Raw genomic sequence first — 56298 nt, forward strand, 5'->3', positions numbered from 1 at the left:
CGGACACGGATAAGCGAGGAACTTATGTTCCCACTCGATTCGGTGATGCGAATATCGGCTACTCGCACTACGCCTCACGTCACAACCTAATCACTAGCGCGCCTTTCCGTGTAATCCGTAACACGTCAAAGCCTATTGTCGATCAGGGCGCTCACATCGAGTACCAAGCATTGTTGACGGACTTGTCTAATGGATCGATAAAGATTAAGGTCCGCATGGTCACGCAGGCGGCCAACAGGACGGACGACGGTAGGTACGTGTCGCCGGATGGCCGAAACATCGGAACGATTACCGCCTACTGTGAGGGCGTCACCAAGTGTCCCGCCTGGGTCAACCAGATTACCTGAGACGCACCCGGTAATCTCGGTAGGATAGGCGACCTCGACAAACGCGGAGGGGCAATGAACCTGGCGGACTTCACCTTCGGGCGGTTACTTCGGCATGCCGCTCCCCTGGTGATGGCTCCGCCAGGCTCATTGCCACCAGGAGGGCCGCAGCTACGCGGATTGGTCCGCTCAGGGGATGAACAGGCTCGGATGTTCTATTGCCACGATGCGGCAATGACTAGCGGGACCGGCTTCGAATTCGAGCTCTTGAGCAATGGCGGTGAGCTCAATGTCGATGCCGCTGTGGAGTGGATAAGAGTGGTTGCGTCGTCTATCGATTCACTGCAATCGACGGATGGCATGCCGATGCTCCGCGACAGTCACAATAATGTAATTATAGCGGCCACGGATGCTGGATTCGAACCAAAGCGGCTCGAATGGTATGACCAGAATCTGTTCGGGATGCTTAGCATTCTCATCCACGGAGGCGGGTTCCCGTGGTTCGAAGATGTCTATTCTTTTGCGGGCTTCATGCTGAGCGGCAATGGCCGGTGCCGCATCTACATCAAGGTGGCAGCCACTGGCGAAGCCTACGGTCTTGACGTTTCACTCGTGGACAAGTCAGGCGGCGTAAGCGCAGGAAGCGGCGGGACCCTTCCACAAGAGTTGGCGTCAATCATTCGCACGGGCACCCTCCTGGTCCAGCCGAAGGTTCACGCGAATGACGACTACGCTCCGGTTGTCTTCGACATGACGAAGTGGGTCGGCTGACCAGAACACTTTTGACTCACACCGGGCTCCAATTCGCCGTAAGGCAACGCAGCGGCCCGGCACGGTGACTGACGACGGGGCGACGGCTGACCGCTGCTCGGGCACCGTTACGGTCGTCGCGCCGTCACCATCTCCCGAGCGGGCGGGGCAAGTGCCGCCTCCTGCTCAGCTCGCTCCGCTCGGCCAACTGGTGGGAGCGGCGGGCGGATAAGAAGCCTCTGTGAGTGAGTGCCCGCCGTTCCGTCGTCCGTGACTGTATCGAAGCCCCTCGTCGTGCGGCTGGTTGTTGCGGCTGCTCAAACGGTTGGGTGAGTGAGGATCTTGCTTGTCCGGTGTCCGCTACTGTCGCTAGCGCTACTGGTGGTATGCCAAGCTGTGGTTTATGTACCGCAATTCGCGCGTCCGTCGCCGGAGCTTGCTGGCGCGGTTGGCGGTGCATCAGCGGATGCGTTCGACTCGAGGGCTGTTGCCGAAGCCACGGACGCGGGCGGAGTGGGCGTCGTGGGCGGATGACCAGTACGACGCGGTGGCCGATGAGGTCTATGAGCAGGTGTGGCAGGCGCAGGCGGCCGGGGAGGACACGGCGATGGTGATGCTGCCGGTGGATGATCCGAGGTTCCCGGCGGCGGTGCCGGTGGTGGAGCCGGAGGGTTTGTCGGAGGCGGCGTGGGCGCGGCGGGCGTTGGCGGATCGGTTGTTTGACGGCCTGGTCGATCCGGAGCCGGGTGTGTGGTACGGCAACGAGAACGTGGTGTTGTCGGCGGCGTGGCCGTCGAGCGTGGATGAGGCGCCGGGGGCGCGGGAGGCGTTCACCGAGGCGGCCGGGGTGGTGGAGCGAGACGGCCGGGCGGCGGTGCGGGTGGGGTCCGGCCGCGGTGGTGTAGTGCTGCGGGTGCACGGGCCGGCCTGGTCGCTGGTGTTCCGGGTGTCTCCGGTGGTGCGGCCGATCCTGGTGTGCGTGGATGGGCTGCCGGATCACTGCTTCTGGATTCAGGAGACAGCGCAGGAACGTGACCTGGTGCGCGGGTCGGTGAGCCGGGTGGTGGAGGAAGCGTCGCGCTACGGGTGGGGCGGGGACAAGGACGCGGAGCCGGCGGCGTCGGTGTAGTGCGTCCGGCCGCCCGTGGCTGGGTGCACACTCGCGGGCGGCGCCGGACTCTGCCGGGATCAGGTGTCGCGGCGGGGCTGCTGGGTGAGCGTGAGGCGGGTGCGTCCGCGTAGGAGTCGGGTGATCTGCCGGACGGCGGTGTTGCGCCGCTGGGAGGCGTTGTGTGCGGACAGTCCGAGTTCGGCGGCGACGTCCTTGAGCCGTTCCCGGCGGATGTAGGTGCGGCGAACGAGTTCGGCGTTGGTGGTGTCGATACGCGCGCTGGCGGGTCCGGCGGCGGAGCGTTGGACGAGTGCAGCCAACACCGCCTCGGCGGCTTGGGCGTCGTCGCCGTGGGGTTGGCCTGGTTGCGGTCCGGCGCTGCCGTGCTGGTCGGCGGCCACGGTGGAGATCGTCGCGTCGTCGGCGATGAGGACGAGTTGGGCTAGGCGTTTGTCGTCTTCCTCGTCCAGTCGGGCGAGGCGGGCGTGGTACTCGGTGAGGGTTTCGTCGTCGCGGCGGCGGCGTTGACGTCTGCGCCGTTCGGTGCGTCCGCTCACGCGGTCGTAGGCGGTGCCGGTAAGCCGGTGGTAGATGTTGGGCCGGTTGGTGTCGAAGCGCCAGGACAGGGTGCCGTCGCGCGTGTGCGTCTCCCGCATCCGGGTCAGAAATTCGATCATGAGGTCGATCTGCACGCCGTCGCGCCGCCACTTGCGGCTGCCCTTTGGGGTGAGGCGGCGGGCGCGGTCGTAGAGGCCGCCGAAGCCGACGCCGAGGGCGTAGAGGCTCCACTGTTTGCGCATCGGACCGGCGTGGTCCCGGTAGGAGGCCACGATGTGCCGCCACACCCGGTCCTTGGTCTGCACGGGAACGGTGGTGAGGGCGATGCGGTGCAGCACGTAGCGAGGGGTGGCCGGTCGGGGGTCGTCGGTGCCATCGACCCATCCACGTGGCACGCCAACAGTGCACTTGGCGGCGGTATAGCTGACCAGGCCGAGGGGCATCTTGGCTAGCGGGATCAGGTCCAGTTCGTGCGGGGTATCGCGGGCGGGACGCGGGTCCTCCGGTAACCACCGGTCGGGGTCGTCGAAGACCAGCGGGCCAGCGAGGATCCCGCGCGTGTGCCTGGTGGGCACCTGTTCATCGGGCACGGGTTCGTGTCCTCCCCACGTCGCTCGGGCTGGGTGGGACACGCCGGGCCGCCTGTCGGCGGTGATGAGCCGGGATCGACGGTGACCCCTTGTGTAGCCCCCGGCGTGCTGCGGACACCGCCGGAAGTCGCACAAGCGTACGAGAGAACGCGTTCGGGTGCCACGGCGTAGTGCGGCCCCCCGCTGCGAGCGCTCGTCGTCGCCCAACTCCACAACCGACAGCCGGACCGGATGCCCCCGCTGCCGGCCTGGCCTTGATCCCCAGCGTAACCGCGTGGCGAAAAAATCTTCGCACTCAGAATGTGGATCTTGTGAGGTTCCGACGAAGCCGTTCCCTTCTCTGTAGGTAGAGCCACTAAAACGCGGCGGCATCGCCACGGCCCGACCATCACGGGAAAAGGAAACGGCTCGGGCTGGTATGGGCCGCTACGCATCCGGCTCCCGCCTGTTCATTCCTGGGAGTGTTCGCGCTGATCAGCCCCGTTATTCGAGGGCAAGCCGGCTTGCCGGCGCGGCAGTACCTCAAAGCCCGGCCATGGATCGACCGGAGGGACGTCGTCGGCGCTTTCGGTGCTGTGGCCTGCGGTTTCGGCCGATGTTGGCCGCATCGGTGAGGATCGGTCGCGGTTCGGGCGTGTCGGCTGGCGTCCTGGTGGCGATCGTGGTCCGGGCCTGCGGCCAGTTCGCCGCCGGGGTGCGGTCGCGGCCTGCTCGTGCCGTGCACTGCGGTCGGTGTCGGGGTGGCGCGTGCCCGTGGTCGGGGTCCGGCGTGAGGGTTTGACGCCTGGTTTCGGGCTGCTGGTCGTCTCCGGTGTCGTGTGCGCTCCGTTTCTCTCTGGGGCGGGGCGGGGGACCGGCCGAAGGCCGCAGCCCCCGACCCCGCCTACCGCTCATCTCCCCTCCTTCCGTCTCTCGCGGGATCGGCCATGCCGATCCCACTTCTTGACCAAGTAGGGAAACTCGTACGCACCTCGACTCTCCGGGGTGTTGACCATGCTCGCCTGCGTCCTGGTCGTCCTGGCCCTGATCGCCTGGAACCTCGGTACGCGGCGTCTGCGCCGGTCCCCGCTTGCCCATCCCGCCCCTGGCCGCCGGCTGCGGGCTGTCCGGCGTCCGCTTGTCCGGTCATGTCGGGCTAGGCGTCGTCCATGCCTATGGAGGCGTCACCGCTTCGTCTGTCCTTAATGGAGGTTTGCCGTGTCCCGTCGCACTCGTGGCTCTGACGTCGTGTCGATCCGGCTGTGCCTCGTGCTACCGGCGTTGCGGAGTCGCGGCCCGCCCCGGTTGGCCCGGCTCCGCTGTCCCTGTCCCGACTACCGCACAACCTGTACGGCCTGCACGACCCAACCAACCTTTCTGTCTTTGGAGCTTGTTGTGAACAGCATTCCTGTTGATCTTTCCCGTTTGTCCGGCCTGCTGTGTGTGGCTGCGCCGGAACGCAAGACTGACCTTGATGGCGTGATCCGTAAGGATCGTGAAGGTAATGCCCTGTGGGTAACCGGGGTTGCGGTGCGCCGGTCCGGCACCCGTAAGGCGTCGGTGATCGATGTTCAGACATCTGCCGAGCCGGAAGGCGTGACGGAGGGAAGCGCGGTCGGCGTGACCGAGTTGGACGTGTCGCTGTGGGAGATCGAGGGCCGGCACGGCCTGTCCTACAAGGCCGCGTCTGTCTACCCGGTTCGTCCTCGCACTGAGGGCGGTGCTGGTCCGACTCCGGTGCCGACTGCGCATCAGCGTGAGCGTGGCGGTAAGGCGACGACCTCATGAGCGCCGCCGACCTGATTCACGGCTGCGGTGACGACCGGCCCGGCGCGAGCGAGCTGGACGTGATCCGGCTCATGGCCTCCGGCGTCGCTGATCTGGCCGACGCGATCGAGTCCGCGACCCCGGCCGAGCGGCCCCGCCTCGTCGCGGAGTTGGCCGGCTACCTCGGAGAGACGGCGGCGCGCTGCCGGTGGTTGGCGTCCGTCCTGGCGCACTGCCTGGATTTGGCCGGTACGTACGCCGATGAGTCCGACTATGCGACCGAGCATCCGACGATCCGAAGGGGGGCGGACTGATGCCGCCGGCATCGGCACCACCGCCGACGCCTACGCCGTCTCCCTCGGTGACCCCGTGGATTCCCGACTTCGCGCCGAGAATCCCCGGGGTCATGATGGAGCGGCTCCAGGCGTGGCTACCGACGATCATCACCGTTGCCGTGGTCCTGGTGGCCGTCGTCGTCGCGCTGGTCGTGGCCTCGCGGCTGCTGCGCCGGGTGGCACCCCGGACGCATTGGTACCTGGTCGGGTTTCCGGTGCTGCGGCTGCGGATGCGCCACTCGTGGCGGCATCTGTGTCTCAACGCGGACTTGACCGGCACCGACCGGCCGACCACCGGGCAGCTCGGGCCGCTGTTGGTGAAGGGTCGGCCGATCATGCCGGTGCTGCCGCTGCTGACCCGTATCCGTCCTCGTTCGTTCGGGGCTACGGCGGTGATCCTGCTGCACCCTGGGCAGGTCCCGGAGCCGTTCGTGAACGCGGCTGAGGCGATGGCGCATGCCTGGCAGGTCCACGCGGTGCGGGTCGACGCGCGGCTACGCGGCCGGGTCCGGCTGACCATCCTCACCGCCGACCCGCTCACCACTCCTGGCAGGGAAGGGGCGGCCCGGACTCCCGCACCGGCAGCGAAGCCGGCCGCGGTGCCCGTGCATCCCTCGGACCCGATCACCGAGCCGGTCACTGCGGCGGTGCCGGCGGACCTGGCGGCCGAGGTGGGCCACCGTGAAGACGGTCAGCGGTGGGAGATCGACCTTGCCACGTTCCCGCACTGGCTGATCACTGGGGCGACGCAGTCGGGTAAGTCGACGCTCATCAACGCTGCGGTAGCCCGGTGGGCGTCGCGTCCGGTCGCGTTGGTCGGCATCGACTGCAAGGGCGGTATGGAGTTGGCCCCACATGCGCCCCGGCTGTCGGCACTGGCCACTGACCGGGCGGAGGCGGCGGACATCCTGGCCGAACTCGTCGCGGAGACGCAACGGCGGATGCGGCTGTGCCGCCAGCACGGGGCACGCAACATCTGGCAACTCCCCGAGCCTGTGCGGCCGGTGCCGGTGATCGTGGTCGTCGACGAGTTGGCCGAGCTGTACCTAGTCGCCTCACGCGCGGACAAGGACGAAGCGCTTCGCGCGACGACGCACCTTCTCCGGCTGGCGCAGCTCGGCGCGGCGCTGGGGGTGCATGTGATCGTGGCCGGGCAACGGGTCGGCTCGGACTTCGGCCCTGGCGTGACCGCGCTACGCGCCCAGCTCGCCGGGCGGATCTGTCTGCGGGTCAACGACGAGGAAACCGTGAAGATGACTCTCGGTGACCTCTACCCGGATGCGGTGGACGCCGCCCAGCAGATCGACCCGGCGGTAAAGGGCATCGCGGTCACCACTGCCGACGAAGCCGGGTGGATCCGCGCCCGCTCGGTGTACCTGTCGCCGGAAGAGTTGGCGGCCGTCATCGCGGCCACGGCACACCTGGCGCCGGTCCTGCCCGGCCTCACTCGACCGGGCTCGCGCGAGTAGAGGTGAATAGCCAGAACGGCTGGATCGGCATTGCTTAGAGATCAATGTCGTCGTCGTTGTCTGGTGCCGGCGTCCAGTATGGTTCCTGTTCGGACGGAATAACGCGCTCCGCTGCCGGACGGGACCTGGCCCACCGTAGAACGTCGTCACGGCTGCCTTCGATGCTTTCCACGCCGGCCATTTGGCCGTCTGGCAGCTCGTCCACCCATTTCGCCGACCAGACGATCTGTCGTTGCATGTCGCGGCTCTTGTAAATGTAGATGGTGCCGTGTCCGGGGCGGGGAGTGGGCGTTTCCTGCTCTGGCGTGATCTCATGGTCGCGGACTTCGGCAGGTAGGTAGAAGGCTTGGGTGCGGCGGCGAAACTGCTCCATGAGCGGATGCTACCGGACTGCTTGACGCTCCAACCCAAAAGCGGATCGAGCGTCGCGCGATCATTTCTCGATCACGCGACGCTCGACCGTTAGGGGCAGTCAATCAGGTAGTGTCCGCCTGCGGGTGCGTCAGGATGGGCTCCACCCGGAGCCGTACCAGGCGCTACCCAACTGCGGCGGGTTGTCCAGGTTGTAGGCACCTGCGGAGTTGCGGTGAAACTTCGGGCTCTTGATGAAGGTGTACCAGCGGCCCGGGTAGGAGCTGGACGGATCTGTCCAGTCGAACTGGTGAGCGACGCCAGCATGGGGAACGGTGCCCTCATAGGCGGTGTAGCCACCCGACCCGAAACCGTTGACCAGCGCTCCCGCCCCGTAGGGGCCTCCGCTCCACGTCTTGTACGTCGCCCCGCCGCTGACCGGGTAGCCCTCGGGGTGGGCGCTGCTGAAGTACAGCCGCTCACCTGAGGCCCGGACCTGCTTGGTGCCGCGCGTTGACTCGAACTGGAACGGCTTTGACGTGGAAGAACCACCGCTGAACTGCACTTCGATGAAAAACTCGGTATAGCCCAACGTGGTGCCGTTGTAGCCGTAGATGCCATCGCCGCTGAACTCGGCCCAGTAGTTTGCGACGTAGTACCAGCACCCGAGCGCCGAGCAAGTTCCGGCGTTGGACCGCGCCTTCGACGTGTCCGGGCAGATCCACGCACCCTTACGCGCGTTCACCGGGCTAGAGCACTGATCCGCCCCGGTTGTGGTCACCGCTCCGGTGTACGCCTTCTCGGCGGCAACTGGGATCGAGCCCGCAACTGCGGGGGCGGCGCTCACGGTGAGTCCGCCGACGATCACCAGCATTGCCGCGAGTAGCAGCCTTGCTAGCCGTATGGACATGACCTTCTCTTTCTGGAGGGCGTCGGGCATCAAACCGGTTGACCCTTCGCCGTCCGCCTCGATATCGGGGGATGGGGCAAGGCGGGAGTCCGGGATCCCGAATCGAAAGACTCCGTCTTGCCTAGCCGAGGCTATGACTGCCGTGGCCGGAGATGTAAGGCCATCGATTGTCGGAGTTCAACTCCGACAAATTCGAGCGACTGTCAGGTTTGAGATTTGATGAAAGAGGGATTCCCGTGTTCAGAAGTTTGCCCAACTCGGATTTTCAAGACTTGACGTTTACCGACCGGGAGATACTGGCCACCGCCACACACCCGGACTTCCGGGCGTGGCTAACGCGCATCCGTCATATCGGGGGTTGCCAACACCCCGTTCATCTCGTCGGTCACACCCTGACCGTGGACGCTGGCACCGGGCGTCTCGTGCGTGCCTTCACCTCGGCGGAGCAGCCTCACGGGCGGCTCACCATCGCCTGCGGGAACCGTCGTCAATCCCGCTGCGAACCCTGCGCCCGGCTGCACCAGGGCGACACCTACCAACTCGTCGTCGCGGGGCTCGCCGGCGGCAAGGGCGTCCCCGACACCGTCCGCGATCACCCGCGCGTGTTCGTCACGTTCACCGCGCCCAGCTTCGGCCCCGTGCACCGTCACACCACCGACGACCCCTGCCGACCGTCACGCCGCCGCCGTGGTCTCGTCTGCGCTCATGGTCGGCCCCTGTGGTGCCTCGACCGGCATCCATCGGACGACCCGCTCACCGGGTCCCCGATCTGCGGCGACTGCTACGACTACCCGGCCGCCGTGCTGTGGAACGCCCACACCCGCGACCTGTGGCAACGCCTACACCGCAACCTCTACGAAGCCCTCGCCACCACACGCGGCATGTCCCGCACGGCCGCCCGCAACACCGTTCGCGTCGGCTACGCCAAAGTTGCCGAATATCAGCGGCGAGGGGCCGTGCACTTCCACGCGGTCATGCGCTTCGACGGCCCCACCGTCGACACCCCGCCGCCGGCCTGGGCAACCCTGGCGCTGCTGGTGCAGACCATCCGGACCGCCACCCGCCGTGTCCACCTGGCCGTGCCCGGCCTGGACACCATCCTGCGTTTCGGCGCGCAGCTCGACATCCGGCCCATCCTCCCCGGCAACGGCAGCGACGACGATCTCAACGAACGCGCGGTGGCCTCCTACATCGCGAAGTACGTCACCAAGCCTGATGTCGCCGGCATCACCGTGGACCGACCCATCCGCGACGCGATCACCATCTCCGTGCTCCCCGTGACCGACCACGCTCGCACCCTGATCCGCACCTGCTGGACCCTCGGCGGTCGACCAGAACACAAGGCGCTGAACCTGCGGCGGTGGGCACACCAACTCGGCTACCGGGGCCACATCGCCAGCAAAAGCCGCGCCTACTCCACCACCTACACAGCGCTACGGGCCGCACGGGAAGAACACCGCCGCGACCAAGCCGACGAGCTGCTACCCGACGCCCCGGACGCCATCACCGACAAGCAATGGACCTACACCGGCAACGGCCACACGGCCGGGCAGGCTATGTTCGCCGACGCGATTGCAGACGACCTCCAAGCCGCCCGCGATGCTGCTCATGACGCAAGGGCGGGCGGTGAGGCGACGGGCACTGACACCGCCCGGCTTGCGATGCCTACCAACCGCAGGTCACGCCCCCTTGGGACCAAAGGCGGCCAAGGCTAGAGCTGCCACCACGAGCACGACGCCGAAGAGGAAGCCCCACAGAAAGCGCCCTGGTTTTGGCTGCGGAGCGACTTGATTAGCAGCCATGGCCAGGTTCTCGGATGCTCCAAGAATGGCTGAAACATTGCTGTCGAAATTCCCGTGCGCAAGAACGATTCTCGACAGTTCTTCGACCTGGCGGGCTACCGCGCGCATTTCGGCGGTAATCTGTTCGAGTCTTCGCGGTATGTCATCGAGGTCGTCGGCGGCTTGGGAGATCTTCGACGCTACCTGCGGGTTGATGCTGTGAGCCGAGGTCGAAAGCATCTCGGCTACTTCATAGTTGATGTTTCGACTAGCCGCCCAGAGCGCTTCCGCTACATCCTCATTTATGTTGCGCGCGGCCATGCTAAGCGACATTGCGGTGTCGGGAGAAATTACACCGTCTCGAAGCGCCTGCTTGAGCAGCGAACCCAGTTTAGGAGCGTCGGAAGAAATTTTTTCTAAGACAGCCTTCGTCTTGGTGTCCATAGTCTCGATACGACCGTAGTTGTGGCCGTTGACGATGGAGCCCGGTCCCGAATTCGTCTGGATCGAAGGAAGCTCCCATGGAGGGTCGGATTCAACCATCAGGGTGTCACGCCCGTGGTCGGATTGATGCTCCCGAAGTTGTCCCCATTGATGATATTGCCTGACCCGGTATTACTTTGCCTCTGGATCTTGTACTGACGAAAATCGTCGCGCTTGGGCAGAATGCCTGCGATGGCCTGAGCTAAATCGGGGTCCGCCGCTATTGCTTTGCGGATCTGCAATCGGAGAGCGATGTCGCTGTCTTCCTCTCCTGCGCAAACGTCGACTATGGCCCCTTCGATCGCCTCTTGGGGCTGTCCTCTACCTAGGAGCCGATTCAGAACCTGATGGCCAATTCTGACCGTGGCGTCGGAAGCCCCATCGATCGCGGCGCTGCGAACCCTATCTAAGGTGTTCACGCCGTAAGCCGCTACTGCGGCCGTCACGTAGGGCATTGCAGAAGCGGCAATTTGTGCAGCATCGACGTCCATCTTGCATGGATACACCAGCTCATGTCCTACGGAAAACATCCGTGCGGCTGAGACTGGCTGATTGTCGGATTCCCGACGACGCAAGAGGTATGTCGTGGGGTGGCTTGCCTCGCGAGCTGGATCCACAGCCGAGCGCCCGTACGGCGACTCCACTGAAGTCATTGCCCAGGCGCTAGCCCTACGTGGAGTCTCCGGGCCGGTGATGTTCACGGTCGCCGTCGCTGGCGATCCACAAGCCCCGCGATGCCTTCACGACGCTCATTCGAGCGTTGACACCCTTCAAGGAGATGTGCAATGAGCACCGCCACTGACAACCCCTGGACCATTGATGCAGTTCGCGCTCTAGGCGTGACAACGGACGTGGAGACCGCCGGAGCGATTCTCGGCATCGGCCGGAGTAAGGCGTACGCCCTCGCCAAGCGTGGGCAATTTCCTGTGCGGGTGGTCCGCGTTGGGCGAAGCTACGTCGTACCCGTCCCGGAGATCCTGGAACTACTCGGTGTCCGAGCGGTCACTTGACCTGATTGTCCAATCAGGAACAGTCCGGCCCGATAGCACGTCATCGACAAGGAGTGCAACGATGCCGGCGGCGGTGAGGTCCGGTCGGAGACCCACGAGCTTTTCTACTTCGCTGGCAGTGAGCCGAATCTTGATCTGCTGATCGCGCTTCTCGTCGCCAGGTAGTGCCGGCAATCCCTGAGCGACCTCGACCACCCTGCGTCGTCGCATAAGTCACCTTCCATCAATCGATCGATGAAGTGGTACCATGATAGGTACCACTTCATCTCTCCCAAGGGGGAATCTTGAGAGGATCAGTGTTCCGTCGCTGCGCCTGCCGCGACCCGAAGACTGGCAAGCAGTACGGGCAATCCTGCCCGAAGCTCAATCAACGCCGTCACGGCACCTGGGGCATTCGTCAGGAGCTTCCGCCGGACGCCGGTGGCCAGCGCCGGACCTTCCGCCGGTCCGGCTACACGTCGGCCACAGAGGCTCAAGCTGACCTGGATGCCGTCCGCGCGTTGCTGGCCTTGCCCGAGATTGATGACGACGAGGGCCGGCAGCGTATGGGCGACCTGCTGGAGCGCGTGGCGGCCAAACGAGAGGCGCTGCCCAACCTGGAGGAGACGCGCCGAAAGTTCCGTAGCGGCCAGTCTTTGACCCTGCGCATCACGGTCGGCGAATTCCTCGACACCTGGCTCTCCGGTCGCAAGATCCGCGCCAGCACGATCAACCGCTATGGGCGGGACATCCGGCTTCACCTCAAGCCGCGTATCGGGGAGATCCGTCTCGACCGGCTGCGCGTGTCACACCTGTCGGAGATGTTCAACGCGATCGTTGAGCGGAACATCGAGATTCAAGAAGCCAACGCGCTCCGACGTGCCGCCGTCGAAGAGCTGAAGACACTTAAGGGTCGTGAGCGTCGCCGTGCCGCGCGTGTTGCCATCGCTGAGATGCCGCCCTTCCGTCGCCCCGTCGGCCCAGCGACGCGCCGGCATATCAGGGCGACGCTCCGCGCTGCTCTGAACGACGCGATCACGCAAGAGCTGATCACTTTCAATCCGGCGGCTCATGTCGAGCTTGACCCGGTAAATCGGCCCAAAGGGCTTGTGTGGACTGACGAACGAGTCGCGCAGTGGCGAGCCACGGGGGAGCGGCCGTCGCCGGTCATGGTGTGGACGACTGAACAGACGGGCGCGTTCCTCAATGGCATCGCCGACGATGAGCTGTACGCGCTTTTCCACCTCGTTGCCCTTCGCGGCCTGAGGCGGGGTGAGGCGTGCGGGCTGCGGCCGGAAGACGTGGACCTCAAGGGCCACGCGTTGACCGTTGCCACGCAGCTCGTAGACATCAACGGCGAGATCGAGGAAAACGCGCCCAAGAGCGAGGCGGGTAACCGGATGGTGGCACTCGACGGGGGCACCGTGAAGGTGATCAAGCGCCACAACAAGCGGCAGCGCCAGGCGCGCGAGGAAGCAGGATCGGCGTGGATGGAGAGCGGCCGTCTCTTCACGCGTGCCAACGGCGAGTGGGTAGAGCCCACCTGGCTGTCGGACTACTTTGACCGGCTCGTGAAGCGCTTGGACCTTCCGCCGATCCGCCTGCACGACCTCCGTCACGGCGCGGCCACGATGGCGCTTAAGGCCGGGGCCGAGATGAAGGTGGTACAGGCGATGCTCGGGCACTCGTCGTACGCGCTCACTGCGGACACGTACACGGCTGTCCTGCCCGAGCTGGCGTTGGAGGCGGCCGAAGCTACTGCCCGCCTGATCTCTCGTCCGGGTGCTAAGCGCACCCCCGGGCTCACCTTGGGCTCACGTGGGGACAAGCAATCGAAGCAAGGCAATAAGCAGGATCGCAAGAAGGGCAAGAAGCAGCAGGTCAAGCCTGCTGCGTGAGGGTGCGCCCGGCAGGATTCGAACCTGCGGCCTTGGGATTAGAAGTCCCCTGCTCTATCCGCTGAGCTACGGGCGCGTGTGGCGTGCATGTTGCGCCCAGAGGGTACCGCCGTCCTACTGCCCGGCGGCGAAAAGGGTGCCCGCGTCCACGTTGCCGAGCAGGGTCTCACGGCGACCGCGTAACGAGCATCTGGGTTCCCACGGACCGGCCCGACCACGGACCGTACCTTTGGCTGGTGCTGCTGGATCCCGACGCCGAGAACGACGTCGCCTACGAGCTGTGCCAGATCGTCGGTCGCGCCATCCTGCCGTATCGCTCGTCGGTCGACGATGACCAGGTTCACGGCACGGCGTTCTTCTTTCAGGGCGGGGACGACCCAGTGGGGGAGTCGCTGCTGACGGCGGCCGACCTGGTCGGCTCGGCGGGTGGTGGTGAGCTGAGTCTGCGGGCGAGCGTCACCGAGCCGGCCGGGGTCGCGCCGGCTGCCGTCTCCGCGGCCGAGGTCGTGCCCGGCTGGGCCCGCTTCCCGGGCGACGGGGTCGCGGTGCTGCCGACCGCGGGCCTGCACCGGTACGCCGGCGACGGCGGCTGGCGGTGGCGGGTCCAGCCGGTGCCCGCCGGGATCGCCGCCGGGCCCGAGGTGGTCGCCCGCCTCGGCGCCGACGCCGATTCCGCCTTCGTGCTGGCCCATGGGGTACGCGAAGACGGGTCGCGCCCGTTGGAGGTGGCGATCGAGCGGGTGGTCCGGGACGGGGACGACGTGCGGATCACGACGGAGCTGCCGCCGGGGTACGTCGGCGCGCCGGTCTTCGTCGTCCAGGCTGACACCACCGGGGAGGTGTCGCTGTACTGCCTGGGCCTGGTGCTACCCGGCGTCGGCGGTCACCCGGTGGCGACTTTCGACCGGATCCGAGCCGTCCTCCCGGCGACCCCCGGCGACGTCTGAGCCCCTACCCGCACCGCCGTCCGGCCTGGTCAGCGGTCATCGGTCAGCCGCCGGGCGTCGCCGCACCTACCGAGTCGGCCGGGGCGGTGGGACCTGCGGCGAGGAACGCCTCGGCCCAGCGGCCGACCTCGTCGAAGACCTTCCGGCGTACGGCGGGGCCGGAGAGCACGAGGTCGTGCATCCCACCGTCGAAGCGGGCCAGGGTGATGTGGCGGCCGAGGCGGGGCGCATACCGCACCATGTGCTCGACGTCCAGGACGGCGTCGGCCAGGGTCGCGTTGTCGTGCCATTTGGTGCCCCGGTAGGAGCGGGTCGAGCAGGCCAGCAGCACCGGCACCTGAATGTCCAGACCAGCGCGTAGCCGGCGTTGACCGGTGCGGATCGCGTTCAGCCAGCCGGCCCGGACCGGGAACCCGGCCAGCGGCTTCCACGCCAGGTCATAGGTCCACTCGCCGCGGTGGTCGGTGTGGATGCTCTCGCCGTACACCGTGCCCAGCCCGATCGGCAGGATGCGGTGCGGCGCCCTGCGGCCCAGCCGGGACACGGCGGCCGCGAGGGGTCGGCGCACCGCCCAGGGGGCGTTGAGGTCGAAGAACGGGCTGTTGAGCACCAGGCCGTCGATGGTGCCGGTGTCGCGGCGGGCGTCCGCCCAGAGCGAGAGGATCAGGCCGCCGGTGGAGTGGCCCATCGTCAGCAGGGTGTCGTGTCCGTCGTCGGAGCGGATGATCTCGGCGGCGGCATCCAACTCGGGGAAGTAGTCGCTGATGTCGCGGCAGAAGTTCGGGGTCTGGCCCGGGAGCAGGCTGCGACCATATTTGCGCAGGTCGAGTGCGTAGAAATCCCAGCCTCGCTCGACGAAGAAGTCGGCCAGGTGGGTCTGGAAGAAATAGTCGACGAAGCCGTGCACGTAGAGGACGGCCCGCCCGGTGGGGCGCTCGGCCCGGCGCCGGACCAGGGTCGCGACGACCGGCCCCTCATCGTCGGTGCCCAGGTCGATCGTCTGCCGCTCGTACGGCGGCCCCAACACGTCCGGTTCCACGAACGCGACGCTACGCCGCCCACCTACCCAGCGGTAGCCCTCGCTCTCGCCCCACCCCACCCGTCCCGCGATCTTGCACTTGCTGTCGCGGCATAACGGTCAATAGCCGCGATTCGAGGTCCGAAAGTGCAAGATCGCGGGACGGGGCACGGGCGGGGCGGGGGCAGGGTTATGCCGTTTCTGCGTTTACCCGTGTGGGGTCGGCGGCGGGGACGGGCTCCTGGTCTTCGGTTGGGTCTTGCTCGCTCTGGGGCTGCGGGATGTCGCGCAGGTGCTTGTTGTGCCGCGGCTCCTGGCGGGTCTTGGCGTCGTTGAGTCGACGGCGCAGGTCGTCGCGGACGTCGTTCAGCGCGGCGTGCAGGTCCTCCTCCGCCGAGGTCGTGACGATCTTCTGCCGACCGGCGATCCAGCACTCCAGGGTGACCTTCTGGCCGCGAGCCTCCCGGTCCTTCACCGACACCTCCAGCTCGGTGGCGTCGGCGTGGAAGCTGGCCAGCCGGGCGTCGAGGGTGACGAACTGCTCGGCGATCCAGTTTCGGTCGCCCTGGGAGAACCCGGCGCCCACCCGCAGGCACTCGGCAACGGTGGCCGGGTTCGCCACGGCGCTCATCGCCGCGCCTCGGAAGCGATCGCGGAGCCGATTTTGGTGATCATCATGGCGCTGACCTCTCGTCGACGTGGAGCTGTCGGTGGTGCTTGATCAAGTGCATACCCAGATTGGTTGGCCTCGGAAACCGCTGAGGCTCAGCCGGGTGGTTCGCCGTACCACATCAGGGCGTGATCAGGGCGTTGTCCACAGGTCGGTTCGTCGTCCACAGGTCGGGGTTGGGCGCTGGCGATGGTCGCTTTCAACGCACAGGCTCGGTGTCGAGTCGACTCGCGCTGGCAGGCCCCGATCCCCCTGGAGGGACGATGTTCGACACCTACGTAACAATTGTCGGTAATGTGCTGACTGCGCCCGAGTGGCGGCGTACCACCCAGAGCAACACCCTGGTGGCCAACTTCAAGGTCGCCTCGACCGCCCGCCGGCTCAACCGGGAAAGCGGCCGATGGGTTGACGGCAACTCGCTTCGCGTTCGCGTCAACTGCTGGCGCAAGCTCGCCGAAGGCGTGGCAGCCTCGGTGATGGTCGGCGATCCGGTGGTGGTCTGCGGCCGGCTCTACACCCGCGACTGGACCGACGACGCCGGCAACCACCGCACCCTCTACGAGCTGGAGGCGGTCGCCGTCGGCCACGACCTGTCCCGAGGCCGGGCCCGGTTCCTGCGCAACCGGCCGAGCACGACGACCAGCACCGTGGAGGACGCGGAAGCCGAAAGTCGGGTGCACGGCGAACCCACCGAGCCGGTGTCGGCCGGGCACGCGCCCGTGCTGCCCGACGACCGCCCGCTGGACGACGACTTCGAGCTGCCCGACTACGCGGCACTGCGCACCAGCCCGTTCGTCGACGGCCCGGCAGGCGACGATGGCTCCCCGAACGGGCAGGCCGACCTTCCGCCGGGCCTGGACGACGAGCTGATCCTCCCACCCGAAGAAGAGGACGACACCATCGACGATGACCTGGACGACGAGTCGAGGCCGGCACCCGACGAGGGTCAGCCGGAGCCTGCGCTGTCCGGTCGAGGGCGGCGGAGCCGGGGCCGGGTGCCGCAGCCGGCGTAACCGATCGGTCCGACCATCGCGGGTCGGGCGATGACCGAGCTGTCTGAGGCCCCGTGCAGGTCGCCGGTGCTTCGGCGGCACGAAACCACACAGCACGAAGCCACACAGCACGAAGCCACACAGCACGAAGCCACACAGCACGAAGCCACACAGCACGAAGCCACACAGCACGAAACCACACAGCACGGCACGACGGGGGTGGGGTGGCGACGCGACCAGCATCGTCACCCCACGTGACGGCGGCGGCCACCCACGAGGCGCTGGTCGCTCGAGCACCGTGGGTCGGGCTGGCTTACGGGATGCTCGTCTAGGCTGGCCGGCCGGAGGTGGTGCGGGTGCGACGGACAGCGCCGGTGGCGAACGCGGTGGGGCTGCTTGCCGGGTACGCCCTGGACCGGCTGCTCGGTGATCCACGCAAGTGGCACCCGGTGGCCGGCTTCGGGCAGGCCGCGAGCGCGCTGGAGCGCCGCCTCTACCGGCCGGACCGGACGGCGGGTTCTGCATTCACCGCGCTGGCCGTGGGTGGCCCGGTGCTGCTCGGGGCAGCCGCCGCGGCGGCGACCCGGCACCGACCGGTGACCCGGGCGGTGCTCGTTGCCGCCGGCACATGGACCGTGCTGGGTGGCCGGACGCTGCGGCACGAAGCCACCGTCATGGGGCGAACGCTGCGTGACGGTGACCTGCCCGCTGCCCGGCGACGCCTCGGGCACCTCTGCGGACGGGACCCGTCGACGCTGGGTGAGTCGGAGCTGGCCCGCGCCACCGTCGAGTCGGTGGCGGAGAACACCTCCGACGCCGTCGTGGCCCCGCTGGTCTGGGGCGCGATCGCCGGCCTACCTGGCCTGCTGGGCTACCGTGCGGCGAACACCCTCGACGCGATGGTCGGGCACCGGTCGGCGCGCTACGCGCGGTTCGGCACGCCGGCCGCGCGGCTGGACGACCTGCTCAACCTGGCGCCGTCCCGGCTGACCGGGCTGCTCACCATCGCCGTAGCGCCGGTCGCCAATGGGGATCGGCAGCGGGCCTGGCAGGTGTGGCGGCGTGACCGCAACGACCACCCGAGTCCCAACGCCGGCCAGTGTGAGGCGGCAATGGCCGGTGCGCTCGGCGTCCGCCTCGGTGGCCGAAACATCTACTTCGGGCGCTCCGAGGTGCGGCCGTTCCTCGGTGACGGCCCCCGCCCGGAGGCGCGCCACCTGAAGCGGGCCGCCCGGATCTCCGGCGCGGTCGGGCTGGCCGCAGTTGGGCTGGCCGCCGCGTACCCGGTGACCCTCGGCCGTCTGGTCGGTGCCGTGGGCCGCCGCTGCCTCGGTGCCGTCGCGGGCCGGGCTGGGCTGGTCGGCACGGGCCGGGCTGGGCTGGTCGGCACGGGCCGGTCTGGGCTAGTCGGCACGGGCCGGGCTGGGCTGGTCGGCACGGGCCGGGCTGTCGGGGCGGAACGGGGGAGCGGGCGGTGAGCGGCGGGCTGCTGGTCGCCGGCACAACCTCCGACGCCGGCAAGAGCGTGCTCACCGCCGGCATCTGCCGCTGGCTGCACCGCCAAGGCGTCAAGGTGGCGCCGTACAAGGCGCAGAACATGTCGAACAACTCGGCCGTGGTCGTCGGTCCCGACGGGCGTGGCGGCGAGATCGGGCGGGCACAGGCCATGCAGGCCGCAGCCTGTGGGCTCGCACCCGACCTGCGATTCAACCCGGTGCTGCTCAAGCCGGGCAGCGACCTGGCCAGTCAGGTGGTGTTGCTCGGCGAGGCGGTCGACACGATCACCGCCGGCACCTTCCGGCACCTGCGGCCCCGACTCGCTGAGACCGCGTACGCGGCGCTCGCCGAGTTGCGCGACACGTACGACGTGGTGATCTGCGAGGGTGCCGGCAGCCCCGCGGAAATCAACCTCCGGGCCGGCGACTACGTCAACATGGGGCTGGCCCGGCACGCCAACCTGCCCACCATCGTGGTCGGCGACATCGACCGGGGCGGTGTCTTCGCCTCGATGTTCGGCACCGTGGCACTGCTGGACCCTGCCGACCAGGCGCTGCTCGCCGGCTTCGTGATCAACAAGTTCCGGGGCGACCTCGGGCTGCTCCAGCCGGGGCTGGACATGCTGCGTCACGTCACCGGTCGTCCCACGTACGGGGTGCTGCCCTGGGCACTGGACCTGTGGCTCGACGCGGAGGACTCCCTCGCCTACGGCCGAGTCCTCGGACGCCCCTCGGCCCCGCACGGCACCGAGTGGTTGGACGTCGCCGTCGTCCGCCTACCCCGGATCAGCAACGCCACCGACGTGGAGGCGCTGGCCACCGAGCCAGGCGTCCGCGTACGCCTCACCATCGAACCGGCCGAGTTGGCCGCCGCCGACCTGGTCGTCCTGCCTGGCTCCAAGTCCACCGTCGCCGACCTCGCCTGGCTGCGCGAGACTGGCCTCGCCGACGCGGTGGCCGCGCACGTGGCGGCCGGCAAACCGTTGCTCGGCCTCTGCGGCGGCTTCCAGATGCTCGGCCGCGCCATCCACGACACGGTGGAGAGCCGAAGGGGCAGCGTGCCAGGGCTCGGCCTGCTGCCTATCGAGATCACCTTCGACTCCCGCAAGACCGTCCGGCAGTCGGTGGGCACCGCCCACGACGGCCTCCCGGTCCGCGGCTACGAAATCCACCACGGGTACGTCTCGCAGGCCGACCCCACCCTGACCCCGCTGCTGACCGGCGAAGACGGTGCCGGGGAGGGAGCCGTGCTCGGCGCGGTGCACGGCACGCACTGGCACGGGGCGTTCGAGTCCGACGGGTTTCGCCGGTGGTTCCTCACCGAGGTGGCTCGCCTGGCCGGCCGCACGGGTTTCCGGGTCGCACCGGCCACAAGCTTCGCCGCCGCCCGGGAACGCTCGCTCGACCTGCTCGGTGACCTGGTCGAGGAACACCTGGACACCGATGCCCTCTGGCAGCTCATCGAAACGGGCGCACCTCCTGGCCTCCCGTTCATCCCACCCGGTCCCCCACCGTCCTCATAGCCCAACGACCCCATCAGCCCCCCATGATGCGGGTCAGGTTGCCCAACACGCTGATCCTGGACGACCCACGGGCTACTCCCGCTTGCCCTGCTCGGTCTGTGCCGGGCCGGCTTGCCCTGCTCGGTCTGTGCCTGGCCGAAACCGTTGGCGGCGCGGGTCGTCGCTCCTCACCGCGTCGATCATGGACCAATGGTGCCCGGTATGCCCTGATAGGCCACCTTTATCCCCACCACAACTCCATGATCGACGGGGTGGGTTGGGGTGGCGACGGTTGGGTGGCGCTGGTGGGGCGTTAGGGGCGGATGTCGGCGGGGCGGTCGGTGGTGGGGAGTCCAGCGGCTAGCCAGGCATCGACGCCGCCGATCATGTCGGTGGCCCGGCGCAGCCCGAGGGTCTGCAGGCTGGCGGCGGCCAGGCTGGAGCTGTAACCCTGCCGGCACACCAGCACGATCTCTCGGTCGTACCCGGTGGCCTCCGGGATCCGCCAGGCGCTGGCTGGATCAAGCCGCCATTCCAGCACGGTCCGGTCGACGACGACCGCGCCCGGCAGGTCGCCCTGTTCACGGCGCTGCAGTTCGGTACGGGTGTCGACCAGCAGGGCGCCGCCGCGGACCGCCTCGACGGTCTGCTGCGGAGTCAGTCGGTGCAGCCCGGCGCGGGCCTGTTCGAGCAGGGCGTCGATGCCGGGGCTCATCACGTCTCGGAGCACCACCCGATCATGCCGATTCGGTAGCACCCCGGGCGGCGAACGGGCCGCGCGTCACCCGTCGCCGCCCCAATTCCCCCGGACGTGACGGTGCCCGGTGAGGGCGGTCAGCAGGACGTGTCAGCCCGGCCCACGCGGCCCGCTGATCCACTCCGCCTCGCCGACATTGCGGTATCCCGCATCAGGGATACCGCAATGTCGGCGATCTGGAGTCGATCACCCTGGCCTGCGGTGGCGGCGGCATACTTCAGCCATGTGCCACGTGAGGTTGCGCTGACCTCCGACGCCGGCCGACCGGCACCAGGCCGCGAGGCCGGACACGTCGGACGACCGACCGATGGAATCGCCGACGCCGGAGAGTTGGCCGCGAACGGCGTGGAGGTCGAGGGCTTGGCGGGCCGGGCCGTCGGCGTCGAGGGCTTGGCCGCGAACGGCGTGGAGGTCGAGGGCTTGGCGGATCGGGCTATCCGCGTCGGGGGCTTCGTCGAGGAGGGCGCGGACGTCGAGGAGGGCGCGGACGTCGAGGAGCGGTCTGGAGGGCTTCCCGTGGCGGTCGTCGAGGCGTACGCCGAATTGGCCCGTCGGGTGCTCGCGGGCCCAGCGCGATTGGGGCGAACCCGGCTGGTCGCGGTCGACGGGCCGAGCGGCGCGGGTAAGAGCCGGTTCGCCGCGCGTCTCGCGGACGCCCTGGCGGCGCTGCCCGGTGGCCGGCCGCCGGTGGTGCACACCGACGACCTGCTCGATGGTTGGGATGACCAGGTCACCTTCTGGCCCCGGCTCGACGAGTGGGTGCTGGCCCCGCTGCGCGAAGAGCAGCCGGGTGCCTACCGACGCTACAGCTGGGTGCGGCAACGCTTCCTGCCCCAGCCGGTCCCGGTGCCGGTGGCCCCGGTGCTGGTGTTGGAGGGGGTCAGCGCCGCCCGTGCCGTCGTCCGGCCGGAGCTGACCCTGGCGGTGTTCGTCACCGCGCCCGCGTCGTTGCGGCTGGCCCGTGCGGTCGAACGGGACGGGCCGGAGATTCTGCCGGAGCTGCGTCGCTGGCACGCCGGGGAGCGGGCGCACTTTGCCGCCGATGGCACGGCGGCCCGGGCGGACCTGCTGGTGGATGGCGCGCCGGCGCTGCCGCACGACGCGGACCGGTACTACGTGCGCATCCGCTGAGTGGGCATGGACGTCCGTCACCGGCTACGGCACGATGCGAGAAGGCCGATGCGAGAAGGCTGAAGCGAGATGGCTCAGGGCCGCGGCGAACGGGGGACTCATCATGTCGGCAACGGACGCGCCCGCGCGGCGCCGGATCACTCTGACCGGTGTCAGTTCGCGGGCCTGGGAGCATCCGGCCGATCGGGGTGCCCTGGTCGCGCTGCGCGAGCTGCGCGGTTTCGACGACGTGGTGCGGTCGTTCTTCGGCATGTGGAACGAGCGCGGTTTCCGGCTGTCTGTGCTGGCCTCCGGCATCCGCGTCGATCACCGGCAGTACCCGGCGGTGTGGCAGCGCTACACCGAGGCAGCGGCGGTGCTCGACGTGGCCGAGCTTCCCGAGCTGTACGTGACCCAGTCGCCCTGGCTGGGTGCCGAGGCGGTCGGCCTGGAACGGCCGTTCATCGTGCTGAACTCGGCCTGCGTGCAGCAGCTCGACGAGGATGAGCTGCGCTGCCTGCTCGGCCATGAGCTGGGGCACGTGGGTAGCGGGCATGCGGTCTACAAGACCATGCTCATGATCCTCACCCGGTGGGTGGCCAATCTGAGCTGGTTGCCGGTCGGCGCGATCGCGTTGCGGGCCATCATCGCGGCGATGCTGGAGTGGTGGCGCAAGGCGGAGCTTTCCGCCGACCGGGCCGGTCTGCTCGCTGGGCAGGACCCGGCCGCCGCGCTACGGCTGCTGATGAAACTCGCTGGCGGCGGTGACCTGTCCCAGATCGACACCACGGCCTTCCTGGAGCAGGCCACCGAGTACGCCGGCGGCGGGGATCTGCGCGACAGCTTGCACAAGATCCGGATGACCGCGTGGAGCACTCACCCGGCGCCGGTGGCGCGGGCGGCCCAGCTGCGCCAGTGGATCGACTCTGGGGCGTACGGGAGGGTGCTGGCCGGGGAATATCCGCGCCGTGACGACGACAGCTCGATAAGCGTCTCGGAGGAGATCAAGGCGGCTGCCGAGTCGTACCGGGAGGAGTTCAGCCGGTCCACCGATCCGTTGGTCGGGTTGGTGCGCCGGCTCGGCGACGGCGCCAGTGACGTCGGCGAGTGGGTGGGCGGCACCGCCGGTCGGGCCCGCTCCTGGATGGATGCCGCCACCGAGGCCGCCGGTCGCGCGCACCGTGCCGGCCGGGCCGCGCCCGGCGCGGGCGCGGGCACTGCGGGAGGCGGTGACGGTACGGGCTCCGCCGGCATGCCTGGGTAAGGCCGGCATACGATGCCGGTCATGACCTCACCGATCATGTCCGAGTCCGAGTTGCGGGCCGCCGTCGAGCGGGAGATGCCCGGCGTACGGGCCGACCTGGAACGCCTCGTCCGCATCCCCGGCATCGCCTTCGAGGGCTTCGACCACTCGCACGTGGAACGGTCCGCCGAGGCGGTCGCCGAGCTGCTGCGCGACTGCGGCCTGGACGTCAAGATCGTGCGTTCCGGCGGTCAGCCTGCGGTGATCGGCCGTCGGGCGGCCCCGCCCGGTGCGCCCACCGTGCTGCTCTACGCCCACCACGATGTGCAGCCGGTCGGCGACCGGTCGCTGTGGGAATCCGACCCGTTCGAGCCGGTGGAGCGCGACGGTCGGCTCTACGCCCGGGGCGCGGCCGACGACAAGGCCGGCATCATGGCGCACGTCGCGGCTTTGCGTGCGTACGGTGACGCGCTGCCGGTCGGCGTGGTCCTCTTCATCGAGGGCGAAGAGGAGTACGGCTCCGACTCGCTGGAGCAGTTGTTGGCCGACCACCGCGACGAGATCACCTCCGACGTCATCGTGATCGCCGACTCCGGCAACTGGGACATCGGCGTACCGGCGCTGACCACCTCGCTGCGGGGCATCGTCAACTGCTTCGTCGAGGTCCGCACCCTGGACCACGCGGTGCACAGCGGCATGTTCGGCGGTGCCGTGCCGGATGCGCTCACCGCGCTGGTCCGGCTGCTGGCGACGCTGCACGACGATGCGGGTGACGTGGCCGTGGACGGGCTGGTGGGCCGGGAGGGCGCCACCGTCGACTACCCGGAGGACCGGGTCCGGGCCGAGGCCGGGCTGGCCGACGGCGTGCAGTTCATCGGCACCGGCCGGATCACCGACCGGCTCTGGACCAAGCCCGCGCTGGCGATCCTCGGCATCGACGCGCCGTCCACCGGTGAAGCGCCGAACGCTCTGGTCCCGGCCGCGAAGGCAAAGCTCAGCATCCGTCTCGCCCCCGGCGACGACCCCAAGCGGGCGTACGCGGCGGTGCGCGCGCACCTGGAGAAGCACGCACCGTGGGGCGCCCAGGTGGCGGTCAGCTTCGAGCACGATGGCGACCCGTGCGTGATCGACGCGTCCGGGCCGATGTTCGACGCCGCCCGTTCGGCCTTCCGCACTGCCTGGGACGGCACGGACCCGGTCGACATCGGTGTCGGCGGCTCGATCCCGTTCATCGCCACCTTCCAGGAGATGTTCCCGAAGGCGGCGATCCTGGTGACCGGCGTGGAGGACCCGCACGCCCGTGCACACGGCCCGAACGAGAGCCTGCACCTGGGGGAGTTCGCCCGCGTCTGCCTCGCCGAGGCGCTGCTGCTGCGCAATGTGGCGGCAGCGGGCAGTTAGGTCTCGAACGGCGATTTTGGGCCTGATCTGGGAGTTTACGGCGTGTCGGACGGTTGGCTGTTATAGCCTTTCGTACATGAGTACGAACGAGGTGATGGCCCGGTTGGGGGCCGCTGTCAGCGCACTGGGAGATGTCGACGTCTCCGCGTGGTCCGAGGACACGCTCAACGAACAGCTTGGTGAGCTCTCCGCAGCCCTGGTCGCCCTCGACTCGGTGCTCTCCCGGGTCGCCGGCGAGGTTCGCGCCCGGGGGTTGCGCATCGAGGAGCCCGTCTCCGCTTAGGAGCCTGCTTCAGAAGGACTGGCCGCCCTCATGAAGCAGGCACTGATCCGTCGTCCGCGTCAGCGGGCGGCACCCTGCCGACACCGCCCGGGCACGGCAATGTCCGGGCGGTGTCGGAGGTGCCTGGCAGGATGAGCGGCGTGCGGTTCCTCGACCTGGCAGCCACTTCCGCCGCCGTCGGCGCCACCAGCGGTCGGCGGGCCAAGGTGGAGCTGCTCGCTGATGCGCTACGCCGACTGGACCCGGGCGAGGTTGAGCCCGGCGCCGGCTATCTCGCCGGTGAGCTGCGACAACGGCAGACCGGGGTCGGCTACGCCAGTCTCCGAGATCTGCCGCCACCGGCTGCCGAGCCGACGTTGACCGTGGCCGCTGTCGACGCGGCCATCGAGCAGATCGCCGCGGTGCACGGCACGGGCTCGCAGGCTCGGCGGCGGGCGCTACTCGGCGCTCTTTACGCGGCGGCGACGGCCGACGAGCAGCGCCTGCTCACAGCCCTGTTCAGCGGTGAGTTGCGCCAGGGTGCCCAGGCCGGGCTCCTCGCCGACGCGGTGGCCCGGGCGGCCGAGGTGCCGGTGGCGACGGTCCGGCGGGCCCTGCTGCTCGCCGGTGACCTGCGGGCCGTGGCGGTTGCCGCGCTGGCCGGAGGGGCTGCTGAGCTGGCCGGGTTCGGCCTGCAGGTCGGCCGGCCGCTGGCACCGATGCTCGCGCAGAGCGCCCCCTCAGTCGACGAGGCCCTCGCAGCGACCGGTATGCCGGCGGTGGTCGACGTGAAGCTCGACGGCATCCGCATCCAGGTGCATCGCTCCGGTGCCGACATCGCCGTCTTCACCCGCAGCCTCGACGAGATCACCGCCCGGGTGCCCGAGGTGGTCGCCGCCGTCCGTGCCCTGCCGGGCCGGGAGTTGGTGCTCGACGGCGAGGCGATCGGCCTGGACGAGACAGGCCGCCCGCTGCCGTTCCAGCAGACTTCGAGCCGGGCAGCCCGACGCACCACCCCCAGCAGCACCGGGCGCACACCGGTCGCCCCGGCGGTGCTTGCGGCAGCTGCCAGCACCGGCGCGACCGTGCTCACTCCGTACTTCTTCGACCTGCTGCACCTCGACGGCCAGGACCTGATCGACCTGCCCGGCCGGGATCGGTGGGCCGCCCTCGCCGGTGCGGTGGACGCGTCGCTGCTGGTGGGGCGCATGGAGGTCGACGGCCCGGAGCAGGCAGCCGCCGCGTTCGCCGCCGCGCTCGACGCCGGGCAGGAGGGGGTGGTGGTCAAGGCACCGGACGCGCCCTACGACGCCGGCCGGCGCGGTGCCGCCTGGGTCAAGGTCAAACCCCGGCACACCCTCGACCTGGTCGTGCTCGCCGTCGAGTGGGGCAGTGGCCGACGGCAGGGCTGGCTGTCCAACCTGCATCTGGGCGCACGCGACCCGCACACCGGTGACTTCGTCATGCTCGGCAAGACGTTCAAGGGGCTCACCGACGAGTTGCTGCGCTGGCAGACCGAGCGCTTCCTCGACCTCGCCGTGGAGCGCGGCGACTGGGTGGTCCGGGTTCGCCCCGAACAGGTGGTGGAGATCGCCTTCGACGGGGTGCAGACAAGCTCGCGCTATCCCGGGGGGATGGCGCTGCGGTTCGCCCGGGTGGTGCGGTATCGCGACGACAAGTCCGCCGCCGAGGCCGACACCATCGATGCGGTCCGCGCCATCCACGCCGGCCGGGTCACCGGCTGACCGGTCGCCCCAGCCCAGGTCACCGGTCCGGTTGGGACACCGGCCCGCGCCCCGGTCAGGCGGACGCGCTCGGCGTCGGCTCGGCCGCCCGGTCCAGCGGACCCTGGTCGACGCCGATTCCGGCGGCGCGGCGGGCCTCTCGGCGGGCCACCCAGCCGTAGCCGAACAGGGACATCACCGCGAAGAGCCACCACTGCACGACGTAACCGAAGTTCTGCCAGTTGTTGGTGTGCCCGACCGGCACCGCCTTGAACACCGGGTCGGCCGACGGGGTCTGCTCGTCCAGCAGGATGTAGGCGCCATAGACCGGGTACGGCAGCTCGCCGGCCAGCCGTGACACCCCGATCCGCCGGATCTCCAGCCGTCCGTCACGCCGCGCCACCGCCCCAGCGCCGCTTTCGGTCTCGTGCACCCGACCGACCACCGTCACGTCGCCGGTCGGCGCGGCGGGCACCGTGGGCTGGGCGGTCGCCCCACCCGGTGCCGGCGGGATCCAGCCCCGATCGATCAGCAGCGCCGTGCCGTCGGGGAGCACCAGCGGGGTGAGCACCTCGAAACCGACCCGGCTGTCCACCGTCCGGCCACGGACCAGCACGGTGTTCGTCGGGTCGTACCGGCCGGTGACGGTGATCCGGGTCCAGACCTTGTCCTCGGCGGGGGCCGGTCCAGCCGTACCCGCGCCACCGGTGGGTGCGCGCAGCGCGTCGGCCAGCGGCGCCGGGGCCATCCGCTGGCCCGCGTCGATCCGTTCGTTGACCTCGGTACGCCCCCGGTAGCGGTCCAGCTGCCAGTTGCCGAGGAACACCATGACGGCGGCGGCAACCAGGGTCAGCGCGAGAGCGCCCAGCCAACGTGGGCTCAGCAGGAACCGGTACACGGCACCGAGGCTACCCGTATGACCGGCGCCACTGACCTGGACCGGGCCAGGGAGTGGGCCAGGACTGCCCCGCAGGCCGCGCCGCTGGCCCTGGTTGGCGGTGCTCGCGTCTCCAGCCGGACGGGTATCGTCACGCCGACGGATCGGCCCCGGTCGTCCCCGTCGCGTACCCGCCGCCGCTCGCGAGGAGTCGATGATGACCGTCGTGCCGCGCCTGGTGCTCAGCGCGCCGTCCTCCGGGCACGGTAAGAACGCGTTGGCGATCGGGCTGCTCGCCGCCCTGGCCGAGCGGGGGGTCGACGTCGCCGGGTTCAAGCTCGGGCCGGACCACGTCGACGCCGCCTACCTCGGGCTCGCCTCCGGTCGGCCAGGTCGGGCGATCGATCCCCGGCTGGTCGGGGTCGACCGGCTCGCCCCGCTGGTGGCGCACGGCGCTGCCGGTGCCGGGCTCGCCGTGGTGCAGGGCAGCATGGGCCTGTACGACTCGGTAGGCGGCCGCCCCGAGGAGGAGTCCACGGCAGCTGCGGCCGCTGCGCTGCGCAGCCCGGTGGTGCTCGTTGTCGATGTGGCCGCGATGGGTCAGTCGGTGGCGGCCCTGGTGCACGGTTTCCGCTCGTACGACGAGCAGTTGTGGCTCGGCGGGGTGATCCTCAACCGGGTGGCGTCCTCCCGGCACGAGGCCATGCTGCGTGAGGCGTTGGACGACGTGGGCGTGCCGGTCTACGGCGCACTGCGTCGTCACGACCTGCCGGCGGTGCTGCCGTCGCGGCGGCACGGCGTGGCACCGGTCGTCGACGGGTCCGCCGACGCCATCCGAGCGGTCCGGCGGTTGGGCGAGGCCGTTGCCGCCACGGTCGACCTGGAGCGGCTTCTCGGGCTGGCCCGCTCGGCTCCGCCGTTGTCAGCCCCGGCCTGGTCTCCCGAGGAGGCCCTGGGCGCGTTCACCGCCCCGGCGGACCGCCCGCTGGTGGCGCTGGCCGGCGGTCCGGGTGGCAGCTTCAGCCACCCGGAGACCGCCGAACTGCTACGGGCCGCCGGTGCCGAGGTCGTCACCGTCGATCCGCTGCGCGACGAGGCGTTGCCGGTCGGCACCCGCGCGCTGGTCGTCGGCGGCGCGCTGCCGGAGGCGTACGCCGAGCAGTTGTCGGCCAACCGGCGGCTGTGCATCGCGGTGGCCGAGTTGGCGCGGACCGGGCGTCCGGTGATCGCCGAGGGCACTGGTCTGCTCTGGCTGGCCCGCGAATTGGACGGGCTGCCGATGTGCGGTGTCCTCGATGCGGTCGGTGTCAGCCGGGACGGCCTGGTGGCCGGCTACCGGGAGGCGACGGCCCAGACCGACAGCGTGGTCGCCGCGCATGGCACGGTGCTGGTCGGCCACAAGGCGCACCGCGCGGTGCTCACCCCCCGCGCTGGTCAGCGCCCGGCGTGGAGCTGGGAGGGGGGCGCGCCGGAGGGCTTCGTCTGGCGCAACGTGCACGCCTCGCAGCTCACCCTGCACTGGGCGGGTCATCCGGCCACGGCCGCCCGGTTGGTCGCCGCGGCGGCGACCGACCCGACGGCCGAGGTGGTGCCCGCCGAACCCGGCGGGGTGTCGGCGTGATCGACGAGGTGGTGGCGCGTCACGGTCGCCGGGTCAGCCGACGATCGCGTCCGACGGCGGGGTGAACTGGCGGGTCGGTGTGCCCTTCAGGCCGTCGCGCAGCGTCTCCGCTACCGCCTTGATCGGGATCTGGGACTGCCCGTCACCGACGGCGTTGAACGGGTTGTCCGGGTCGGAGATGAAGCTCGCCGCGGCCAACTCCGGGGTGTAGCCGACGAACCAGGCGGACCGGGTGCTGTCGGTGGTACCGGTCTTGCCGGCCACCGGGCGCCCGACCGTGCCCCGCACGCTGTCGGCGGTGGACCAGCCGCCGCAGCTGCCGCGTGCCGGGGTGTCCCCGGTCGGGCAGCGGGCCGCGTCGGTGGCCGCCCGAGCGGCGTCCGCGCTGACCACCTGCCGGCAGCGCGGCTTGGCCACCTCACGATGGATGCCGCCAGGGGTGGCGTACGTGGCTGGCGTGCCGTCTCGGTTCATGATCGCCTGCACCGGGATCGCCTCGCAGTAGCGGCCGTCGGCCGCGACGGCGGCGTAGGCGTTCGCCATCTCCAGCGGGGTGGCGTCGGAGACGCCGAGGGTGAACGCGCCCCACTTCTTCACCTTCGTCGGGGACGCCTGGTCCTTGTCGACGTCGGTGCGCCACCGCAGCCCGAGCTGCTCGGCCAGCCGGACCGCCCGGTCCGCGCCGACCTTCTCCTCCAGCCACACGAAGTACGTGTTCACCGACTTGCCGAAGCCGGACCACATGGTCTGTTGGCCGGTCATCGCGCCGCTGGCGTTGGAGGGCGCCCATCCGTCGTAGACGGAGGACTTGTAGCGGTATGGGGCGTTGAACGAGGTGGAGAGCGTCATTCCGGAGTCCAGTGCGGCGAGCATCGGGAACATCTTGAACGTCGACCCGGCCTGGTAGCCGGCCAGGTCACCGCCGCCGAGCAGCGGTGCCACCGTGTTCGGGTAGTTGGCCTTCACCTTCGGCCCGGCCTCGGGATTGGAACTCTGCGGGTTTTCGGCCAGGTCCAGCGAGTACGTCCGGTTCACCGCCATTGCCTTCACCCGCCCGGTGCCCGGCTCGGAGACCACGATTCCGTTGGCGAACGGGCTGCCGGTGGCCTCCTTGGAGCCGACGTTCTTCTCCGCCGCCTCCTGGATCTTCGGGTCGAGGCTGAGCACGATCCGGTAGCCGCCCCGGCGTAGCTTGTCCATCCGTTCCAGCCGGTTCGCCCCGAACGCGGGCTGCGCGCTCCACCAGTTCTTCAGGTAGTCGCAGGCGAAGCCCCAGCTGTTGTACTTCTCCGCCACCGCGGCGCAGTCGTGTGGCGGGGTCGTCAGCTTCAGCCGGATCGGCTCGGCCTTGGCGGCGGCGGCCGAGTCAGGGGAGAGGTAGCCGAGCTGGCTCATCCGGTCCAGCACGTAGTTGCGCCGCCCGGTGGCCTCCTTCTGGTCGGAGTCGGCCGGGTCGTACTCCGACGGGGACTTGACGAGCCCGGCGAGGGTGGCGGCCTCGACCGGAGTGAGGTTCTTCGGGGTCTTGGAGAAGAAGATCTCGCTGGCCGCGTAGATGCCGTACGCCCGGTGCCCGAAGTACGCCGAGTTCAGGTACCGCTCCAGGATCTGCTCCTTGCTCATCTCCTTCTCCAGGTCCAGCGCCATCCGCATCTCCTTGACCTTGCGAATGCTGGTCTGCTGGGTGGCCTCCTGGACCTCCTTGGGCGTGGTCGCGCTGTCCCGCAGGGCCATCCGGACGTACTGCATGGTCAGCGTCGACGCGCCCTGGGAGCCGCCGGAGCGGGCGTTGGCCACGAAGGCGCGGGCCACGCCCTTGGGGTCGACGCCGTGGTGCTGGTAGAAGCGGGAGTCCTCGGCGGCGACGATCGCCTGCTGGATGTTCGGCGACATGTCCGACAGCTTGGTGTACTGCCGGTACTCCTCGTAGAACATGGTCAGCACGGTCTTGCCGTCCGGGGCGTAGACGTAGGAGGTCTCGGCGGGCAGGGCGGTGGTCAGCAGTCGGGTCTTCTGTTCCACGGCGTGCGCGGTGGCCTTCGCGCCGAGCCCGGTGAGGGCGACCAGCGGGTAGGCGGCGGCGGCGATCACGATTCCGGCGATCAGTCCGGCGCGGAGAAGAGGGACGAGTCGACCAGCGGCAGCAAGGGGTCGGTTGCTCACAAGGAAAAGTTATGACATTTCCGATTCGTACATGAGAAGAACTCTTAAACCGGCGAGTGGTGACGCGGCTTACGCCGAGATCGGCTGTCCCACCGGCCACCTTCCCGGCAGGATCGCGGGCATGTGTGATCAGCCGAGCGGAGTCGCGCCGCTCGCCGAGGTCGAGCCGACGGCTGCTACCGAGCCAGATCTGGCGCATCACGGTGACGCGGAGGTCGGCGACGGACTGATCGACCTCGCCGTCAACGTCCGTCAGGCACGGCCTCCCGAATGGCTGGCCGGCCCGATCGCCGCGACCCTGACCGACCTGGCCCACTACCCGGACCCAGGGCCGGCCCGGGCGGCCGTCGCCGCCCGACACCGCCGTCACCCGAACGAGGTCCTGCTCACCGCCGGCGCCGCCGAGGGCTTCGTGCTGATCGCCCAGGCGCTTCGCGGCGTTCGCCGACCCGTGGTGGTGCACCCCCAGTTCACCGAGCCGGAGGCGGCATTGCGGGCCGCCGGGCACCAGGTCGAGCGGGTGCTGCTGGACCCCGCCGACGACTTCCGGCTCGACCCGACCCGGGTGCCCGCCGACGCCGACCTGGTGATGATCGGCAACCCGACGAACCCGACCTCGGTGCTGCACCCGGCGCAGACACTGGCCGCGCTGGCCCGCCCCGGTCGAGTGCTGGTGGTCGACGAGGCGTTCGCCGACACCACCACCGCACCCGGGCACCCCGGTGAACCGGAGTCGCTGGCCGAGCGGCGCGACCTGCCCGGGCTGCTCGTGCTGCGCAGCCTCACCAAGACCTGGGGCCTGGCCGGCCTACGGATCGGCTACCTGCTCGGCGCACCGGAGCTGCTGACCCGGTTGGCGGCCGTCCAGCCCCTCTGGGCCGTCTCCACACCCGCGCTGGCTGCCGCATCGGCCTGCGCCACCGACGTCGCGGTCCAGGCCGAACGCGCGATCGCCGCCGACCTCGCCGCCGACCGCGACCACCTGGTCGCCCGCCTCGCCGACCTGCCCGGTGTACGCGTCGTCGGCCGTCCCACCAGCGCGTTCGTCCTGCTACACCTGCCGGGTGCGACCCCGATCCGTGCCGCCCTGCGCGAGCGGGGCTGGGCGGTGCGTCGAGGCGACACCTTCCCCGGTCTCGGCCCGGACTGGCTGCGGGTGGCGGTACGCGACCGAAACACGACAGACGCGTTCATCGAGGTGCTGCGCGAGACCATGGAGGCATGATGCTGGAGACCACGATCGCGGCGATCCGCCCGGCGGACGAAACGGCCATGGCCGCCGCCCGTGAGCTGCACGGCCGGTTGACCAAGCCGGCGGGCTCGCTGGGTGCGCTGGAGGACCTTTCGGTACGCCTCGCCGGCCTGGCCGGGGCCTGCCCGCCACCGCTGCCCGAGCCGGCCGCAGTGGCGATCTTCGCGGGCGACCACGGGGTGCACGCCCAGGGGGTCAGCCCCTGGCCGCAGGAGGTCACCGGGCAGATGATCGGCAACTTCCTGGCTGGCGGGGCGGTGGTCAACGCGTTCGCCCGGCAGGCCGGTGCCTCGGTCACCGTGGTCGACGTCGGTGTGGCCACCCCGCTGCCCGTCCAGCCAACCACTGAGGCGGCCGTCCTCGACCCGTCCGCGCCCCGGCTGGTCGTCGCCTCCGTACGCCGGGGCACCCGTGACCTCGCGGTGACCGCGGCACTCACTCGGGACGAGGCGCTGGCGGCGGTGCAGACGGGCATCCGGATCGCCGACGAGCTGATCGACGCTGGCGCCGGCATCCTGCTCACCGGGGACATGGGCATCGGCAACACCACCCCGGCGGCCGCGCTGATCGCCGCGTTCACTGGTGCCGACGCACTCGACGCCACCGGTCGCGGCACCGGGGTCGACGACCCGACGTACGCGCACAAGGTCGCCGTGGTGCGGGCCGCGCTGACCCGGCACGCACCCGACCCGGCCGACCCGCTGGGCGTTCTGGCCGCTGTCGGTGGCCTGGAGCACGCCGCGCTTGCCGGGCTGATCCTGGGTGCCGCGGCTCGTCGCACGCCGGTGCTGCTGGACGGTGTGATCGCTGTTTCGGCCGCGCTCGTCGCCGCCGCGTTCGCCCCGGACTCGGTGTGCGCCATGGTCGCCGGGCACCGTTCGGCCGAGCCGGGCGCGACGGTGGCGCTGCGCCACCTCGGCCTCGACCCGCTGATCGACCTCGGGTTGCGCCTCGGCGAGGGCACCGGCGCGCTGCTGGCGTTGCCCGTGGTCACCGGCGCGGTCCGGGTGCTGCACGAGGTGGCCACCTTCGACTCCGCTGGTGTGGCCGAGAAGTGACCACGCGCAGCGAGCGAACCGTCCGGCCCGGTGGTGCGGCGTGACCACCAATCCGTACCCTCTCGGTCTGCGGCTCGACGGTCGGCGGGTGGTCGTGGTGGGCGGTGGCGCGGTCGCCACCCGGCGCGTGCCCGCGCTGCTGGACGCCGGCGCGGACGTCCTGCTGGTGGCACCGGAGCTGACCCCGGCGCTGCGCGCCCGCGCCGACGCGGGCCGGCTGCACTGGGTGCCGCGCCGGTTCGCCCCCGAGGACCTGGACGGCGCGTGGCTGGTCCAGGTGGCGATCGACGACCCGATAGCGGCGGCCTCGGTGAGTGCCGTCGCCGCCGAACGAAGGATCTTCTGCGTCCGGGCCGACGATCGGACGGCCGCCACCGCCTGGACCCCGGCGGTGACCCGGCACGGCCCGGTCACCGTGGCGGTGTTCGGAGGCGGCGACCCCCGCCGTGCGATGACCGTGCGCGATGCGATCCGCGACCTTCTCGCCGTCCGCCTGGTGCCGAACGGGACCGCACCGACGCAGAGCATGCCCGACGCTGCGACCGCTGCGGCCGGTGCGACCGGTGCGGCCGGTGCGCGGCAGACCGGGCGGGTGGCGCTGGTCGGGGCGGGGCCGGGTGACCCGGAGCTGATCACCGTGAAGGGTTGGCGGCTGCTCACCGAGGCCGACGTGGTGGTCGCCGACCGATTGGTGCCCGGCCTGCTGCTGGACGAACTGCGCCCGGACGTCGAGCTGGTGGACGCCTCGAAGATCCCCTACGGCCCGTCTCGTGCGCAGGAGGAGATCAACCAGATCCTGGTCGATCGTGCCCTGGCGGGTGCTTGCGTGGTGCGGCTCAAGGGCGGCGATCCGTATGTCTTCGGCCGGGGCGGTGAGGAGTTGCTGGCCTGCGCGGCGGCCGGCGTACCGGTGACCGTGGTCCCCGGGGTGACCAGCTCGATCGCCGCTCCGGCCGCGGCCGGCATCCCGGTCACCCACCGGGGGGTGGCGCACGAGTTCACAGTGGTCTCCGGGCACCTGGCACCCGACTCACCGGCGTCCCTGGTGCGCTGGGAAGCCCTCGCGGGTCTGCGTGGCACGCTAGTGATCCTGATGGGGCTGAAGAACCTCGCCGCCATCACGGCCACCCTCATCGCGCACGGCCGACCGCCGCAGACGCCGGTCGCCGTCGTCCAGGAGGGCACGACCGGCACTCAGCGGACGCTGCGATCGACGCTCGACGCGGTGGCCGCCGACGTACTCACGGCCGACGTGCGGCCGCCCGCCGTCGTCGTGGTGGGCGACGTGGTGGGCGCGCTCGACGGCTGAGGAACGCGGCGTGCGGACCTGAGCGCTACCTCCGCGAGGCTGAGGCCCTGCGTCCGGCGCGGCCGGCACCTGTCCGCGCGGGCCGGCTCGCCCCCCGGCGGCACCGCCGAGGTAGGGGAAGGAGGGGTCCCCAGGCACGCTTTGCTCTGCTTCAACCAAGGCAACACCGCGGAGGCGTTTGTGTTGCCTTGGTTGAAGCAGAGCAAAGGACTGGCGGAGTGCGAGTGCGAGTGCGAGTGCGGTGGCGGTGGCGGTGGCGCTCGGGTGACGAGTAGTCAGCCGCTCCGGCCACCGACTGACGGGCCACATTGACGACGGGGCCGGAGCGCAAGCGCTCCGGCCCCGTCGTACACGCGGGAAAACTACTGCTTGAGCATGTTGTCCAGCAGCAGAGCGCAGCGGATCAGGCCGAGGTGGCTGTAGGCCTGCGGGTGGTTACCCAGGCCGCGTTCGGCGAGCGGGTCGTACTGCTCGGGGAGCAGCCCGGTCGGGCCGGCGGTGAGCACCATCTGCGCGAACAACTCCTCGGCGTCGGTGCGGCGGCCGGTGCGCAGGTACGCCTCGATCAGCCACGCCGTGCAGATGTGGAAACCGCCCTCACGGCCGGGTAGGCCGTCGTCCCAGTGGTAGCGGTAGACGACCGGGCCGCTGCGCAGGTCCGCTTCGATCCGCAGGACTGTGGACAGGAAGCGCGGGTCGTCACCCGGGAGCAGGCCGGAGAGCCCGATCCAGAGCGACGAGGCGTCCATGTCCTCGTCGCCGTACGCGACGCTGTACGCCTCGACGTCGGGGTGCCAGCCGTGCTCCAGCACGTTGGCGCCGATCCGATCGCGGAGATCCTTCCACTCGGGTCGGTCCTCGCCGCCGTGCTCGCGCATCACGTGCAGCGCCCGGTCGACGGTCATCCAGCACATCACCTTGGAGAAGACGTGGTGCCGTGGTGGCAGCCGGGCCTCCCAGATGCCGTGGTCGGGCTCGTGCCAGCGCCGGCGGACCGCCTCGACCATGTTTTCTAGGACCCGCCACTCGTCGTCGCGGACCGAGCCGCGAGCGTCGGCGACGGCCGCGATCAGGTCGGCGATGGGCCCGAAGACGTCCAGCTGCAACTGGTGGTTGGCGAGGTTGCCGACCCGGACGGGCCGGGAGCCGGCGTACCCGGGCAGCGTGTCGATGACCGCTTCGGCACCCAGCTCGTAGCCGTCGATGGTGTAGAGCGGGTGCAGTCGCTCCGGGTGGCCGCCGGTGCGCTCGATGCAGCCGTCCACCCAACGCAGCAGCGCCTCGGCCTCCTCGACGGAGCCCAGGTCGACCAGCGCGCGGGCGGTCAGCGCGGCGTCGCGCAGCCAGCAGTAGCGGTAGTCCCAGTTGCGGACGCCGCCCAGCTCCTCGGGGAGCGAGGTGGTCGCCGCGGCCAGGATCGAGCCGGTGGCCTCGTGGCAGAGCCCGCGCAGGGTCAGTGCGCTGCGGGCGACCAGGTCACGGGCGGTGGACGGCAGCTTCAGCGAGGCCACCCAGTCCTTCCACGGCTGCTCGGCGGCGGCCTGCCGCTCGTGGATCGGGACCCGGTGGTGCTCCAGGCTGTGTGTGGCGAAGCGCAGCTCCAGGACGACCTGCCCGCCTGCGGCGGAGATGTCGACGACCGCTTTGGCGGTCTCGTACCCGCCGTCGTTGACGACCTCCCACCGCACGCCGGGGGAGTAGAGCGCGACTGGCTCGTTGGAGCCGAGCACCAGCAGGCCGTCGCCGAGCGGCTGCAACTGCACGGCGACCTGACCGAATTCGGGCCTCGGCGCGAACTCCACCCGGGCCTTGCCACTGCCGGTGAGCACCCGGACCAGGGTCGAGTCACCGGTGACGACCGCCGGGCCGTCCGGGGTGGTCTCCTTTGCGGGCTTGTCCAACCAGTCGGTGACGGTGAGCCCCGACCACCGGGTCTCCACCGTCATCGTGCCGGAGCGGTAGCGCTGGCCCAGCGGGATGCCGCCGCGTTCCGGGGCGACGCTGAAGTGACCGGCCGGGCTGCCACCGACCAGGTCGGCGAAGATCGCCGCCGAGTCCGGTTTGGGATGGCAGAGCCAGCTGACCTTGGCTTCGGGGGTGAGCAGAGCGACGGTACGACCGTTGGCCAGCATCGAGTGCCGCTCGATCGGCACCGCCCGCTCGCCGAACAGCCAGTGCCGCCGGGTCTCCAGCAGCAGCGCCAGTGCGCGCGCCGCCTCCAGGGGATCGGCCACCCGGTAGCCGGCCTGGGTGTCCCCGGGGCCGATCTTGACGCCGAGGTCAGGACCGTGCAGGTTGCTGAACGCGTTCTCGTCGGTGATGTCGTCGCCGATGAAGAGCACCGCGCTGGAGGCGAGCTGGGTCCGCAGTTGGTCGACCGCGGTGCCCTTGTGGGTGGCCACGACGGAGAGCTCGATGACCTCCTTGCCCTGGGTCACCGTGACGCCGTCAAAGGTGGCCGGGCCGTTACGGACCGCCTCGATGGCTGAGGCGGCCACCTGCGGGTCGACCCCGCGGGTGTGCATCGCGACGCTTGCCGGCTTGCGTTCCAGCCGGATGCCCTGGTGCTCGGCGGCGATCTCGCGCAGCGCGTCCCGAACCCTGGTGCGGACCGCGACCAACTCGGGGGAGAGTCGCTCGACGAAGCCGATGTCGAACTCGGAGCCGTGGCTGCCGACGAGGTGCACCTCGCTGGGCAGCCGGGAGAGTGCGGCCAGGTCGCGCAGCGCCCGGCCGGAGACGACCGCCACGGTGGTCTGTGGCAGCGCGGCGAGCGCACGAACAGCGGCCACGGCCTCGGGCAGCGGGACGGCCGTGCTCGGGTCCTCCACGATCGGCGCCAGCGTGCCGTCGTAGTCGCAGGCGACCAAGAGTTGAGGGACCCGGGCGATTCGGCCGATGGCGGCGCGCAGTTCGGGGTCCATCACCCCGGTGGCGATTGCCGCTCCATCGTTGACGGTCGTGTTCACTCGGCCTCCGCCTCGGAAACTCCAAGCTCGGAGAGGAAAGACTTGGCCCAGTGGCCCACGTCGTGGGTACGCAGGTGACGTTGCATTGTCCGCATCCGGCGGCGTGCCTCGGTTTTCTCCACGTGCACTGCCCGGAGTAGGGCGTCCTTGACCGCGTCCGGGTCGTGCGGGTTACACAAAAATGCCTGGCGAAGCTCGGTGGCCGCGCCGGCGAACTCGCTGAGCACGAGCGCGCCACCCTGGTCGGCACGTGATGCTACGTATTCCTTCGCCACCAGGTTCATTCCGTCTCGCAGCGGGGTCACCATCATGACGTCGGCAGCAACGTACATCGCGGCCAGCTCACTGCGACTGTACGACTGATGCAGGTAATGCACCGCCGGCACGCCGACCCTGCCGAATTCGCCGTTGATCCGGCCGACCTCGCGCTCGACCTTGACCCGAAGTGCCTGGTAGTGCTCCACGCGCTCGCGGCTGGGAGTGGCCACCTGCACCATGACCGCGTCGGGGACTGTCAACTTTCCGTCAGCCAGCAGCTCGCGGAAGGCCTTGAGTCGCAACTCGATGCCCTTGGTGTAATCCAGCCGGTCCACGCCCAGAATTATCGTCTTCGGATCGCCCAGTTCGGCGCGGATCTGCTTGGCCCGGGCCTGGATCGCCGGGTCGGCGGCCATCCGCTCCATCTCCTGGGTGTCGATCGAGATGGGGAAGGCGCCCGCCTTCACCTGCCGACCGTCGACCTGGATCATCTGCCCCTCGTAGCGCAGCCCGAGCAGGTGTCGGGCCAGCCGGACGAAGTTCTGGGCGGCCAGCCGCTGCTGGAAACCGACGAGGTCGGCGCCGAGGAGGCCGCGCAGGATCTCGGTGCGGAACGGCATCTGCATGAACAGCTCGATCGGCGGGAACGGGATGTGCAGGAAGAACCCGATCCGCAGGTCCGGGCGCAGCTCACGGAGCATCGCCGGGACCAACTGGAGCTGGTAGTCCTGCACCCAGACCGTCGCGCCCTCGGCTGCGACGTCCGCTGCGGCCTCCGCGAACCGCGCGTTGACCAGGCGGTACGCCTCCCGCCACCGGCGCTTGTAGGCCGGTGTCTCCACCGCGTCGTGATAGAGCGGCCAGATCGTCGCGTTGGACTGGCCCTCGTAGTAGCGCTCCAACTCCTCGGCGCTGAGGGGGACCGGGTGCAGGCGGATCCCCTCGAGGTCGAACGGCTCGGGGGCGGCACCGGTGCCGCCGGCCCAGCCGACCCAGGTGCCCTGGTGTTCGGCGAGTACGGGATGCAGCGCGGTGACCAGCCCGCCGGGGCTGCGTCGCCACTGCCGTCCCTCGGGTGTGCTCACCTCGTCGACCGGCAGACGATTCGCCACTACGACAAAGGAGCTACGGACGGTCACGATCGGCCACCTCCGGGTACTGACGGGTCCACCGCGATGAGCGTACTGAGCGTAGCTGCGGCGTCTTGTGCGTCGTGCCGGAGTCTCCTACCCGCCCCGTACGCGCCGAAATCCCGAAGGTGATCTTGTCGACAGCCCGTGCGTCAGAGGTCGATGATCGGCCATTCCTTGGGCAGTACCTCGCCGAGCAGCTCCCGCCGATCCGTCATGATCGGCGTGATCGCCCGCGCCGCCTCCATCGCAGCCTGCGCGAGATCCATGCCGCCGAGGGTTCGCGACCAGCCGCCGAGGATGGCGCACATGTCGTGCTCCACGGGCGTGACCATGACCTGCTCCAGATCGCCGACGATGTCGAGCAGCGGCCACCCGTCGCTGGTCACCTGGCGGTATGCGGCTGCCAGGCAGAGCGCCGGGACGATCACAGTCTGTCCCTTGTCCGCGACTTTCGCGATCTGCTCCCCGACCGCCTCCATGCCCTCCGAGTAGGCGAGGAGGCATCCCGTGTCGAGGACGAGGCCAGCATCAGTCACGGATGGTCATCCTTCCGCGAGATGCCTCACCCAGCAGAGCGGCTGCTTTGGCTCGCAGTGCTGGCGTGATCTTCGCGTGTGCCTCGTCGAGCTTCCTGCCCGCCTCGGCGAGGCCTTCGTCCGTGAGCTGGAAACCCACCTGTCGAAGCGTCCGCCGTGTGCGCTCGCCGGCCATCCGCTGACGAACGGAGTCGGTGATGAATGCGGAGACGTTGGATTCCTCGGCCAGTCGCTCCGCCACGTCATCCGGCACGCTGATGGCGATCTTCTTGGTCATACCAGGGACGCTAGCGAGTGATACCGGTGTCGGCAAGGAGGCTCGCCCGCGTACTCCTGGGGCGGGGTGATGTGGGCGAAGCGCGCCGTACCTGTCAGGATTGACGATGGCGTGCGCGCGGCCGGTCACCGGCCGGCGGCGGTGGGCGGTCCTCGCAGCCCGCGCCCGCGCCGCCGATCAGCGACAGCAACCGACGGAGGTAGCCCGCACCGTGGCCCAGTACATCTACGTCCTGGAAAAGGCGCGCAAGGCGCACGGCGACAAGGTCGTGCTCGACAACGTGACGTTGAGCTTCCTGCCGGGGGCCAAGATCGGTGTGCTCGGTCCGAACGGCGCCGGCAAGTCCAGCCTCCTCAAGATCATGGCAGGGTTGGACAAGCCGAGTAACGGCGAGGCCCGGCTCATGCCCGGCTACACCGTTGGCATGCTCGCCCAGGAGCCCCCGCTCAACGAAGCCAAGACCGTGCTCGGCAACGTCGAGGAGGCAGTCGCCGAGACCAAGGCCAAGCTGGAGCGGTTCAACAAGATCGCCGAGCAGATGGCGACCGACTACTCCGACGAGCTGATGGAGGAGATGGGCAAGCTTCAGGAGGAGCTGGACCACCTCGACGCCTGGGACGTCGACTCCAAGCTCGAACTGGCCATGGACGCGCTGCGCTGCCCGCCGCCGGACGCCGACGTGACCCAGCTCTCCGGTGGTGAGCGCCGCCGGGTCGCACTCTGCAAGCTGCTGCTGGAGGCACCCGACCTGCTGCTGCTCGACGAGCCCACCAACCACCTGGACGCGGAGAGCGTCTCCTGGCTGGAGCAGCACCTGGCCAAGTACGCCGGCACCGTCATGGCGATCACCCACGACCGGTACTTCCTCGACAACGTGGCCAACTGGATTCTCGAGTTGGACCGCGGCCGGACCTACCCGTACGAGGGCAACTACTCCACCTACCTGGAGAAGAAGGCCGCCCGTCTGGCCGTCGAGGGTCGCCGCGACGCCAAGATGAAGAAGCGCCTCACCGAGGAACTGGAGTGGGTCCGCTCCAACGCCAAGGCCCGGCAGACCAAGTCCAAGGCCCGCCTGGACCGGTACGACGAGATGGCCACCGAGGCGGAAAAGACCCGCAAGCTCGACTTCGAAGAGATCCAGATCCCGCCGGGCCCCCGGCTGGGCAGCACGGTCATCGAGGCGTCCCACCTGAACAAGGGCTTCGGCGACCGGTTGCTCATCAACGACCTGTCGTTCTCGCTGCCGCGCAACGGCATCGTCGGCATCATCGGCCCCAACGGTGTCGGCAAGACCACGCTGTTCAAGACCATCGTCGGGCTGGAGCAGCCGACCGACGGTTCGGTCCGGGTCGGCGAGACGGTCTCGCTGTCGTACGTCGACCAGAACCGTGAGGGCCTCAACGGCGACAAGACCGTCTGGGAGGTCGTCTCCGACGGGTTGGACTACCTGATGGTGGGCAAGGTCGAGATGCCGTCGCGGGCGTACATCGCCGCGTTCGGCTTCAAGGGACCGGACCAGCAGAAGCCGACGAAGGTGCTCTCCGGCGGTGAGCGCAACCGGCTCAACCTGGCGCTGACCCTGAAGATCGGCGGCAACGTCATCCTGCTCGACGAGCCGACGAACGACCTGGACGTGGAGACGCTGTCCAGCCTGGAGAACGCGCTGCTGGAGTTCCCCGGTTGCGCCGTTGTCATCTCGCACGACCGGATGTTCCTGGACCGCGTCGCCACGCACATCCTGGCCTGGGAGGGCGACGACCAGGACCCGTCCAAGTGGTTCTGGTTCGAGGGCAACTTCGAGGCGTACGAGAAGAACAAGATCGACCGTCTCGGCGCCGAGGCCGCCCGGCCGCACCGGGTGACCTACCGCAAGCTGACCCGCGACTGACCGGCCGAGAAGGTGTCTGACCGGTTCGTCTACCACTGCACGCTGCGCTGGTCCGACCTGGACGCGTACGGCCACATCAACAACTCGCGCTTCCTCACCCTGTACGAGGAGGCGCGGGTGGCGTTGATGTTCGCCGGTGGCCGGGCCTGGGGGGTTGGCTCGTTCGCTGACGGGGTGGTGATCCGTCGGCACGAGGTCGACTACCTGCGCCCGGTCGACTACGCGCTGGGCCGGGCCACCGCGGAGGCGGCGCCGACCGTTCGGATCGAGTTGTGGGTGGAGGAGATCATGGCCTCCCGGTTCACCGTCGCCTACGAGATGTACGACGGCGAGGTGCTGGCCAGCCGCGCCCGCTCGGTGCTGGTGCCGTTCGATCTGACCCGCCAGGTGCCCCGCCGGATCACTCCGGAGGAACGGGACTTCCTGCTCACGTACGCACCGCAGGGCGGCGTGGCGTGACCCGGCCGGGCGCGGCCGGGCCGGGACCGGCCGCGGCGTCGACTCCGGCGCACGGTGTCGCCGGGGTGGCGGACGCGGGCGCCTTCCTGGCCCGGCTCGTCCGGCTGGACCCGATCGCACCGGTCCGGCTGCGGCCGGCCGGTGTGCCCGGTCGGATCACCCTCTGGGCCCGGCTGCCGTGGCAGGTCCTGGTGGCCCGCACGGTGGCCAGTGGGTCGGCCGACGGCGTGGCCGAGGACGTCACGGTGGCTGCCGCGGAGCTGCTGGCTGAGCTGGAGCGCGGTGGTGCGGCCCTGCCCGCACGCCGGGACGCGCAGTGGCGATGGCCGCTGCCGCCGGCGCGAAGCCGGAACGTTGAGGCACTGCCCGTTGCCGAGCTGCGGCGGATCGCGGACGCGGCGGCGGGCACCCTGCGTACGGCGAGCGAGCAGGGCGTGGCTGGCCGTGCGGTGGGTCAGCGGGTGCTGCGTGACGCGCTGCTCGATCATGTGGCGGTGGTGGTCACGCCGGACGGGCCGCCTGCCCCGCCAGTCGAGGTGTCGCAGCGGCTGGTGCAGGGGTTGGTCCGGATGGGCTTCCTCGGTGCCGCAGGCGGCCCGGCCGTCGCCGACGATGAGGCCACCGTCCAGGTGCGGGTGGCCGGTCGTTGGGTCGGCCTGGTGGGACCATACGGAGCCGCATGGTTGCAGAAGGCCACGGATCTTGCCGTGACACCCCTCAGCGCTCGTCCAAACGGATGACCCCGGCTCATTCTTCTGGCCAGGGGCAGTCGTTGGGGGGGTGCTTCAACTCGGCTGTCCGGGTACCGTCCATGCTCGGATCCAACGCACCGTAGGCGACTGGATCCGCTGGGGAGTGAGGTGCGCGAGCGATGCCGTGGTGGTCATGGCGCCCCGGTCCCGCCGACGGCGGCGATCCGGAAACCCGAAGCGGGATCACAGTCGAGAGTGCGGTCCGGGTCGGACCGCCCAGCCCTCGCCAGCCGGGAGACGACTGCCCGGCCAACGAGCGGCCCGTCCTGACCGAGATGCTCGCCACCGTCGAGCCAGTGAGTCTGAGCCGGGTCTGCGACGCACTCGATCTACTCGACGTGCGCTACCTGGCCGATGGCGACGGCAACCTGCTGGCCATGTGGGAGCGGCACGCCGTGCTGGTCACCCTCGAAGGGCCGGAGGACGAGATCCTGGTCATGCGGGCACGTCCGCATGCCACGGTCCCGCCGGACTGGGCTGACCGGGCCTACCGGGTGGTCAACGAGTGGAACCACACCCGCCGGTTCTGCAAGGCGTACATTGGCGACCCGACCGAGCGCGGGCAGCTGCCGATCTACGCCGAGCTACAGGTGCCGCTGGGTGCCGGCACCCACGACGCGCTGTTGGTCGAAATGCTCGACTGCGGCGCTGCGGTGGCCACCAGCTTCGTGGACTGGCTGCACGACGAGGGCGCGTTGCTCTGACGAAGCCCGTGGGTCGGGTGGGTCAGGCGCCGTCGGCCGGGTCGTCCATGGCGTTGACCATGAAGTACGCGGCCCGCTCCAGGTAGTCCCAGAGCGTGCCGGCGATCTCCGGCTCCAGGTCGAGCCGGTCCACGGCGCGGCGCATGTTCCGCAGCCAGGCGTCCCGCTCGGCCGCGCCGATCCGGAAGGGCGCGTGCCGCATCCGCAGCCGGGGGTGGCCACGCTGCGCGGAGTACGTGTTCGGCCCTCCCCAGTACTGCATCAGGAACAGGGTCATCCGGTCCGCGGCCGGGCCCAGATCCTCCTCCGGGTACATGGGCCGCAGCAGGGGATCGGTGGCGACGCCGGCGTAGAACTCGTCGACCAGCTTGCGGAAGGTGGGCTCGCCGCCGACCGCTTCGAAGAGGGTCGTCGATGCGCCGGGACGGTCGGATTCGCCTGCGGGATTCACCGTTCCATCCTGCCAGGTGCGCCGCGTGCCAACCCGACCCGCGCACCGTGCGTCGGATCACGCCCGGCCGTCGCGCCGGACGCGGTGCGTCGGATCACGTCCGGCCGCAGCGCCGGACGCCGGGCGCCGGCCCGCTCGGGTCCGCGTGGGCGGACCGGGTCAGGTGACCGCGTGCCGGCGCTGGCCCTCGCCAGTACGCGGCTCGGGAGGGCCTGCCGCCGTGCCGCCGGTAGTGGGGTCGCCCGTGTTGGCGGGCGGCTCGGCATTGGCCGCCGACGCCGCCGCGATGGTGGCGTCCAACGTCTGCTGATCCGGCCAGCGCAGCGCGGCTACCACCATCAGCACCACGCCGGCCGCGCTCCACAGCCCCACCACGAAGGGGATGTTGTCGAAGTGATCGGCAATCAACCCGGTGACCAGCACCGCGAAACCTTGGATGACCTGGACGCCGGTAGCCATCACCCCGAAAGCGCGGGCCCGGAAGCCGTTGGGCAGAGCCCGGACGAAGAGCCCGTTTGCCATCGGCAGCATGCCGGCGACCGCGAAACCACAGACAGCGGCCAGCAACGCCACCGTCAGCGGCGGCGGGTTGAACATGGCCGGCACCAGCACCAGTGGGGCGAGTACCGCGAGCGGCCGCATCAGCTTGAGTCGGCGGGCCGGCCCGAACAGGCGGCTCACCAGCAACCCGCCGAGGATGAAGCCGACCGGGCTGGCCACCATGATCAATGCCTGGGCCGTGCTCGCGCTCATGGCGCCGTGGCCCTCCTCGTGGGCCCAGCCAACGGCCAACCCCTCGGGGACGATCGAAAAGAGCATCGCGCTGAACACCAGCACCGCGATCGCCCGCAGCACCGGTGTTCCGAACACGATGGTGAAGCCCTGGCGAGTCTCCCGTAGCAGGTGGCTGCGGTGCGCAGGGTTCGTCATCGCCGGGCGGTTTCGCACTCCGAAGCGGACCAGCAGCGCCGAGACGCCGAACGTGGCCGCGTTGAACAGGAGCGCGACCTGCGGGTCGATCGAGGCGACGGCGGTGCCGAGCACGTACCCGACGATCTGGGCTGCCTGCCCGACGCTGCTGTTCAGCGACAGCCCGAGCACCAACCGGTCACCGGCGAGCATCTGCGGCATCAGCGCGGACTTCGCCGCCTGGCTCGGCGGGTTGGCCAACGTGGCGGCGAAGATGAGCACCAACACCGCCTGATACGGCAGTTGCGGGATGGCGATGAGCAACATCAACGCCATCCGGATGAGGTCACATGCCACCATCACCCGCCGGTACGGGTACCGCTCCGCAAGTGCGGCGAGCACCGGACCACCGAGCAGCCAGGGCAGGAAACTGACCGCGAAGGCGGCTGCGGAGAGCCCGACCGACTCGGTCTTCTGATAGACGAGCAGGGTGACGGCGGCCTTCGCGACGTAATCGCCGACCCAGGAGAGAGAGCCCGCCACGAACACGGCGCGGTACTCGTGCTGGGCGAACACCTCGCGAAAAGTAGCTGGGCCTTCCGCGGAAGGCCGTTCGTCGGGCACCGTCGCCTCCATCGGCCTCCGGGTTGGCCGCTCGTGGCAGCCCGGCCGGAAACGCTCGTCAGATCTACGGATCAGCGAGGATGTGATCACGCTTGGCGGGAACGCGTGCTCCGAATTCTGCCCGATCGTCTGAGAACTATCTAGGTCGAACGGGTCGTTCGTCGCTTCCCCGACTGAACGAACGGACGATACCTGAGGGGCCGGGTGGCCCGCGACCCCTGAATTCGAGGACAGCGGCGCCTGGGTCAGGTAGCGCCGCCCTGACCAGTCTCACCGTCGGGCAACGGCCGGGTCGACAGACCGGGATAAATGCGGGCCGCCGCGATCTGCGCGGTGATTCCCGAGTTCTCCAGAGCCTCCGCGAGCCGGCGACGCAACTCCCGGCCCACCGCGAACTGCCCGTCGGCTGTCGTCTTCACCACCGTCCGGATCACCGCGCCGTCCACTGTCACCTGCTCGACGCCCAGCACCTCCGGCACCTCGACGATCTCCGGCGACAGCTCTGGGTCCATCGCGATCGAGGCGGCCGCGGTCCGCAGGACGGCGGTGGCCTCCTCGGTGCTGCTGAAACCGATGGGCAGGTCCACTACCACGAGGGCCCAGCCCTGGCTCTTGTTGCCCACCCGGATGATCTCGCCGTTGCGGATGTACCAGAGCACACCGCGACCATCGCGCACGGTGGTGACCCGTAGCCCGACCGACTCGACGACGCCCATCGCCTCGCCCAGGTCGACGTTGTCGCCCACGCCGTACTGATCCTCGATCAGCATGAACAGGCCAGCGATCAGGTCCTTGACCAGGCTCTGCGCGCCGAAGCCCAGCGCGACGCCGGCGATCCCCGCGCTGGCCAGCAGCGGCGCCAGGTCGAAGCTGAACTCCCGCAGGATCATCAACAGTGCGATGCCGAAGACGAACGCGGTGGTCAGGCTGCGCAACACCGAGCCGATCGCCTCGGCCCGCTGCCGTCGCCGCTCGGGCACGAACTCGGTCGGGTCGACGGCGGCGCTCGGCACCCGCTCGCGCAGTGGCCGCAGCATCGTCGGCACCGCACCGTCGGTCGTCGTCCGGACCAACCGGTTGATCGTCCGGTGCACCGCCCAGCGGGCCACCATCGCCAGTGCCACGATCAGCAGCACCCGTAGCGGCTTGAGCAGGATCCAGTAACTGCCCTCGGCGAACCAGGCCGACCTGGTCATTCTGAACAGGAACTCGCAGGAGGAACTGCCCTGGCAGTTCACCGACCCGACGGTGGACAGGGCAAGGGGCATCACGCTGGCGGCACTCACCCTGTCTTCGTACCGCAAGAAGCCCGAGCGCCCACCGCCGACCCACCGGCCGGGTGACCCGCGGCCGAGGGCATGGCCGGAACGGGGCGAACCGGCCATCGTGACAGGTGCGGGAAAGAGCTTCATGCCCGACCCCGGATTAGTGCGTGCAATCCGGGGTTCGATCAGGGACTATTGGCGCAACGGACGTCGGTGATCGGCCTGGCGTCGACCGTGTGGGCCGTCGTGCCCCAGCCCCGGTCGGCGGCGGTCCGCAGCAGCCGCTGAACCGGGAGGGTGATCGCGATGCCTGACATACGACCCGCGGTGGGCTCCGGCGCGTTGGTCCTCAACGCCACCTACGAGCCGCTGTGTGTCGTGTCGGTGCGCCGCGCCGCGATCCTCGTTCTCTCCGCCAAGGCGATCTGCGTCGCCGATGGTGAAGGCATCCTGCACAGTGCTCGAGACGCCCTCCCCGTGCCTTCCGTGGTCCGGCTGACCCGCTTCGTCCGCGTGCCGTACCGAACACATGTCGGGCTGTCCCGGCGGGCGATCTTCGCCCGGGACGGGTGGCGGTGTGCCTACTGCCGGGGCCCGGCCGAGACCATCGACCACGTCTTTCCGCGTAGCCGGGGTGGCCGGCACGCCTGGGAGAACGTGGTCGCCGCGTGCGCCCGCTGCAACCACACAAAGGGCGACAAGACCCCGGCCGAGATGGGGTGGCGGTTACACGCGCTTCCGGCCGCGCCGAAGGGCACCGCCTGGCGGGTGCTCGGGCACCGCGCCCCCGACCCCCGCTGGGCGGACTGGCTCGACCTGCGGGAGCCCGAAGCCGCCGCCTGATCGCCCCGGCTGGCCTGACGCGAGGTGTCGACTGATCAGCGAAGGCGGGCCATCCCTCTTGGTCAGAGGCGACGGATGACCAGCCCTGGTTTGACGTCGGATGCGGCCGACAGATGCGCGATGTCCTCGGGAGCGCTCGTGAAGACGATCGCGCCGCAGGCGAGGGCGACGGTGACCACGGTGGCGTCGACGATGTCACGGGTGCCGGACTTGCCACAGAGAACGCCTGCCGACTTTGCCAGCTCAAGGCTGACCGGGACAATCTCGCAGCTGTGCAGGAACCGGCCGAGTTGGACCTGACGGCGAGGATCACGCCAGGCCTGGCTCACGACGACGGAGGGGATCAGCAGACGTCGCCCCTCTTCCAGAGCCAGGTGGTGGATCGCCCACATTCGTCGATCATTGCCTTCGATCGCGAGCAGCACCCCGGCGTCATAGACGTACGGAATGCTCACGCCGCTGCCTGACCGGGCCCGCTGAGTGCCTGGGCGTCGGCGGCGGCCATCTCTGCCCGCGCCGCAGCGATTTCTTCGAGGGTGAATGCGCCGTGTTCGGCCTGCCAGTCTGCGACCAATCGCCGCCCGACCCGCCGCCGGAGTTCACTTTCCGCCGCACTAGCGACCAGCCGTGACAGCGGAACACCGTCCTCACGAGCCGCGGCACCGAGCGCCGCCACCAACTCCTCAGGGAGGGTAACCGTGACCTTCTTGGCTGCCATACACCGACCATACAGTGATATGGCCGCTGAGGGCCGGCTATGCCTGTCGGTGGCCGATGGGGACTGCCTGCCCGTCCGGCATGATGGGATCATGACGACGGTTTGCCAACGTGAGCCTGGCAGGCTCGTCCAACGGGGTCAGGCATGACGGCCACGGGGATCGCCCCGGTGCTGCAGAGCCGGTTCAGCCCGCTGCGATTCGACCCTGACCACCAATTGTCCGACGCGGACGTGGCGATCCTGCTTGAGGCGGCCCGGTGGGCGCCGTCGGCCGGCAATTCCCAACCGTGGGCGTTCCACTTCCGTCGACGCGGAGACGCGGGGCACGCCCAACTGGTCGACCACCTCGCCGCGAGTTCACGCCGATGGGCCCCGCAGGCCAGCGCGCTGGTCGTGAACCTCGCGCAGCGGGAAGTGGACGACAGTGGGATCCAGTACTCCGAGTTCGCCGACTACGACCTCGGTCAGGCGGTCGCGCACATGACCGTGCAAGCCCACTCCATGGGCCTGGCGTGCCGCCAGTTCCGCGCCTTCGACCTCGACGCCCTCCACGACACCATCCGCGTCGCACCCGGTTGGCAGATACTCACCATGACCGCCATCGGCGTGGCAGCCGATGACGACCATCCCATCCCGCGACACCGCCGCAGCATCACCGACCTCGTCACCGCCGGAGTCACACCGCCCGACCGCGACACGACGGACCAGCCGCGTGGAGCGTAGAGCGGCGCGACTGCGGCTCAGTCCTGCTGGTCGCCCGCTCGGCGGGATGCGTGCTCATGACGGTCGACTGCTCGGGCGTGAGCGACCGCGAGTAGCCGGTCGATCTCGGGCAGCATCTGCGGGCCGGGCATGACGATGCTGCCGAAGCCGTACAGCGCGTAGCCCGGGTGCGGCACGAGGGTGTCCAACCGCGCGAAGTCGAAGGTGTGCCGGTGGTCCTCGAATGCCTTGGGCGGGAAGCCGAACAGCCTTTCGAACTCGGCTCGACCCAGGTCCAGGTTGAGGCGGAAGACACCGGGACGGTCAAGCTGCGAGGCCTCGTCGAAGCCGAGTACGTCGTGCTCGACGATGGTGGCGAACGGCTGGCGGCGATCCGGGCCGACGTAGAAGAACCGGTCGCCCCAGGCCCCCTCGGGTGACCCGTTCTCTTCGCTCGCCACGACCTGGTCGACGTCGGGCAGCGCGAGGATCCGATCCGCGAGCACGCTGGCGTCGACACCGGTCGGGATGTGCAGGACCGCATCGGCGTGTTCGATGGTGACCTGGTCCAGGGGGAAGTAGCGGTAGTCGTGCGATCTCTGCTCGGCCGGTCCAATCTCGGACGCGTGGACGTACCCGGGATGGTTGGTCTTCTGCTGGAGTCCGCCCTCGTAGGTCGACGGGTCGGGTGCTCCGATGCCGAGCGCGGGACTCGCGCCGAGGCTCCCGACGATCAGCGCGTACTGATCCTTCAGCAGCGATGCGATGATCGCGCCGGCGCCGGCCCACGACACCTCGGTCCCGGCCATCGTCATCGTGCTCTGGTGGCGCTGGAGGTGCGTGTTGTGCGCGAAGACCAGTGTGGGCCCGCGGTGTGCCTCGGCCGCCCGGATCGCGAGTAGGTTCTCGGCCATCAGCGCGTCCCGGACCCCGGCCAGGCGGGCGAAGCGTTCCTCGCGTTCCTCCTGCGCCAGTGGTGCGGCCGCCGCGGCGTGGTAGCGCAGCAACGCGACCGCGGACGTGGCGTGTACGAACGCCGTCTGCCAGCCCTCGGGCCGCCGGGGTGCCTGTAGGTACAACTCGGTCAGGAGGTCGTCGGCGACCACCCGCAGGCGCTGGGCGTTGGTCGAGCGGCCGATCGACCTGCCCGGCTCCCAGATCGCGGCCGTATCGCTCCACTGAGCCTCGTCCCCGATCAGGTCGTCGATCTCCGCTGACCGGTCGAGGCCGAGGAATTCACAGACCTGGGTCAGGTAGCGCCGTGGGCTCGGAGCGCCCTCGATCTCCAACGGGGCGTCGAACCCGTGGAACGTGAGGCGCTCGGCGACCGGCCGTCCGGCGTTCCACTCGCGCATCCGCAGCAGCAGGTCACGGTTGGCCGGAGCGGCGCCAAATCCGTGGGTGAACCCTTCGGCCAGTGCACGGTCGAGCGTCACGGCATCGACGCCCTGCACGAACTCGTCGGCGATCAGCCCCGCCGCCCGGTCGCTTTCCAGCGCGATCGACCGGTAGCCGTGTTCGGTCAACGACATGAAGGCTTCATTGCGGATCTGCAGGAAGGCGGACTCTCCATGCGTCGGCTCGCCGAGCGCGAGCAGGGTCGGAGATCCAGCAAGGAGGTCGAGAAGGTTTGTCACCCCATCAACCGTATCGTTGAACCAGCGGTTGAGGCTTACGAGCAATGGAGTGCGGTGACAGCCACAAAACCCTCAAACCATGGGGTACGTCGACCGGTCGACCTCGCGCGCGTACACGGACTGTCCGCGCAGGCCGTACGCAACTACGAACGAGATGGCGTCCTGCCGCCGGCCCAGCGCAGCTCGAACGGCTATCGCCGGTTCACCGAGGTGCACGCCAAGGCGCTGAACGCCTACCTCGCGCTGATCGCGGGCCACGGCTACGCGGCCAGCGGCGAGATCATGCGTGCCGTCAACCGGGGCGAGATCGACACGGCACTGCGTACGATCGACAACAGCCACGCCCTGCTGCAGCGCGACCGAGAGACACTGGACGCGGTCGAGACAGCGGTTGCACTTCTCACCGAGACGAAGCCACAACCGCAGAGCCGCAAAGCCGTGCCGATCAGCGTGCTGGCACACCGGCTCGGTGTGCGACCCGCCACGCTGCGGAAGTGGGAGCGGGCCGGGGTTCTGCGACCGGTGCGCGATCCGGCGACCGGCTACCGCGTCTACTCAGCTGACGACGTCCGCGACGCCGAGCTCTCCCACCTGCTGCGCCGCGGCGGGTACCGGCTCGACCACATCGCCGACGTGCTGCGTCGAGTGCGCGACGCCGGCGGAGCCGGGCCGCTCGCCGCTTCGCTGGGCCAGTGGCGGCAACGGCTCACCGAGCGCGGCCAGGCCATGCTCGCTGGGGCCGCCCGGCTTGCCGAATACCTCGACGCCGAAACCAGGGCTACCGTACGAACGCACTGATCGCGTGATGGCGCTGGGGTGGCCGGCGGCGCGTCAGCGCGCGGCGCCGTACGCCCGCAGGAAGGCCTGAACGCCTACCGCCGTGATCCGATCGGTCTCCTCGCGTGGCAGGGGGATGACGCCCCAGTAGGACCGCTGCATGATGTCCGCCGAGACCAGGGCCATGAAGTGGGCCGTGGCCTGGGTGGGATCGCCATGTACGTCGAGCAGGCCGTGGTCGGCCAGCGCGGCCATGACCACGGTCATCTCGCGGGAGACCGGGCGCGGCCCGGCCTCCTGCCAGGCGTCGAGGGCCTCGGTCGGGACGTGCCCGGCCTCGCCGTGGATGTGTCGGACCAGTGAGAAGTGGTCCCGGAAGTCCGTCATCAGGGCGACCCAGGCGCGTGCCAGGGCCAGCAGGTCCCGCTCAAGATCCTCTGGGCGGGGAGGGCGCTGCGGATCCAGGCACTTGCGCAGTCGGACGAGTTGCTCGTCCCTGACCTGCCCCGCACTCCACTGCATGACCGAGCGGAACAGGTCCGCCTTTCCGCCGGGGAAATGGTTGTACAGCGTGCGGGTGGAGGCGCCGGCCTCGGCGGCGATCGTGTCGATGCTGGCCCGGGTGTAGCCGTCCCGCCCGAAGACCTCGCAGGCGGCATGCGCGATCGCCGCTGCCTTGTCCCCTCGCCCGCGTCGCGGCCGGGTCGTTTCGTCCTTGGAGTCCGTGCTGGCCATCGTCGCCTCTCCCGCGTGCCGCTTCATCAATTACAACGGTGGTTGTAGTTTCTACAACGACCGTTGTAATCTACCGTACGCGTCGCATCGGGCGCACAAACAGCGAGCTGCCTGGGGGACCCGTCATGCCCGAAACCACCCGTGCCATTGAGCCGGCGACGGCTGAGAACGCCGCGCTACGGGTCGCCGTCATCGTCGGCAGCGCTCGCGGGGGCCGCGTCGGCCCATCCGTCGCCGACTGGTTCACCCGCCATGTCGGCGGACGCACCGACATCGAACTCGACGTCGTCGACGTCGCCGACCTGGATCTCCCCGTGGCCATGCCCGGCTGGGACGGTCTGCCCGCGCCTGCCCCGGCGATCCAGGTCACCCTCGCCAACGTCAGCTCCCGGCTCGCCGCCGCAGAGGCATTCGTCGTCGTCACCCCCGAGTACAACCACAGCTTCCCGGCCGCCCTGAAGAACCTCATCGACTGGCACTACGTCCAGTGGCAGGCCAAGCCAATCGGGTTCGTCTCGTACGGCGGGCTGGGCGGCGGCCTTCGAGCGGTCGAGCAGCTCCGGCAGGTCTTCGCCGAGCTACACGCCATGACGGTGCGCGACTCCGTCAGCCTGCACGGGCCGTGGTCAGGGCTGGGCGAGGACGGCGCACCACTCGACACCGCGGTGTGCGAGGGAGCCGCCAAGGGCATGATCGACCAGCTGGTGTGGTGGGGCCGCGCACTACGCGCCGCTCGCGCCAGGCAGGAGTACGGCAAGTGACGGCTGTGCGCGGCGTTGCAGGCCTTGCCGGAGAGCGGGGTTCCACCGAGGACAGCGGCTTGACCGGGACCACCGCTTCCACCGCCGACGGGCCCTCCCGGGGCCTGGCTGGTGTGCTCCTCGTCGTCGTGATCGGCTCGATCATGGCCGTGCTGGACGTCACGATCGTCAACGTCGCCCTGCGTCGGCTGGCGGTGGTGTTCGACGCGCCGCTCGCCGCCGTCCAATGGGTGGTCACCGGCTACACCCTCGCCCTCGCGGCGGTGATCCCGGCAGCCGCTTGGGCCATGTCGCGCTTCGGCGCGAAACGGACCTACCTGACCGCGATCGCCCTGTTCACCGCGGGCTCCGGACTGGCCGCGCTGTCCTGGAACATCGAGACACTTGTGCTGTTTCGGATCCTGCAAGGGTTTGGCGGCGGGCTGTTGGTGCCGGTCGGTATGGCGATGGTCATCCGGAGCGCCGACCGGGAACGGATGGGCAGGGCGATGGCCCTGCTCGGCATTCCGGTGCTGATCGGCCCGGTGAGCGGGCCGATCCTGGGTGGCTGGCTGATCGACACTGCGTCCTGGCACTGGATCTTCCTGGTCAACCTGCCCATCGGCGCGCTGGCGCTGGTGCTCGCGGCGCGGCTGCTGCGGCACGACAAGCCACAGCCGGCAAGCCGGTTGGACCTGCTTGGCCTGCTGACGCTGTCCCCGGGACTGGCCCTGCTGATCTACGGGCTGTCCACCGCCGGCGAGCGCGGCGACCTCACCGCACCGCAGGCGCTGCTGCCCACCGTAGCCGGGCTGTTGCTGACCATCGGATTCGTCGCCCGTGGCCTGACCGCCCGCGCTCCGCTGCTGCGACTGCGGCTGCTGCACGACCGGACCTTCGCGGCCGGCTGCACCGCCATGGTGCTGTTCCCGGCCGGATATTTCGGCTCCATGCTGCTGGCGCCGATGTACTACCAGACAGCGCGCGGGCTCGGTGCGACCGAGTCGGGCATGCTGGCAGTCCCACTGGCCGTCGCCGTCGGCGTCTCGATGCAGATCGCCACCCGCAGAGTCGACCGGGTGTCCCCGCGACTGATGGTCCTCTCCGGCATCCTCATCGCCGTGTGCGGTCTGTCGCTGTTCGCCGTACAGGTTGGGCTCCAGACGCCGTACTGGCGGTTGGCGGCAGCGCTGCTGGTGATGGGGGTCGGTGTCGGCATGGTGATGATGCCGGCGAACACGACGGCGATTCGAGGGCTGGCCACCGAGGACGTTCCGTCGGGCAGCACCTTGCTGAACATCGGCTCCCAGGTGGGCGTCTCGATCGGCACCGCACTGCTGTCAGTGGTGCTGGCGTCGAACACGGCACGTACCGGAGGCGGGACACCGTCGGCGGCCGCCTTTCAGCACACCTATTGGTGGGCGGTGACGCTGCTCGCCCTGGCGGCGCTACCAGCGGCGCTGCTGCCGCGACGACGGACGGGCGGGCCACCGGCGTCGGCCCCGCCAACGGGCGCGACGAGCGCGCCGCGCCTGCCCGACCCGGCCTGAACCAGTCGGCCTCTGAAGAAGGGCACACCATTCATGTACGCGGCAAGGCTGCACGAGTTCGGACCCGCCGGAAACCTTCAGTACGAGCAGATCGCCGCACCGGTGCCCGGGAAGGGAGAGGTCCGCATCGACGTGCGGGCCAGCGGCGTCCACTTCATCGAGACCACGTTGCGGTCCGGACGCGGGGTCGGCCCTCATCCCGCCCCGGCGTTGCCCGTCGTGCTGGGCAGTGAGGTCGCCGGGGTGGTGAGCGCACTGGGGCCGGACGTCGACGACAGGTGGTTGGGTCGTCCGGTGGTGGGCACGCTCGCGTCCTACGGTGGCTACGCCGAGCATGCGGTGGCTGCGATCGAATCCCTCCACGACCTGCCCGAGCAACTGAGCGCGGACACCGCCGTGGCGATGGTCACCACGGGTGCCACCACGCTCGGGCTGCTCGACATCGCGCAGCCCGTCCCCGGAGACGTCGCGCTGGTCACCTCGGCAGCCGGTGGCGTCGGCGCCCTACTCGTGCAGGCTCTACGTCGTCAGGGCGTCACCGTCGTGGGCTTGGTCGGTGGACCGGACAAGGTCAGGCAGGTCACGTCGTTGGGGGCCGACGTCGCCGTCGACTACCGGAACCAGCACTGGCCGGATGCGGTGCGGGCAGACCTTGGCAGCGGACGACCGGTAAACATCGTCTTCGACGGTGTCGGCGGAACCTCGGGGCGTCAGGCTTTCGACCTGCTCGGTCCCGGCGGGAGATTCGTGTTGCACGGCTGGGCTTCGGGCACCGCCACCCGCATCACCACCGACGACATCATCGCGCGGGCCAGCACCGTCACCTGGGCGCTGGGGCCACAGTTGCTGCGGCGAGCCGGCACGATGCACGAACTGCAGGCCCAGGCCATCCGTGCGGCCGCAGACGGCGCACTCACACCGCTGATCACCCGGTATCCCCTCAGCCGCGCCGAGGACGCGCACGCCGACCTGGAGAATCGTCGTGCAATCGGCAAGGTCATCCTCGTTCCATAGCCGCCGGCCCGCAGTCCGACGGGCTGCTCGGCCGTGAGCGATCGCGAGTAGCCGGTCAACCAGCACGAGCCTTGACCAACGAAGCGAAGACCACGACATTGTCCGAGTAGCCGGTCTCGCCGCCGACCCATTGGCCGCCGCAGGTGATCAGTCGAAGGCTCGGGCGGCTGAAGTCGCCGTACACCTCGTCCACCGGAAGTCGCCCCTTGTCGAACTTCTCCACCGAGTTCACCTCGAAGACCGCCACGCTGTGATCGGTGCGGGTGACCTCGATCTGGTCACCGTCTCGCAGCTCGCGAAGTTGGTGGAAGACTGCCGGCCCGCTGGTGGTGTCGACGTGCCCGACGATCACCGCCGGGCCGTACTGGCCGGGGGTGGGCCCCTGGTCGTACCAGCCGGCCTCCTGGGCGCGGGCCGCGTCCGGCACCGCGATGGTGCCGTCCGGGGCGATGCCCACATCGTGCACGGGTGCCTGCAGGTCGATCTTTTCAATGGCGAGGCTGGTCGGGCGACTTGCCGGCAGCACCGGGAACTTCTTCGGTGGCGGTCGCAGGCCGGCGCTGAGCCGGTCCGGCAGCAGGCTCATGCCGGTCACCTGCTCGACGCCGAGCATCGCCACGATCACCACCATCAGCGCGGCGATGGCAAGCACCGGCAG

Annotated in this window: 53 protein-coding genes, 1 tRNA gene and 1 pseudogene (2 of these 55 cut by a window edge); 32 read left to right on the forward strand and 23 right to left on the reverse strand. The window is 69.7% G+C overall.

Going from position 1 to position 56298, the window contains the following annotated elements:
* The 3 genes from ACLQ28_RS03230 to ACLQ28_RS03240 form a co-directional block, all read left to right on the forward strand.
* Positions 1-347 carry the 3' portion of a hypothetical protein gene (locus tag ACLQ28_RS03230; RefSeq protein WP_425684666.1) on the forward strand. The gene continues 328 nt to the left of window position 1, outside the view, so 347 of the gene's 675 nt are visible here — the last part of the coding sequence; the start codon falls outside the window, past its left edge; the stop codon is at positions 345-347.
* A gap of 54 nt (positions 348-401) precedes the next feature.
* Positions 402-1097 carry a hypothetical protein gene (locus ACLQ28_RS03235; RefSeq protein ID WP_425684667.1) on the forward strand — a complete coding sequence of 232 codons (696 nt, stop codon included), beginning with the start codon at positions 402-404 and terminating at the stop codon, positions 1095-1097.
* Positions 1098-1542: 445 nt separating this feature from the next.
* Entirely contained in the window at positions 1543-2205 is a 663-nt protein-coding gene (locus tag ACLQ28_RS03240; RefSeq protein ID WP_425684668.1) for a hypothetical protein, read from the forward strand.
* Positions 2206-2264: 59 nt separating this feature from the next.
* Here ACLQ28_RS03240 and ACLQ28_RS03245 read toward each other — a convergent pair whose 3' ends face one another.
* Positions 2265-3335 (reverse strand): hypothetical protein, encoded by a 1071-nt coding sequence (locus ACLQ28_RS03245; protein ID WP_425684669.1) that lies wholly within the window; start codon positions 3333-3335, stop codon positions 2265-2267.
* A gap of 1374 nt (positions 3336-4709) precedes the next feature.
* Here ACLQ28_RS03245 and ACLQ28_RS03250 point away from each other — a divergent pair.
* From ACLQ28_RS03250 to ACLQ28_RS03260, 3 genes are read left to right on the forward strand one after another with little or no spacing between them, the layout of a single operon-like run.
* On the forward strand, positions 4710-5102 hold the full coding sequence (locus ACLQ28_RS03250) for a hypothetical protein (protein WP_425684670.1): 393 nt from the start codon (positions 4710-4712) through the stop codon (positions 5100-5102).
* Positions 5099-5395, forward strand: a complete 297-nt coding sequence (locus ACLQ28_RS03255; protein WP_425684671.1) for a hypothetical protein — start codon at positions 5099-5101, stop codon at positions 5393-5395. The genes ACLQ28_RS03250 and ACLQ28_RS03255 overlap by 4 nt, the downstream gene beginning before the upstream one ends.
* 47 nt (positions 5396-5442) lie before the next feature.
* Positions 5443-6885, forward strand: coding sequence for an FtsK/SpoIIIE domain-containing protein (locus ACLQ28_RS03260; RefSeq protein WP_425684672.1), 1443 nt, complete (start codon positions 5443-5445; stop codon positions 6883-6885).
* 34 nt (positions 6886-6919) lie between these two features.
* Here the strand turns inward: ACLQ28_RS03260 and ACLQ28_RS03265 are convergent, their stop codons facing one another.
* Together ACLQ28_RS03265 and ACLQ28_RS03270 are read right to left on the reverse strand one after the other, a co-directional pair.
* Positions 6920-7258 (reverse strand): hypothetical protein, encoded by a 339-nt coding sequence (locus tag ACLQ28_RS03265; RefSeq protein ID WP_425684673.1) that lies wholly within the window; start codon positions 7256-7258, stop codon positions 6920-6922.
* Positions 7259-7387: 129 nt separating this feature from the next.
* Positions 7388-8146, reverse strand: a complete 759-nt coding sequence (locus ACLQ28_RS03270) for a hypothetical protein (protein WP_425684674.1) — start codon at positions 8144-8146, stop codon at positions 7388-7390.
* A gap of 236 nt (positions 8147-8382) precedes the next feature.
* Here ACLQ28_RS03270 and ACLQ28_RS03275 point away from each other — a divergent pair, with 236 nt between their 5' ends.
* Complete coding sequence (locus tag ACLQ28_RS03275; protein WP_425684675.1) at positions 8383-9861, forward strand: replication initiator; 1479 nt, start codon at positions 8383-8385, stop codon at positions 9859-9861.
* Here ACLQ28_RS03275 and ACLQ28_RS03280 read toward each other — a convergent pair.
* On the reverse strand, positions 9826-10470 hold the full coding sequence (locus tag ACLQ28_RS03280; protein ID WP_425684676.1) for a hypothetical protein: 645 nt from the start codon (positions 10468-10470) through the stop codon (positions 9826-9828). The two genes, ACLQ28_RS03275 and ACLQ28_RS03280, sit on opposite strands and share 36 nt — an antisense overlap.
* Positions 10470-10901: a hypothetical protein gene (locus ACLQ28_RS03285; protein WP_425684677.1), complete on the reverse strand. Its 432-nt coding sequence runs from the start codon at positions 10899-10901 to the stop codon at positions 10470-10472. The genes ACLQ28_RS03280 and ACLQ28_RS03285 overlap by 1 nt, the downstream gene beginning before the upstream one ends.
* Before the next feature lie 294 nt (positions 10902-11195).
* Between ACLQ28_RS03285 and ACLQ28_RS03290 the strand changes: the two genes are divergently transcribed.
* Both ACLQ28_RS03290 and ACLQ28_RS03295 read left to right on the forward strand, forming a co-directional pair.
* On the forward strand, positions 11196-11420 hold the full coding sequence (locus ACLQ28_RS03290) for a helix-turn-helix transcriptional regulator (protein WP_425684678.1): 225 nt from the start codon (positions 11196-11198) through the stop codon (positions 11418-11420).
* Positions 11421-11704: 284 nt separating this feature from the next.
* Positions 11705-13297 (forward strand): tyrosine-type recombinase/integrase, encoded by a 1593-nt coding sequence (locus ACLQ28_RS03295; protein ID WP_425684679.1) that lies wholly within the window; start codon positions 11705-11707, stop codon positions 13295-13297.
* Positions 13298-13300: 3 nt separating this feature from the next.
* On the opposite strand, the gene ACLQ28_RS03300 is transcribed toward ACLQ28_RS03295, so the two are convergent.
* Positions 13301-13373, reverse strand: a tRNA-Arg gene (locus tag ACLQ28_RS03300).
* Positions 13374-13533: 160 nt separating this feature from the next.
* Between ACLQ28_RS03300 and ACLQ28_RS03305 the strand changes: the two genes are divergently transcribed.
* On the forward strand, positions 13534-14244 hold the full coding sequence (locus ACLQ28_RS03305; protein ID WP_425684680.1) for a hypothetical protein: 711 nt from the start codon (positions 13534-13536) through the stop codon (positions 14242-14244).
* Between the two features lie 43 nt (positions 14245-14287).
* On the opposite strand, the gene ACLQ28_RS03310 is transcribed toward ACLQ28_RS03305, so the two are convergent.
* A complete protein-coding gene (locus tag ACLQ28_RS03310; protein WP_425684681.1) occupies positions 14288-15283 on the reverse strand; it encodes an alpha/beta hydrolase in 996 nt (331 codons plus the stop codon).
* A 169-nt stretch (positions 15284-15452) separates the two neighbouring features.
* Positions 15453-15893 (reverse strand): HPF/RaiA family ribosome-associated protein, encoded by a 441-nt coding sequence (locus ACLQ28_RS03315; RefSeq protein ID WP_425684682.1) that lies wholly within the window; start codon positions 15891-15893, stop codon positions 15453-15455.
* A 302-nt stretch (positions 15894-16195) separates the two neighbouring features.
* Between ACLQ28_RS03315 and ACLQ28_RS03320 the strand changes: the two genes are divergently transcribed.
* The 3 genes and pseudogenes from ACLQ28_RS03320 to ACLQ28_RS03330 all read left to right on the forward strand — a co-directional run bounded on the left by ACLQ28_RS03320 (position 16196) and on the right by ACLQ28_RS03330 (position 19943).
* Entirely contained in the window at positions 16196-16945 is a 750-nt protein-coding gene (locus ACLQ28_RS03320) for a single-stranded DNA-binding protein (protein WP_425684683.1), read from the forward strand.
* Positions 16946-17280: 335 nt separating this feature from the next.
* Positions 17281-18273, forward strand: a pseudogene (locus tag ACLQ28_RS03325) (cobalamin biosynthesis protein); the annotation flags it as partial.
* A gap of 125 nt (positions 18274-18398) precedes the next feature.
* Complete coding sequence (locus ACLQ28_RS03330; RefSeq protein ID WP_425684684.1) at positions 18399-19943, forward strand: cobyric acid synthase; 1545 nt, start codon at positions 18399-18401, stop codon at positions 19941-19943.
* 292 nt (positions 19944-20235) lie between these two features.
* Here ACLQ28_RS03330 and ACLQ28_RS03335 read toward each other — a convergent pair whose 3' ends face one another.
* On the reverse strand, positions 20236-20637 hold the full coding sequence (locus ACLQ28_RS03335) for a rhodanese-like domain-containing protein (RefSeq protein ID WP_272619644.1): 402 nt from the start codon (positions 20635-20637) through the stop codon (positions 20236-20238).
* A gap of 558 nt (positions 20638-21195) precedes the next feature.
* Between ACLQ28_RS03335 and ACLQ28_RS03340 the strand changes: the two genes are divergently transcribed.
* The 5 genes from ACLQ28_RS03340 (at position 21196) to ACLQ28_RS03360 (ending at position 26440) form a co-directional block, all read left to right on the forward strand.
* Positions 21196-21810 carry a uridine kinase family protein gene (locus ACLQ28_RS03340; protein ID WP_425684773.1) on the forward strand — a complete coding sequence of 205 codons (615 nt, stop codon included), beginning with the start codon at positions 21196-21198 and terminating at the stop codon, positions 21808-21810.
* Positions 21811-21913: 103 nt separating this feature from the next.
* Entirely contained in the window at positions 21914-23053 is a 1140-nt protein-coding gene (locus ACLQ28_RS03345; RefSeq protein WP_425684685.1) for a M48 family metallopeptidase, read from the forward strand.
* 36 nt (positions 23054-23089) lie between these two features.
* Positions 23090-24433, forward strand: a complete 1344-nt coding sequence (locus tag ACLQ28_RS03350; protein ID WP_425684774.1) for a dipeptidase — start codon at positions 23090-23092, stop codon at positions 24431-24433.
* A gap of 76 nt (positions 24434-24509) precedes the next feature.
* A complete protein-coding gene (locus ACLQ28_RS03355) occupies positions 24510-24716 on the forward strand; it encodes a hypothetical protein (protein WP_030333429.1) in 207 nt (68 codons plus the stop codon).
* A gap of 131 nt (positions 24717-24847) precedes the next feature.
* Positions 24848-26440 (forward strand): ATP-dependent DNA ligase, encoded by a 1593-nt coding sequence (locus ACLQ28_RS03360; RefSeq protein WP_425684686.1) that lies wholly within the window; start codon positions 24848-24850, stop codon positions 26438-26440.
* A 55-nt stretch (positions 26441-26495) separates the two neighbouring features.
* On the opposite strand, the gene ACLQ28_RS03365 is transcribed toward ACLQ28_RS03360, so the two are convergent.
* The gene (locus tag ACLQ28_RS03365) at positions 26496-27317 is read right to left on the reverse strand and encodes an SURF1 family protein (protein WP_425684687.1); all 822 of its coding nucleotides are present in this window, start codon (positions 27315-27317) and stop codon (positions 26496-26498) included.
* A 196-nt stretch (positions 27318-27513) separates the two neighbouring features.
* On the opposite strand from ACLQ28_RS03365, the gene ACLQ28_RS03370 reads away from it, so the two are divergent.
* The gene (locus ACLQ28_RS03370; RefSeq protein ID WP_425684688.1) at positions 27514-28917 is read left to right on the forward strand and encodes a cobyrinate a,c-diamide synthase; all 1404 of its coding nucleotides are present in this window, start codon (positions 27514-27516) and stop codon (positions 28915-28917) included.
* A gap of 33 nt (positions 28918-28950) precedes the next feature.
* Here ACLQ28_RS03370 and ACLQ28_RS03375 read toward each other — a convergent pair whose 3' ends face one another.
* Positions 28951-31080 carry a transglycosylase domain-containing protein gene (locus ACLQ28_RS03375; protein WP_425684689.1) on the reverse strand — a complete coding sequence of 710 codons (2130 nt, stop codon included), beginning with the start codon at positions 31078-31080 and terminating at the stop codon, positions 28951-28953.
* 121 nt (positions 31081-31201) lie between these two features.
* On the opposite strand from ACLQ28_RS03375, the gene cobC reads away from it, so the two are divergent.
* Genes cobC through cobA form a run of 3 tightly spaced genes read left to right on the forward strand, consistent with a single transcriptional unit; the run spans position 31202 to position 34699 of the window.
* Entirely contained in the window at positions 31202-32305 is a 1104-nt protein-coding gene (gene cobC, locus ACLQ28_RS03380) for an Rv2231c family pyridoxal phosphate-dependent protein CobC (RefSeq protein WP_425684690.1), read from the forward strand.
* Positions 32305-33390 carry a nicotinate-nucleotide--dimethylbenzimidazole phosphoribosyltransferase gene (gene cobT / locus ACLQ28_RS03385; RefSeq protein ID WP_425684775.1) on the forward strand — a complete coding sequence of 362 codons (1086 nt, stop codon included), beginning with the start codon at positions 32305-32307 and terminating at the stop codon, positions 33388-33390. Before cobC ends, cobT begins: the two co-directional genes overlap by 1 nt.
* A gap of 40 nt (positions 33391-33430) precedes the next feature.
* Positions 33431-34699: a uroporphyrinogen-III C-methyltransferase gene (gene cobA / locus ACLQ28_RS03390; protein WP_425684691.1), complete on the forward strand. Its 1269-nt coding sequence runs from the start codon at positions 33431-33433 to the stop codon at positions 34697-34699.
* A gap of 362 nt (positions 34700-35061) precedes the next feature.
* Here the strand turns inward: cobA and otsB are convergent, their stop codons facing one another.
* The 4 genes from otsB to ACLQ28_RS03410 all read right to left on the reverse strand — a co-directional run bounded on the left by otsB (position 35062) and on the right by ACLQ28_RS03410 (position 39872).
* Positions 35062-37623: a trehalose-phosphatase gene (otsB, locus tag ACLQ28_RS03395; RefSeq protein WP_425684776.1), complete on the reverse strand. Its 2562-nt coding sequence runs from the start codon at positions 37621-37623 to the stop codon at positions 35062-35064.
* Between the two features lie 41 nt (positions 37624-37664).
* Positions 37665-39065, reverse strand: coding sequence for an alpha,alpha-trehalose-phosphate synthase (UDP-forming) (locus ACLQ28_RS03400; RefSeq protein WP_110567725.1), 1401 nt, complete (start codon positions 39063-39065; stop codon positions 37665-37667).
* Between the two features lie 143 nt (positions 39066-39208).
* Positions 39209-39538 (reverse strand): hypothetical protein, encoded by a 330-nt coding sequence (locus ACLQ28_RS03405; protein ID WP_425684692.1) that lies wholly within the window; start codon positions 39536-39538, stop codon positions 39209-39211.
* A 49-nt stretch (positions 39539-39587) separates the two neighbouring features.
* Positions 39588-39872 (reverse strand): hypothetical protein, encoded by a 285-nt coding sequence (locus ACLQ28_RS03410; protein ID WP_425684693.1) that lies wholly within the window; start codon positions 39870-39872, stop codon positions 39588-39590.
* Between the two features lie 211 nt (positions 39873-40083).
* Here ACLQ28_RS03410 and ettA point away from each other — a divergent pair, with 211 nt between their 5' ends.
* The 4 genes from ettA (at position 40084) to ACLQ28_RS03430 (ending at position 43675) form a co-directional block, all read left to right on the forward strand.
* A complete protein-coding gene (gene ettA / locus ACLQ28_RS03415) occupies positions 40084-41760 on the forward strand; it encodes an energy-dependent translational throttle protein EttA (RefSeq protein WP_425684777.1) in 1677 nt (558 codons plus the stop codon).
* Between the two features lie 12 nt (positions 41761-41772).
* Positions 41773-42219: an acyl-CoA thioesterase gene (locus ACLQ28_RS03420; protein ID WP_425684694.1), complete on the forward strand. Its 447-nt coding sequence runs from the start codon at positions 41773-41775 to the stop codon at positions 42217-42219.
* A complete protein-coding gene (locus tag ACLQ28_RS03425; RefSeq protein ID WP_425684695.1) occupies positions 42216-42959 on the forward strand; it encodes a hypothetical protein in 744 nt (247 codons plus the stop codon). Before ACLQ28_RS03420 ends, ACLQ28_RS03425 begins: the two co-directional genes overlap by 4 nt.
* 131 nt (positions 42960-43090) lie before the next feature.
* The gene (locus ACLQ28_RS03430; RefSeq protein WP_425684696.1) at positions 43091-43675 is read left to right on the forward strand and encodes a YbjN domain-containing protein; all 585 of its coding nucleotides are present in this window, start codon (positions 43091-43093) and stop codon (positions 43673-43675) included.
* A gap of 22 nt (positions 43676-43697) precedes the next feature.
* Here ACLQ28_RS03430 and ACLQ28_RS03435 read toward each other — a convergent pair whose 3' ends face one another.
* From ACLQ28_RS03435 to ACLQ28_RS03445, 3 genes are all read right to left on the reverse strand, one after another.
* A complete protein-coding gene (locus ACLQ28_RS03435; RefSeq protein WP_425684697.1) occupies positions 43698-44126 on the reverse strand; it encodes a globin in 429 nt (142 codons plus the stop codon).
* A 159-nt stretch (positions 44127-44285) separates the two neighbouring features.
* A complete protein-coding gene (locus ACLQ28_RS03440; protein ID WP_425684698.1) occupies positions 44286-45671 on the reverse strand; it encodes an MFS transporter in 1386 nt (461 codons plus the stop codon).
* Between the two features lie 233 nt (positions 45672-45904).
* Positions 45905-46963, reverse strand: coding sequence for a mechanosensitive ion channel family protein (locus tag ACLQ28_RS03445; RefSeq protein WP_425684778.1), 1059 nt, complete (start codon positions 46961-46963; stop codon positions 45905-45907).
* Between the two features lie 267 nt (positions 46964-47230).
* On the opposite strand from ACLQ28_RS03445, the gene ACLQ28_RS03450 reads away from it, so the two are divergent.
* The gene (locus ACLQ28_RS03450; protein ID WP_425684699.1) at positions 47231-47767 is read left to right on the forward strand and encodes an HNH endonuclease; all 537 of its coding nucleotides are present in this window, start codon (positions 47231-47233) and stop codon (positions 47765-47767) included.
* A gap of 62 nt (positions 47768-47829) precedes the next feature.
* Here ACLQ28_RS03450 and ACLQ28_RS03455 read toward each other — a convergent pair whose 3' ends face one another.
* On the reverse strand, positions 47830-48192 hold the full coding sequence (locus ACLQ28_RS03455) for a hypothetical protein (RefSeq protein WP_425684700.1): 363 nt from the start codon (positions 48190-48192) through the stop codon (positions 47830-47832).
* 26 nt (positions 48193-48218) lie between these two features.
* A complete protein-coding gene (locus ACLQ28_RS03460; protein WP_425684701.1) occupies positions 48219-48485 on the reverse strand; it encodes a hypothetical protein in 267 nt (88 codons plus the stop codon).
* Positions 48486-48629: 144 nt separating this feature from the next.
* Here ACLQ28_RS03460 and ACLQ28_RS03465 point away from each other — a divergent pair, with 144 nt between their 5' ends.
* The gene (locus tag ACLQ28_RS03465) at positions 48630-49208 is read left to right on the forward strand and encodes a nitroreductase family protein (protein ID WP_425684702.1); all 579 of its coding nucleotides are present in this window, start codon (positions 48630-48632) and stop codon (positions 49206-49208) included.
* A 17-nt stretch (positions 49209-49225) separates the two neighbouring features.
* On the opposite strand, the gene ACLQ28_RS03470 is transcribed toward ACLQ28_RS03465, so the two are convergent.
* Positions 49226-50824 (reverse strand): DUF6194 family protein, encoded by a 1599-nt coding sequence (locus tag ACLQ28_RS03470; protein WP_425684703.1) that lies wholly within the window; start codon positions 50822-50824, stop codon positions 49226-49228.
* A 54-nt stretch (positions 50825-50878) separates the two neighbouring features.
* Here ACLQ28_RS03470 and ACLQ28_RS03475 point away from each other — a divergent pair, with 54 nt between their 5' ends.
* The gene (locus tag ACLQ28_RS03475) at positions 50879-51622 is read left to right on the forward strand and encodes a TioE family transcriptional regulator (RefSeq protein ID WP_425684704.1); all 744 of its coding nucleotides are present in this window, start codon (positions 50879-50881) and stop codon (positions 51620-51622) included.
* Between the two features lie 33 nt (positions 51623-51655).
* Here the strand turns inward: ACLQ28_RS03475 and ACLQ28_RS03480 are convergent, their stop codons facing one another.
* Positions 51656-52363, reverse strand: coding sequence for a TetR/AcrR family transcriptional regulator (locus ACLQ28_RS03480; RefSeq protein ID WP_425684705.1), 708 nt, complete (start codon positions 52361-52363; stop codon positions 51656-51658).
* Positions 52364-52461: 98 nt separating this feature from the next.
* On the opposite strand from ACLQ28_RS03480, the gene ACLQ28_RS03485 reads away from it, so the two are divergent.
* The 3 genes from ACLQ28_RS03485 to ACLQ28_RS03495 are packed head-to-tail and all read left to right on the forward strand — an operon-like array spanning position 52462 to position 55640.
* Positions 52462-53097 carry an NADPH-dependent FMN reductase gene (locus ACLQ28_RS03485; RefSeq protein ID WP_425684706.1) on the forward strand — a complete coding sequence of 212 codons (636 nt, stop codon included), beginning with the start codon at positions 52462-52464 and terminating at the stop codon, positions 53095-53097.
* Positions 53098-53156: 59 nt separating this feature from the next.
* Positions 53157-54626 carry a DHA2 family efflux MFS transporter permease subunit gene (locus ACLQ28_RS03490; protein ID WP_425684707.1) on the forward strand — a complete coding sequence of 490 codons (1470 nt, stop codon included), beginning with the start codon at positions 53157-53159 and terminating at the stop codon, positions 54624-54626.
* A 33-nt stretch (positions 54627-54659) separates the two neighbouring features.
* Positions 54660-55640, forward strand: a complete 981-nt coding sequence (locus tag ACLQ28_RS03495) for a zinc-binding dehydrogenase (protein WP_425684708.1) — start codon at positions 54660-54662, stop codon at positions 55638-55640.
* A gap of 55 nt (positions 55641-55695) precedes the next feature.
* On the opposite strand, the gene ACLQ28_RS03500 is transcribed toward ACLQ28_RS03495, so the two are convergent.
* On the reverse strand, positions 55696-56298 hold the 3' portion of the coding sequence (locus tag ACLQ28_RS03500) for a class F sortase (protein WP_425684779.1). The gene runs 171 nt beyond the window's last position; the window shows 603 of its 774 coding nt (coding positions 172-774); the start codon falls outside the window, past its right edge; it ends in the stop codon at positions 55696-55698.

The organism is Micromonospora sp. DT201 (assembly GCF_049841575.1).
Lineage (GTDB): Bacteria > Actinomycetota > Actinomycetes > Mycobacteriales > Micromonosporaceae > Micromonospora.

Coding starts and splice junctions, on each gene's coding strand:
- ACLQ28_RS03235 (WP_425684667.1), top strand. CDS start 402: ATGAACCTGGCGGACTTCACCTTCGGGCGGTTACTTCGGCATGCCGCT.
- ACLQ28_RS03240 (WP_425684668.1), top strand. CDS start 1,543: ATGCGTTCGACTCGAGGGCTGTTGCCGAAGCCACGGACGCGGGCGGAG.
- ACLQ28_RS03255 (WP_425684671.1), top strand. CDS start 5,099: ATGAGCGCCGCCGACCTGATTCACGGCTGCGGTGACGACCGGCCCGGC.
- ACLQ28_RS03265 (WP_425684673.1), bottom strand. CDS start 7,258: ATGGAGCAGTTTCGCCGCCGCACCCAAGCCTTCTACCTACCTGCCGAA.
- ACLQ28_RS03270 (WP_425684674.1), bottom strand. CDS start 8,146: ATGTCCATACGGCTAGCAAGGCTGCTACTCGCGGCAATGCTGGTGATC.
- ACLQ28_RS03280 (WP_425684676.1), bottom strand. CDS start 10,470: ATGGTTGAATCCGACCCTCCATGGGAGCTTCCTTCGATCCAGACGAAT.
- ACLQ28_RS03285 (WP_425684677.1), bottom strand. CDS start 10,901: ATGGACGTCGATGCTGCACAAATTGCCGCTTCTGCAATGCCCTACGTG.
- ACLQ28_RS03290 (WP_425684678.1), top strand. CDS start 11,196: ATGAGCACCGCCACTGACAACCCCTGGACCATTGATGCAGTTCGCGCT.
- ACLQ28_RS03315 (WP_425684682.1), bottom strand. CDS start 15,893: ATGAGCGCCGTGGCGAACCCGGCCACCGTTGCCGAGTGCCTGCGGGTG.
- ACLQ28_RS03320 (WP_425684683.1), top strand. CDS start 16,196: ATGTTCGACACCTACGTAACAATTGTCGGTAATGTGCTGACTGCGCCC.
- ACLQ28_RS03335 (WP_272619644.1), bottom strand. CDS start 20,637: ATGAGCCCCGGCATCGACGCCCTGCTCGAACAGGCCCGCGCCGGGCTG.
- ACLQ28_RS03345 (WP_425684685.1), top strand. CDS start 21,914: ATGTCGGCAACGGACGCGCCCGCGCGGCGCCGGATCACTCTGACCGGT.
- ACLQ28_RS03350 (WP_425684774.1), top strand. CDS start 23,090: ATGTCCGAGTCCGAGTTGCGGGCCGCCGTCGAGCGGGAGATGCCCGGC.
- ACLQ28_RS03355 (WP_030333429.1), top strand. CDS start 24,510: ATGAGTACGAACGAGGTGATGGCCCGGTTGGGGGCCGCTGTCAGCGCA.
- ACLQ28_RS03360 (WP_425684686.1), top strand. CDS start 24,848: ATGAGCGGCGTGCGGTTCCTCGACCTGGCAGCCACTTCCGCCGCCGTC.
- ACLQ28_RS03370 (WP_425684688.1), top strand. CDS start 27,514: ATGACCGTCGTGCCGCGCCTGGTGCTCAGCGCGCCGTCCTCCGGGCAC.
- cobC (WP_425684690.1), top strand. CDS start 31,202: ATGTGTGATCAGCCGAGCGGAGTCGCGCCGCTCGCCGAGGTCGAGCCG.
- cobT (WP_425684775.1), top strand. CDS start 32,305: ATGCTGGAGACCACGATCGCGGCGATCCGCCCGGCGGACGAAACGGCC.
- otsB (WP_425684776.1), bottom strand. CDS start 37,623: ATGGACCCCGAACTGCGCGCCGCCATCGGCCGAATCGCCCGGGTCCCT.
- ACLQ28_RS03405 (WP_425684692.1), bottom strand. CDS start 39,538: ATGGAGGCGGTCGGGGAGCAGATCGCGAAAGTCGCGGACAAGGGACAG.
- ACLQ28_RS03410 (WP_425684693.1), bottom strand. CDS start 39,872: ATGACCAAGAAGATCGCCATCAGCGTGCCGGATGACGTGGCGGAGCGA.
- ACLQ28_RS03430 (WP_425684696.1), top strand. CDS start 43,091: ATGCCGTGGTGGTCATGGCGCCCCGGTCCCGCCGACGGCGGCGATCCG.
- ACLQ28_RS03440 (WP_425684698.1), bottom strand. CDS start 45,671: ATGGAGGCGACGGTGCCCGACGAACGGCCTTCCGCGGAAGGCCCAGCT.
- ACLQ28_RS03450 (WP_425684699.1), top strand. CDS start 47,231: ATGCCTGACATACGACCCGCGGTGGGCTCCGGCGCGTTGGTCCTCAAC.
- ACLQ28_RS03460 (WP_425684701.1), bottom strand. CDS start 48,485: ATGGCAGCCAAGAAGGTCACGGTTACCCTCCCTGAGGAGTTGGTGGCG.
- ACLQ28_RS03465 (WP_425684702.1), top strand. CDS start 48,630: ATGACGGCCACGGGGATCGCCCCGGTGCTGCAGAGCCGGTTCAGCCCG.
- ACLQ28_RS03480 (WP_425684705.1), bottom strand. CDS start 52,363: ATGAAGCGGCACGCGGGAGAGGCGACGATGGCCAGCACGGACTCCAAG.
- ACLQ28_RS03485 (WP_425684706.1), top strand. CDS start 52,462: ATGCCCGAAACCACCCGTGCCATTGAGCCGGCGACGGCTGAGAACGCC.
- ACLQ28_RS03495 (WP_425684708.1), top strand. CDS start 54,660: ATGTACGCGGCAAGGCTGCACGAGTTCGGACCCGCCGGAAACCTTCAG.